The 57,671-nt window shown below is 38.5% G+C and carries 57 protein-coding genes and 1 riboswitch (2 of these 58 only partly in view); of the genes, 14 read left to right on the forward strand and 43 right to left on the reverse strand.

Annotated features, from left to right (window positions below):
• The 12 genes from ACH0AK_RS05250 to ACH0AK_RS05305 form a co-directional block, all read right to left on the reverse strand.
• Nucleotides 1-1,013, reverse strand: the 5' portion of a protein-coding gene (locus ACH0AK_RS05250; RefSeq protein ID WP_010735450.1) for a glycoside hydrolase family 13 protein. The gene continues 628 nt to the left of window position 1, outside the view; only the first 1,013 of its 1,641 coding nucleotides appear in the window; the start codon lies at nucleotides 1,011-1,013; the stop codon falls past the left edge of the window.
• A 176-nt stretch (nucleotides 1,014-1,189) separates the two neighbouring features.
• Nucleotides 1,190-3,427: an AAA family ATPase gene (locus ACH0AK_RS05255; RefSeq protein WP_194179953.1), complete on the reverse strand. Its 2,238-nt coding sequence runs from the start codon at nucleotides 3,425-3,427 to the stop codon at nucleotides 1,190-1,192.
• A gap of 22 nt (nucleotides 3,428-3,449) precedes the next feature.
• A complete protein-coding gene (locus ACH0AK_RS05260) occupies nucleotides 3,450-3,929 on the reverse strand; it encodes a DUF6530 family protein (protein WP_010735448.1) in 480 nt (159 codons plus the stop codon).
• Between the two features lie 155 nt (nucleotides 3,930-4,084).
• Entirely contained in the window at nucleotides 4,085-4,933 is an 849-nt protein-coding gene (locus ACH0AK_RS05265; protein ID WP_010735447.1) for a DegV family protein, read from the reverse strand.
• A 263-nt stretch (nucleotides 4,934-5,196) separates the two neighbouring features.
• Nucleotides 5,197-6,789, reverse strand: a complete 1,593-nt coding sequence (locus ACH0AK_RS05270) for a polysaccharide biosynthesis protein (protein ID WP_010735446.1) — start codon at nucleotides 6,787-6,789, stop codon at nucleotides 5,197-5,199.
• 128 nt (nucleotides 6,790-6,917) lie between these two features.
• Nucleotides 6,918-7,235, reverse strand: a complete 318-nt coding sequence (locus ACH0AK_RS05275) for an AzlD domain-containing protein (protein WP_010735445.1) — start codon at nucleotides 7,233-7,235, stop codon at nucleotides 6,918-6,920.
• The gene (locus tag ACH0AK_RS05280) at nucleotides 7,228-8,007 is read right to left on the reverse strand and encodes an AzlC family ABC transporter permease (protein ID WP_010735444.1); all 780 of its coding nucleotides are present in this window, start codon (nucleotides 8,005-8,007) and stop codon (nucleotides 7,228-7,230) included. Before ACH0AK_RS05280 ends, ACH0AK_RS05275 begins: the two co-directional genes overlap by 8 nt.
• A gap of 266 nt (nucleotides 8,008-8,273) precedes the next feature.
• Nucleotides 8,274-9,248: a cation diffusion facilitator family transporter gene (locus tag ACH0AK_RS05285; RefSeq protein ID WP_023519677.1), complete on the reverse strand. Its 975-nt coding sequence runs from the start codon at nucleotides 9,246-9,248 to the stop codon at nucleotides 8,274-8,276.
• Between the two features lie 30 nt (nucleotides 9,249-9,278).
• On the reverse strand, nucleotides 9,279-9,671 hold the full coding sequence (locus tag ACH0AK_RS05290; RefSeq protein WP_499796769.1) for a DUF4430 domain-containing protein: 393 nt from the start codon (nucleotides 9,669-9,671) through the stop codon (nucleotides 9,279-9,281).
• Between the two features lie 116 nt (nucleotides 9,672-9,787).
• Nucleotides 9,788-10,864, reverse strand: coding sequence for a hypothetical protein (locus tag ACH0AK_RS05295; protein ID WP_194179955.1), 1,077 nt, complete (start codon nucleotides 10,862-10,864; stop codon nucleotides 9,788-9,790).
• Nucleotides 10,864-11,742, reverse strand: coding sequence for a viral A-type inclusion protein (locus ACH0AK_RS05300; RefSeq protein ID WP_499796770.1), 879 nt, complete (start codon nucleotides 11,740-11,742; stop codon nucleotides 10,864-10,866). The genes ACH0AK_RS05295 and ACH0AK_RS05300 overlap by 1 nt, the downstream gene beginning before the upstream one ends.
• 191 nt (nucleotides 11,743-11,933) lie before the next feature.
• On the reverse strand, nucleotides 11,934-12,125 hold the full coding sequence (locus ACH0AK_RS05305; protein ID WP_010735437.1) for a hypothetical protein: 192 nt from the start codon (nucleotides 12,123-12,125) through the stop codon (nucleotides 11,934-11,936).
• A gap of 159 nt (nucleotides 12,126-12,284) precedes the next feature.
• Here ACH0AK_RS05305 and ACH0AK_RS05310 point away from each other — a divergent pair, with 159 nt between their 5' ends.
• From ACH0AK_RS05310 to ACH0AK_RS05320, 3 genes are all read left to right on the forward strand, one after another.
• Complete coding sequence (locus ACH0AK_RS05310) at nucleotides 12,285-13,787, forward strand: DUF1846 domain-containing protein (protein ID WP_010735436.1); 1,503 nt, start codon at nucleotides 12,285-12,287, stop codon at nucleotides 13,785-13,787.
• Nucleotides 13,788-14,205: 418 nt separating this feature from the next.
• Nucleotides 14,206-15,387 (forward strand): NupC/NupG family nucleoside CNT transporter, encoded by a 1,182-nt coding sequence (locus tag ACH0AK_RS05315; RefSeq protein ID WP_023519682.1) that lies wholly within the window; start codon nucleotides 14,206-14,208, stop codon nucleotides 15,385-15,387.
• 169 nt (nucleotides 15,388-15,556) lie between these two features.
• The gene (locus ACH0AK_RS05320; protein WP_023519683.1) at nucleotides 15,557-16,117 is read left to right on the forward strand and encodes a guanylate kinase; all 561 of its coding nucleotides are present in this window, start codon (nucleotides 15,557-15,559) and stop codon (nucleotides 16,115-16,117) included.
• 30 nt (nucleotides 16,118-16,147) lie between these two features.
• On the opposite strand, the gene ACH0AK_RS05325 is transcribed toward ACH0AK_RS05320, so the two are convergent.
• From ACH0AK_RS05325 to ACH0AK_RS05445, 25 genes are all read right to left on the reverse strand, one after another.
• On the reverse strand, nucleotides 16,148-16,654 hold the full coding sequence (locus tag ACH0AK_RS05325; RefSeq protein ID WP_010735433.1) for a GNAT family N-acetyltransferase: 507 nt from the start codon (nucleotides 16,652-16,654) through the stop codon (nucleotides 16,148-16,150).
• A gap of 13 nt (nucleotides 16,655-16,667) precedes the next feature.
• On the reverse strand, nucleotides 16,668-17,630 hold the full coding sequence (locus tag ACH0AK_RS05330; RefSeq protein ID WP_137072460.1) for a sce7725 family protein: 963 nt from the start codon (nucleotides 17,628-17,630) through the stop codon (nucleotides 16,668-16,670).
• A 7-nt stretch (nucleotides 17,631-17,637) separates the two neighbouring features.
• Nucleotides 17,638-18,327, reverse strand: a complete 690-nt coding sequence (locus ACH0AK_RS05335; RefSeq protein WP_023519685.1) for a hypothetical protein — start codon at nucleotides 18,325-18,327, stop codon at nucleotides 17,638-17,640.
• Between the two features lie 265 nt (nucleotides 18,328-18,592).
• Entirely contained in the window at nucleotides 18,593-20,050 is a 1,458-nt protein-coding gene (locus tag ACH0AK_RS05340) for an amidase (RefSeq protein WP_226076504.1), read from the reverse strand.
• Nucleotides 20,051-20,196: 146 nt separating this feature from the next.
• Complete coding sequence (locus ACH0AK_RS05345; RefSeq protein ID WP_071867076.1) at nucleotides 20,197-21,138, reverse strand: dihydroorotate oxidase; 942 nt, start codon at nucleotides 21,136-21,138, stop codon at nucleotides 20,197-20,199.
• A gap of 83 nt (nucleotides 21,139-21,221) precedes the next feature.
• On the reverse strand, nucleotides 21,222-21,863 hold the full coding sequence (locus tag ACH0AK_RS05350; RefSeq protein WP_226076502.1) for a PepSY domain-containing protein: 642 nt from the start codon (nucleotides 21,861-21,863) through the stop codon (nucleotides 21,222-21,224).
• A 180-nt stretch (nucleotides 21,864-22,043) separates the two neighbouring features.
• Nucleotides 22,044-23,210: a class I SAM-dependent methyltransferase gene (locus ACH0AK_RS05355; protein ID WP_096081546.1), complete on the reverse strand. Its 1,167-nt coding sequence runs from the start codon at nucleotides 23,208-23,210 to the stop codon at nucleotides 22,044-22,046.
• 177 nt (nucleotides 23,211-23,387) lie between these two features.
• A complete protein-coding gene (locus ACH0AK_RS05360) occupies nucleotides 23,388-24,209 on the reverse strand; it encodes a maltodextrose utilization protein MalA (protein ID WP_066025019.1) in 822 nt (273 codons plus the stop codon).
• A gap of 12 nt (nucleotides 24,210-24,221) precedes the next feature.
• Complete coding sequence (locus tag ACH0AK_RS05365; RefSeq protein ID WP_010735425.1) at nucleotides 24,222-25,073, reverse strand: sugar ABC transporter permease; 852 nt, start codon at nucleotides 25,071-25,073, stop codon at nucleotides 24,222-24,224.
• A gap of 2 nt (nucleotides 25,074-25,075) precedes the next feature.
• Nucleotides 25,076-26,374 (reverse strand): carbohydrate ABC transporter permease, encoded by a 1,299-nt coding sequence (locus ACH0AK_RS05370; protein ID WP_010735424.1) that lies wholly within the window; start codon nucleotides 26,372-26,374, stop codon nucleotides 25,076-25,078.
• A 144-nt stretch (nucleotides 26,375-26,518) separates the two neighbouring features.
• Complete coding sequence (locus ACH0AK_RS05375) at nucleotides 26,519-27,778, reverse strand: extracellular solute-binding protein (protein WP_499796771.1); 1,260 nt, start codon at nucleotides 27,776-27,778, stop codon at nucleotides 26,519-26,521.
• A 98-nt stretch (nucleotides 27,779-27,876) separates the two neighbouring features.
• Complete coding sequence (locus tag ACH0AK_RS05380) at nucleotides 27,877-29,643, reverse strand: glycoside hydrolase family 13 protein (protein ID WP_023519692.1); 1,767 nt, start codon at nucleotides 29,641-29,643, stop codon at nucleotides 27,877-27,879.
• Nucleotides 29,644-29,802: 159 nt separating this feature from the next.
• Complete coding sequence (menC, locus tag ACH0AK_RS05385; RefSeq protein ID WP_226076621.1) at nucleotides 29,803-30,915, reverse strand: o-succinylbenzoate synthase; 1,113 nt, start codon at nucleotides 30,913-30,915, stop codon at nucleotides 29,803-29,805.
• Nucleotides 30,906-31,742: a 2-succinyl-6-hydroxy-2,4-cyclohexadiene-1-carboxylate synthase gene (menH, locus tag ACH0AK_RS05390; RefSeq protein WP_023519694.1), complete on the reverse strand. Its 837-nt coding sequence runs from the start codon at nucleotides 31,740-31,742 to the stop codon at nucleotides 30,906-30,908. The genes menC and menH overlap by 10 nt, the downstream gene beginning before the upstream one ends.
• On the reverse strand, nucleotides 31,742-33,451 hold the full coding sequence (menD, locus tag ACH0AK_RS05395; protein WP_226076500.1) for a 2-succinyl-5-enolpyruvyl-6-hydroxy-3-cyclohexene-1-carboxylic-acid synthase: 1,710 nt from the start codon (nucleotides 33,449-33,451) through the stop codon (nucleotides 31,742-31,744). Before menD ends, menH begins: the two co-directional genes overlap by 1 nt.
• Nucleotides 33,448-34,806, reverse strand: a complete 1,359-nt coding sequence (locus tag ACH0AK_RS05400; RefSeq protein WP_226076497.1) for an isochorismate synthase — start codon at nucleotides 34,804-34,806, stop codon at nucleotides 33,448-33,450. Before ACH0AK_RS05400 ends, menD begins: the two co-directional genes overlap by 4 nt.
• Nucleotides 34,787-36,271, reverse strand: coding sequence for an o-succinylbenzoate--CoA ligase (gene menE / locus ACH0AK_RS05405; protein ID WP_499796772.1), 1,485 nt, complete (start codon nucleotides 36,269-36,271; stop codon nucleotides 34,787-34,789). The genes ACH0AK_RS05400 and menE overlap by 20 nt, the downstream gene beginning before the upstream one ends.
• Complete coding sequence (gene menB / locus ACH0AK_RS05410) at nucleotides 36,246-37,061, reverse strand: 1,4-dihydroxy-2-naphthoyl-CoA synthase (RefSeq protein WP_010735416.1); 816 nt, start codon at nucleotides 37,059-37,061, stop codon at nucleotides 36,246-36,248. Before menB ends, menE begins: the two co-directional genes overlap by 26 nt.
• A gap of 439 nt (nucleotides 37,062-37,500) precedes the next feature.
• Nucleotides 37,501-37,788 (reverse strand): IS110 family transposase, encoded by a 288-nt coding sequence (locus ACH0AK_RS05415; RefSeq protein WP_499796773.1) that lies wholly within the window; start codon nucleotides 37,786-37,788, stop codon nucleotides 37,501-37,503.
• Between the two features lie 280 nt (nucleotides 37,789-38,068).
• Nucleotides 38,069-39,070, reverse strand: a complete 1,002-nt coding sequence (locus ACH0AK_RS05420) for an N-acetylmuramoyl-L-alanine amidase (RefSeq protein WP_010735415.1) — start codon at nucleotides 39,068-39,070, stop codon at nucleotides 38,069-38,071.
• 122 nt (nucleotides 39,071-39,192) lie between these two features.
• Nucleotides 39,193-40,092 carry a peptidoglycan recognition protein family protein gene (locus ACH0AK_RS05425; protein WP_224434735.1) on the reverse strand — a complete coding sequence of 300 codons (900 nt, stop codon included), beginning with the start codon at nucleotides 40,090-40,092 and terminating at the stop codon, nucleotides 39,193-39,195.
• A 30-nt stretch (nucleotides 40,093-40,122) separates the two neighbouring features.
• On the reverse strand, nucleotides 40,123-40,395 hold the full coding sequence (locus ACH0AK_RS05430; protein WP_010735413.1) for a holin: 273 nt from the start codon (nucleotides 40,393-40,395) through the stop codon (nucleotides 40,123-40,125).
• Between the two features lies 1 nt (nucleotide 40,396).
• Nucleotides 40,397-40,630 (reverse strand): hypothetical protein, encoded by a 234-nt coding sequence (locus ACH0AK_RS05435; protein WP_023519700.1) that lies wholly within the window; start codon nucleotides 40,628-40,630, stop codon nucleotides 40,397-40,399.
• A gap of 287 nt (nucleotides 40,631-40,917) precedes the next feature.
• The gene (locus tag ACH0AK_RS05440; RefSeq protein ID WP_499796774.1) at nucleotides 40,918-41,331 is read right to left on the reverse strand and encodes an ArpU family phage packaging/lysis transcriptional regulator; all 414 of its coding nucleotides are present in this window, start codon (nucleotides 41,329-41,331) and stop codon (nucleotides 40,918-40,920) included.
• 416 nt (nucleotides 41,332-41,747) lie between these two features.
• On the reverse strand, nucleotides 41,748-42,008 hold the full coding sequence (locus tag ACH0AK_RS05445; RefSeq protein WP_066025029.1) for a helix-turn-helix domain-containing protein: 261 nt from the start codon (nucleotides 42,006-42,008) through the stop codon (nucleotides 41,748-41,750).
• Nucleotides 42,009-42,143: 135 nt separating this feature from the next.
• Between ACH0AK_RS05445 and ACH0AK_RS05450 the strand changes: the two genes are divergently transcribed.
• From ACH0AK_RS05450 to bsh, 7 genes are all read left to right on the forward strand, one after another.
• Nucleotides 42,144-42,590 carry a helix-turn-helix domain-containing protein gene (locus tag ACH0AK_RS05450; RefSeq protein WP_023519703.1) on the forward strand — a complete coding sequence of 149 codons (447 nt, stop codon included), beginning with the start codon at nucleotides 42,144-42,146 and terminating at the stop codon, nucleotides 42,588-42,590.
• 97 nt (nucleotides 42,591-42,687) lie between these two features.
• A complete protein-coding gene (locus tag ACH0AK_RS05455) occupies nucleotides 42,688-42,879 on the forward strand; it encodes a hypothetical protein (RefSeq protein WP_023519704.1) in 192 nt (63 codons plus the stop codon).
• A gap of 203 nt (nucleotides 42,880-43,082) precedes the next feature.
• Nucleotides 43,083-43,442, forward strand: a complete 360-nt coding sequence (locus ACH0AK_RS05460) for a PaaI family thioesterase (protein ID WP_010735408.1) — start codon at nucleotides 43,083-43,085, stop codon at nucleotides 43,440-43,442.
• A gap of 236 nt (nucleotides 43,443-43,678) precedes the next feature.
• Nucleotides 43,679-44,527, forward strand: coding sequence for a YitT family protein (locus ACH0AK_RS05465; RefSeq protein WP_023519705.1), 849 nt, complete (start codon nucleotides 43,679-43,681; stop codon nucleotides 44,525-44,527).
• 163 nt (nucleotides 44,528-44,690) lie between these two features.
• A complete protein-coding gene (locus ACH0AK_RS05470) occupies nucleotides 44,691-45,101 on the forward strand; it encodes an organic hydroperoxide resistance protein (RefSeq protein ID WP_010735406.1) in 411 nt (136 codons plus the stop codon).
• Nucleotides 45,102-45,156: 55 nt separating this feature from the next.
• A complete protein-coding gene (locus ACH0AK_RS05475) occupies nucleotides 45,157-45,597 on the forward strand; it encodes a MarR family winged helix-turn-helix transcriptional regulator (protein ID WP_226076493.1) in 441 nt (146 codons plus the stop codon).
• Nucleotides 45,598-45,713: 116 nt separating this feature from the next.
• The gene (gene bsh, locus ACH0AK_RS05480; RefSeq protein WP_224434737.1) at nucleotides 45,714-46,688 is read left to right on the forward strand and encodes a choloylglycine hydrolase; all 975 of its coding nucleotides are present in this window, start codon (nucleotides 45,714-45,716) and stop codon (nucleotides 46,686-46,688) included.
• Nucleotides 46,689-46,759: 71 nt separating this feature from the next.
• On the opposite strand, the gene ACH0AK_RS05485 is transcribed toward bsh, so the two are convergent.
• The gene (locus ACH0AK_RS05485) at nucleotides 46,760-48,148 is read right to left on the reverse strand and encodes an LPXTG cell wall anchor domain-containing protein (protein ID WP_499796775.1); all 1,389 of its coding nucleotides are present in this window, start codon (nucleotides 48,146-48,148) and stop codon (nucleotides 46,760-46,762) included.
• A 128-nt stretch (nucleotides 48,149-48,276) separates the two neighbouring features.
• Here ACH0AK_RS05485 and ACH0AK_RS05490 point away from each other — a divergent pair, with 128 nt between their 5' ends.
• The 4 genes from ACH0AK_RS05490 to ACH0AK_RS05505 all read left to right on the forward strand — a co-directional run bounded on the left by ACH0AK_RS05490 (nucleotide 48,277) and on the right by ACH0AK_RS05505 (nucleotide 52,224).
• Nucleotides 48,277-49,809, forward strand: coding sequence for a helix-turn-helix domain-containing protein (locus ACH0AK_RS05490; protein WP_224434739.1), 1,533 nt, complete (start codon nucleotides 48,277-48,279; stop codon nucleotides 49,807-49,809).
• Between the two features lie 141 nt (nucleotides 49,810-49,950).
• Entirely contained in the window at nucleotides 49,951-50,301 is a 351-nt protein-coding gene (locus ACH0AK_RS05495) for a DUF2200 domain-containing protein (RefSeq protein ID WP_010735401.1), read from the forward strand.
• 69 nt (nucleotides 50,302-50,370) lie between these two features.
• Nucleotides 50,371-50,898, forward strand: a complete 528-nt coding sequence (locus ACH0AK_RS05500; protein WP_023519710.1) for a DUF308 domain-containing protein — start codon at nucleotides 50,371-50,373, stop codon at nucleotides 50,896-50,898.
• Between the two features lie 174 nt (nucleotides 50,899-51,072).
• On the forward strand, nucleotides 51,073-52,224 hold the full coding sequence (locus tag ACH0AK_RS05505; protein ID WP_010735399.1) for a cation:proton antiporter: 1,152 nt from the start codon (nucleotides 51,073-51,075) through the stop codon (nucleotides 52,222-52,224).
• 68 nt (nucleotides 52,225-52,292) lie between these two features.
• On the opposite strand, the gene ACH0AK_RS05510 is transcribed toward ACH0AK_RS05505, so the two are convergent.
• From ACH0AK_RS05510 to ACH0AK_RS05530, 5 genes are all read right to left on the reverse strand, one after another.
• Nucleotides 52,293-52,451 carry a hypothetical protein gene (locus tag ACH0AK_RS05510; protein ID WP_023519711.1) on the reverse strand — a complete coding sequence of 53 codons (159 nt, stop codon included), beginning with the start codon at nucleotides 52,449-52,451 and terminating at the stop codon, nucleotides 52,293-52,295.
• Nucleotides 52,452-52,679: 228 nt separating this feature from the next.
• The gene (gene pbp4 / locus ACH0AK_RS05515) at nucleotides 52,680-54,713 is read right to left on the reverse strand and encodes a penicillin-binding protein PBP4(5) (protein ID WP_023519712.1); all 2,034 of its coding nucleotides are present in this window, start codon (nucleotides 54,711-54,713) and stop codon (nucleotides 52,680-52,682) included.
• A gap of 175 nt (nucleotides 54,714-54,888) precedes the next feature.
• Nucleotides 54,889-55,770 carry an LCP family protein gene (locus ACH0AK_RS05520; RefSeq protein WP_077151305.1) on the reverse strand — a complete coding sequence of 294 codons (882 nt, stop codon included), beginning with the start codon at nucleotides 55,768-55,770 and terminating at the stop codon, nucleotides 54,889-54,891.
• A gap of 319 nt (nucleotides 55,771-56,089) precedes the next feature.
• A riboswitch (M-box (ykoK) riboswitch) is annotated at nucleotides 56,090-56,256 on the reverse strand.
• A 163-nt stretch (nucleotides 56,257-56,419) separates the two neighbouring features.
• A complete protein-coding gene (locus ACH0AK_RS05525) occupies nucleotides 56,420-57,034 on the reverse strand; it encodes a flavin reductase family protein (protein ID WP_010735396.1) in 615 nt (204 codons plus the stop codon).
• A 149-nt stretch (nucleotides 57,035-57,183) separates the two neighbouring features.
• On the reverse strand, nucleotides 57,184-57,671 hold the 3' portion of the coding sequence (locus ACH0AK_RS05530) for a lytic polysaccharide monooxygenase (RefSeq protein WP_499796787.1). The gene runs 844 nt beyond the window's last position; only the last 488 of its 1,332 coding nucleotides appear in the window; its start codon lies off the right edge, out of view — the gene reads right to left on this strand; its stop codon occupies nucleotides 57,184-57,186.

Here is a 57,671-nt window from a genome sequence, read left to right on the forward strand (position 1 = left end):
GAAACTTGCCAATACGCAGGAGACGTATCTCCAAAGACAGACACACATCTTGGCACGTCATGGTTTTCCATATAAAGAGCATTCCAACCTTTACCATCCAGTGCTCGTTGCCAAGCGCTCAATGATTGTTTCAAACTCAATACATCTAGATCACCGTCTTTTTCATGTTTCCAGATCGAAATATGGTCAAACTCAAAAATCATATCAAAATAGCCATTTTCGCCTACCCACTCAGGTCCTTCGTTTGCAGATACCCCACTTGCTTCTCCTACCGTCATAATATCGTATTCATCAAAGACATTTTTTAATTCTGTCAAATGATCTTCAATACCGGAGACATTTTGAAAAGGAGAAAATGGGTTCTCAGTTGCCTTGACAGAGTATTCATCTTTTTTTACATGAGAAATGGCATCTAAGCGGAAACCATCGATCCCTTTATCTAACCACCAGCGGATCATCGTGAAGAGTTCAGCTTTTAACTTGTCACTTTCCCAGTTCAAGTCAGGTTGTTCTTTTGCAAAAATGTGTAAGTAGTATTGACCAGTTTGTTCATCGTATTGCCAAGCTGAACCGCCAAAGATCGACTGCCATTCATTTGGGGCTTGATCAGGTGTGCCATCGACCCAAATGTAGTAATCACGGTAAGGGTTATCGACTGACTGGCGAGATTCAATAAACCATTCATGCTGATCAGAACTATGATTGATGACGAGATCCATGATGATCTTTATCCCCATCTGATGGGCTTCAGCTAATAAGGCATCAAACTCATCCATTGTACCAAACTTCTCAAGGATTGCTTGATAATCGCTGATATCATAGCCGTTATCGACAAATGGTGACTGATAAATAGGGTTGATCCAAATAAAGTCGATCCCTAACTCTTTCAAATAGCTAAGTTTTTCGCGAATGCCGTTGATATCACCGATACCGTCGTTGTCGCTATCTTTAAAGCTCGCTGGGTAGATTTGATACCCAACTGCTTCTTTCCACCACTTTTCTGACTGCTTCATGCTTATCCCCCTTTTTTCTTTATTATAGCTCAATTTCAAGCGGTTACATATTTGTTACCGTTAACTTTTTTCATGCTTACATCAGTTGGAGTAGTGCTTATCATAAATGAAAGAACTCAAAAAAGCGAACATCAAAGACCATGAGTGACGCATCATCTTTGATATTCGCTTAATATTTATAAATAACGAGAAATCAATTGGATCAATTGTTTAGGAAATGTCGATAAATCGGTAATATCGACGAAGCGACTTGCGCCATAGATTTCTTTGATTTCTTCCTTATCTTGTCCAATTGCCGCAGAAATAAAGACGATACCTTGGCGTTCATATTCGGTCAAGACTTCTTGGATATCTTTTTTTGCTTTAGCGCCTGTATAATCAGGTAACGCTTTTGGTTGGCCATCACTGATGTTGACGATCAGTTTGGTTGTCGCAGGTTGTTCTGTCAGCTTTCCAGCGATCAGACGCAACACTGCACCATCACGATTATTTTGTCTTGGCTTCATAGTCACTAATTTCTGTTCCAACCACTCAAATGAATCTGAAAATTCTTTGTACGAAAAGACAGATGTCTTTTCTCTTGTCGAAACATCTGCTGTATCCCCGTAGATCAATAAAGGAATACGTACTTTTTTAGCAAATGCGGAAATAGCAAATGCAGCTTTTTTTGCAGCTAACATGCGGTCTTCACGAACCATCGAACCAGATTCATCGATTCGTAGAGCCACTGCCAAAGAAGGTTGTTCGTGAGGGGGATTTTTTTTATCAAATTGCCGTAAATCACCATAAGCTACTCGACTAGCATTAAAACGTTGGCCTTCGTACTTTCCTTTTTGATAAGTTTCGCTTTGTTCATTTTCCAAAAGATCAAGGATTTGCCGACTCAATGAATCCACGATCGGATCGATTTCTTGTCGGATAGTCGCTACTTCAGGATTTATGACAGCAAACTTAGGGCGATGAACGATCATTCCTTCTTTTTCATGGATCGTACCTTTCATCAGCTGCCGCGCTTCTTTATTGAGTTCACGCTTGAGTTGCTTGTCTAAGGCTTCCATATCTGAAGCTGACATCTCTTGGGATTCATCATCTGCTTGGTTTTGTTGTTGACTTCGTCCTTCGACTTCCTGGCTCCGCTCTTCCGATAAAGGTAACGTGTCTATCGGGGTTTCTTCTTTCGCCGCTGCTTCCTTTGTCTGCTCTTCTGGTAACACTTCCTCTTTTTCTGAGGGTTGTTCAGCAAGGGATGTTGTTTCTTCTGCCAACTGATCGATTTGACGTTCTATCGCTTCTTCTGCACGAATTGTCCGTCCTTTGGTTCGTGGGGATTCGTCTGATAAGTCCCCCCATTTCTTTTGTCGAAGCAATTCTCTGAGTTCATCTAAAAGCCCACTATCAGTTAGTGCAGTCGTCAAAATGTGTAATTCATCTGGATCAGTCGTCAGTTTATATAAGACTTTAGGATAGAGCGATACGAAAATGTCTTGATTTTGTTTCATTGTATTGACCCAATAAAAATAAGAACGCATACCTGCCACACCTTTGATAGCATTTGCTTTGGCAGTTTCATCTAACAAACGGATCACTTCTGCCATTTTCAACAAAAGTGTCGGCTCTTTGACTTGTGTCTTGCTGATAGCGCGTTCCACCATGACTGAAAGCTTTGGCAGGTCCATTTTCTCAGCATGTTGCATACGATCTCGAAGCGATTCATTCAACGGTCGGTTTCCTTGGTAGTTGCGATTGGTTGTAATGATGATGATACAATCAGGGTGGCGTTTGATCACACCAGTAGGTAAGTTCAACAAACCGTTCGTTTCTAAGGCAGAGTTCAAGGCAACAAGAACCGAAGCATCACGTATCACCGTTGGTTCTTGGATTTCTAAAAGATAACCCTTTTCGATCGCACGAACGATTTCTGACGGATAGTATTTGTAGTGGATCGTACTTTCTTCGTTGTTTTCGATTCGTTGCACGAGATCGGCTAATTTCTGTTTGGCTGTTTGTTGATCGACGGAGTAATATTGTTCGATCAACGTCAATACCGCAGATAATGTATCCGTTTGATAAATAGCGGTCAATAACTCTTGATCCTCTTCTTGGTCTGAATCAATGACAGGTAGTAACGCACCAAAGACATCTGATTTATCCATATCAGCAAAGCATGTTACTTTCGTATAAGGTAACTGCAGATCACAGGATAATGCTTTGGCTAATTGCGTTTTCCCAGAACCTGCATCTCCTTCCAATAGCACATTGCTGATTTTCATTTCCGGATCTAGCCAGTTTGCTTTGATTTCAGTTGCAATACGCAGCTCTTCAGCACTTGTTTGATGACTTGTCGGTTTTTTCCAGATCATTTGTTTTTCGATCGGCGTAAACGTTCGTTGATCGGTGAGTGAAAAGTTTTCCATGATTAAACACTTCCTTATAACATTAATACCCTAGATCATCTAATAGACGTTTCAAGATACGAAAACGTTCACCAAGTAATTCGCCATCTTTTTGTAAAGCATCGTAGTATAACATGATATCTTCATCGATTTTAGGGTTTTTCGTGTCCACTTCCACCGTCATCCGGTTTCCTTGCAAACCGATGATATCAACGACAGGATTTTCAGGGTCGTAAAATTTTTCATGGCGGTAAGCATCTTGGAAGTATACACTTCCTTGCGCCACTAAGATCGCTAAGTCAAGGATACGAGTGATCGGTAATTCTTCCGATTGACGTGACCACTTTTCACCTGTATGACGCCACACTTTTCCTGAGATATCGACTTTGCCTCGATCATTCCACTGAGCTAATCCTAAAGACAGTCCTTTTGCATCTGTATGCAAGGCATTTCTGCCATCAACTTTATCATAATCTTCAACGACGATCACTGGTTTATGTTTCAAATTTGTTGGTATTTCCATCCTTCTCTACTCCTTTTTAGTAATTTAGTGATTTAGTAAATTACTAGATAATTAAAGATAGTATAAATTAATTAGGGTAGAAATGCAAAAAAACAGTCCAAGCAAGTCATTGCTCAAACTGTTTCTTTTCTTTGTGTTTTTGCTTTCTGCCCTATTTATTGTGCAGAGATCGCAATACCGATCGCTTTTTCACCCAAGTGACTACCGATCACTGGACCAAAATGGCCGATCTCGATTTCTGCTTGTGGGTATTGTTTTTGAAGTTTTGCTTTTTCTTCTTCGGCAACTTCTAAATTGTTTGCATGGATCACATATAATTTTACTGGTGGCTTAATTTCTTCATTTCGTTTGCCAATGATTTGCTCTGCACGGGCAAAAGCTTTTTTACTTGAACGGATCTTCTCGAATAAGATGATCTTACCTTCTGAAAAAGTAAGGATCGGTTTGATTTTCAATAGTCCCCCGATCAGCGCAGCCCCATTAGTCAAGCGACCTCCGCGGACTAAGTTGTTCAAGTCATCAACGATCAAATAGGCGTATGTATTGTCTCTAATTCGATCGATGTGAGCTAAAATGGCTTCAAGTGAATAACCTTTATCATTCAAGTCTAAAGCAGATTCGACCATATGCCCCATTGGCATACTGGTGATTTTCGAATCATAAGGAATAATCGTCATCTCTTTGACGTCGTCTTTCATCGCGAATAATGTATTGACGAATCCAGAAATCCCACTTGATAAGTGTATGCTTAAGATCGTATCATAGCCTTTGGTTTTCAGTTCTTCATATAGTGCCAAAACTTCACCTACAGCAGGTTGGGAAGTTGTTGGAAAATCTTTACTGTTTTTCAATAGTCCGTAATATTCGTCTGCTTCGATGTCAATGCCTTCGTTATAAATTTTTCCATCCAAGATCACAGGAATAGGAATCACATATAAATCAGGATGGTTTTTGATACGTGTTGGCAGGAAAGCTGTACTGTCAGTTACGATTGCTAATTTCATTTATTTAAGTTCCTCGTTTCAAAGAATTTTACCAGTCCTTAATACTATATCATAAGTAAGAAAAGATTTGAACCTTTGTCCAGATTATAGAAAAAGCAACCCATGTTTTTTATTAAAATCTAAGGTTTTTATCACTTTCATTATTTATTAGAATGAATAAAAGCCAGGACTAGAAAATTTTTCTCAAGTCCTGACTTATTATCCGAAATTAGCTTGCACTCTTAGTTAGCTATAGAACCACTGGTGCTTGCCAAAGCATCCCCTTATCGTCTGAAATTCTTGACCATCTGCATGGCGTTTCTACCAAACTGGGCAAAGGCAAACGTCAAGCCACCGACACCGCCAATCACCACACAATAAATGACTGCATGCGTTTTTGATGTCATGGATAGGGAAAGACTCAAAACGAAGAAAAGAATGCAGCACAGAAGCAACATGGCCATTGTCGAACGAAACGTCTTCAAGAAGAAATGACTGATCTTTGCGAATGGCGAGATGCGGTATTCTTTTGATAAATAAAGATATCCACGAACAAACACAAAAGCAAAAGCCACTGTATTAGATAAACTCATTCCGTATCCGCCAAATAAAGCTAACCCAATCGCTTGGAATACGACTTTTAAAATAATGGCTTCTGTTGTCAGTTTGATTGCAACCAAATGATGATTCAATGATTGGAGCATCGTCGATAAAATCGTAAACAACGAGAAGAACAAGGAAGCTAGAAGCGCCATTTGGAAGTACCCGACACTCTCTGGATCATAGCCAAAAAACAAGGTGTATAATGGTCCTGCTAATAAGGACATCCCTGCTAAGGAAGGCAAAAGGATCAATAAAGCAATCGAGAAGCTGTCCCCGACTGTTTTTTCAATCTGTAGTCGGTCTTTTTTTCCTAATGTACTCAGGATCGGCAGACTACTGATTGCGACCGTTCCGACCATTGAAATCAAGATCAGTGTCAATTTGTTCGGATTGACTGATGCACGACTAAACAAAAATTCGAGTTGCTGGTCTGCAATTTCTGGTCTGAACAAATGTAAGAATGGTTTCATCGTCACCTGATCGATCATTTGTACAATCGTGATCACCGAACCAACATAGATGAACGGTAAGGTTTCTCGAATGATCGAAACAGACGCAGAACGATTGTCTTTTTGGAAATAGCGACTTGAGATCCAGAAATCTTTTAAACGGAAATAATCGTTTTGCCGTCCAATAACAAACATATGACCAATAGCTGCTAGTCCACCGAAGAAAGAAGCAACAGTACTGATCAATACCGCTTGCACAATCGTGCCATCTGTCAACACACGCAAATAATACGTACCAGCTAAGATCACGATTACACGGACTACCTGTTCAATGATCAAGGAAGTACCGTAAGGGCGAAGATGATTTTTCCCTTGGAAGTAACCTCGCATCGCACTTAATACTGGGATCGCTACTAAGGAAGGACAGAGACTACGAATCGCCAAAATACCGTTATCGACATTCGAGATCGGACTGATTTTTGCCAAAGCGGGAGCAAACAAATACATCAATAAGGCAGATATGATCCCGATAACGAACATGATATTGATCGTACTGCGAAAAATGACCCGACAAGCTTGTTCATCCCCTTTTTTCGTCGCCACCGCCACTTTTTTTGCTATCGCATTTGGAAACCCGACTGTACCTAACATCAGGAAAAGGCCATATGGTAAATAGCCCACATTATAAAGGGTAGTTGCTAACATGCCATCTTGATTGTTCCCCATCATACTTAACCAAGGAATCAAATAAACGACACCTAAAACTTTACAAAGTAGATTGGCAAAGGTAAGCCAAAATGTCCCTTGCATCAATTTCTTATTCATATGTCAACCTCATCTATCTCTATTAGAATAAACATCTTCCCTATTATAACAAAAAAAACTTGGAGGACAACTCGTTGAGGAAAACAAAAAAATAAGCTTCCCAATTTTTTGGAGAAGCTTAAGAAATTCTATAACATTGATAATAAAAACAAAGAAGCAAGTCCTGTAATGACAGACAAAGCCATTGAGCGGGTTTTATAAGCAACACCTGCGACAAATAGCATCGCAACGATTTTGATGTTCCACGCAATATCTAAATGTTCATGCGTGATAAAAACATCTTTGAAGGCCAACGCTGCAAACAAAGCAACTGGTACATATTTCATCCATTCGCTAAACCATTTAGGCACTTTTCGATGTGTAAAATAAAGCATAGGAAAAACTCGTGGAATGTAGGCAACGACAAATAAGCTGATCACCAATAACAACAAGTACCACTCAGTCATGATGTTGCACCTCCTGTTCTGGGAAATGGAACAATGGCTCATTCAAAGGTTGGGTCTCTTTGCTGGATTTCTTTTCTTTTTCCTTCTTGAAGGCTCTTTCTAATACAAAACCTGCTGAAGAAGCAATCAATGTTGCAACGATCAAACCGAAAGTGTTTTGGAAAAGTACCATGAATATGACACTGAGTATCCCAGAAAAGATCCCTGTGAAGATGAGTAAAGCATTTTTCATTTGCATGATGAACATAAAAATAAACATAGCAGTTAAGGCAAAATGCACCAAATCCGTATCCACTCGGATCACTGATCCAAAAATATTTCCGACCATGTTGCTAATCGCCCAAGCCCCCATTGAAAACCAATTGACATATAAAGCTTTTCGCTTGTCCCAAGTGGGATCAGTAGAATACTTCAAATAGTTGACGGCATAATTTTCGTCATTCAATGATTGAGAGAACACAGCTAAAAAGAATCGCTTTTCTTTCTTCATAAAGCCTGAAAGACTCGACCCTAGCAAAATATACCGTAGTTCTAAGAAAAAAACCATCAAAAGTGTAGTTGAAAATGGCGCTTGTGTGGCTAACATAGAGGCAACTAAGAATTGTGCGCCACCAGAAAATACTAAGATAGATAATAGACCAGCTAAGAGTGGATCAAAGCCAACTTGCTGCAGTAATACTCCGCAAGCTAACCCAACTGGGATATAACTAAGGCAAAGTGGCAACGAAGCATGTAGCGAATCCTGCCAAGGCGCCCGTTTCTGTTTATTCATTAACGATATCTCCTTCAATTTACAACAAATAAATAGCGGACTAATTGTAACATAAATAAATAAAAATGTAGCCGTTTTATCGTTAAACAACATGATATTTTTCTCATTTTCAAAGGAGAACGATTAAAAAAAATAAAAATCATCGAAAAAGATAAGATGAAATTCATTTTCCTCCTACCTTTCAGATGATTTTACACTATAAATAAACGAGTTATTTTTTTGACATCAAACTTTTTTATAAGTAAAAAATAACACTAGTTTCTAAATTATTTCTCGACGTTCTCTATCATATTTTCTTGTGTTTTCTTTATTTGCGAATAATTTGGATCATATTTATCTGTTTCAATGTAAATATAGATTTTTTTATCCTTTAATTGTTCACGGATCGTCCGTTCAATATCATTGATGATCATGTGTACTTGATATTCTTTACTCTCAAATAGATCGATTTTTGCCGCAACTAAAATCTCTGTCGGACTTAAATGCACAGTTTTGATATCAATGACGCGATTCACTTCATTTCGCTCAAAAGCAAATTTGATCTTTTTCAAATCTGTTGTAGTCACGCTCTCGCCAATAATCAAACTATAAAATTCTTTTGCCAGAAAGATAGCAGCACCCATCAATAGAAAGCCGATCAATAGTCCACTGATGGCATCAAAAGCTGCAATCCCTGTCACCATAGTCAATCCGGTGCCGACTAAAGCAAGAACAAGACCAATTACAGCACAGAGATCTTCGGTGAAGATCACGAGGATCTCACTGTGGCGACTTTCGCGTAAAAAGCGCATGATTGAAAGGTTTTCAGTGTTCAATTCGCGGATTTCTTTCATCGCGATTCGTAATGAACTCCCTTCTACAGCTAGACCAAATAATAGAATCAGGATGACGATCCAAGGATTACCAACTTCGTGGGCGGGATGGGTAAGTTTTTCAAAAGCTTCCATCACACCTAGCGCGCCCCCACCAAAAAACAACATCATGGCAACAATCGTACTGAAAAAATACTTTGCTCGTCCTTCGCCAAATTGATGTAATTCGCTTTGACCACGATTCGCACGTTTGTCACCGACTAGTAGTAATACTTGATTGCTACAGTCAACGATACTATGGATACTTTCATTCAACATAGCGGCACTGCCACTGATGGCATAACCGACAAATTTACTAAACGCAACTAAGAGGTTGGCACCTAACGCTGCCAATACAGAAAACATTCCGCTCTTCTTCAAATTCTCCATTGCTTTTTCTTCCCTTCATTCTTAACAACATCAAAGAGTATCTAAATTAAAGATGACGGTTTGATTATTTTTTAATATAGTTTCTTTTACGCCTACTTTTGTATTTTTACCATCCACACTGAACATCCAATATTTTTTCTCTTCGGTATTTTGGCTCTGACCATTGATCGAGGTGATAAATCCTTTGTCTTCTTCCACACTAAAGTTTTGTTCCAACACGTCCAGTAAATTTTCTCCTGTATGGAACGTCACTTTTTTTACTAAGGTATCAACCCCATCTTCTTGCAAGGTGATAGTTGCTGTTTCATTCGTCACCATGGATGACGGTTTTGGGTCAGCTTTTTTTGTCTTTTGATTTGTACAACCGGTAAAGAAAAGCAACATCGAACAGACAATGAGTAAACTGGTTACTATCCTTTTCATTTTACTCCTCCTAAGTATAAAAAAAGCCAAGGAGAAACCCGATTCCTTGGCTCTTTTTTCATCGATCATCTGAATGGATCATTCTGAAGCATATAAGGCATGATTGCTCTTTTTCATCAATTTTTGCGGACCATCAAAGGTACTAAAAATTCATAATTGATAAAGAAATCGATCACTGAACGATGATAGTCACCAGAAGAAATCGCTAGATCTGTCTGTGTTGTGTCTTTAAGAGAAATTTGGAGCGACTGACCTTTATCCAGCAACACCTTATAAGTCGTGTCATCCAATTTTTCCATATCATACTGCGGATTTTTCATTGTGACAATAAAAATATCATCTAATACTTCTTGCGTAGCTGGAAACTTACTTGAAATATCTAATCTTAGTGGCTTCGTATTGTCCAACAAGGTTTGATCCACCGTAAAACCTAATTTACGTGCATAAGCAAATAATTGATTCAACTTGTGATTGAAAATCGTGATCTGACTAGCCGAAAACACGCGTTCAACAGACCAATGACGAATCAATGCTAACACTCGGTCATCATCGATCTCGATCGTCATTTGTTCTGGGGATACTCGCATCAAATTGATGGATTCTACTTGGTATCGTTGGTCGATCGTTGGTAACACAAAGGAGAACAACAATTCTTTTTGTGGGGTCAAACTATAATTGATTGAAAAATATCTTGTTTCCCATACATCATATGCTTGTTTGGATAACTCCAAGCCAATATCATTCAATGGTTTTAATATCTCGTAGGCAAAGTATTCGATCAAACTTGTCTTAGCAATGGCAGAAATCGGTGTATCTTCTAACACATAGCGATGATATGCGACCAATAACTCATTGAAATCCGCTTCGATCAAATATTTACGTAATCGTAAATCGGCCAACTCTTCTTCTGCGGCTGCAATCAAGTCAACGATGTCTTCGTGATCATTTTGTTTACCAGAAAGATATGCTTGGTTTTCATTGACCGCTTGCTCGATCGTTGAACGTTCATTATCTGTTTGATTCGTCGAGTTTGGGACGACTTTTTCTTTTTCGTGGATTTTGGCTTCTTCGCGAATTTCTTCTACTTCATTCGCCAACTCTTTGTCGATGCTGGATGCTTCTTCTACTGGGTCAGTCGTTTCATGATTTTCAGCTGTTACTTCTTGTAGGTCTAAATCTTCTTGTTTTGTCATCACTCGTCTCCTCCCTCTTCTACTATTTCAGGGTTTTCACTGCCAAGGTACGACATCAAGAAACGATGGATCGACTGTCTGAAACCTTCCATGTCACCAAAATATTTTTTTATTTGACGTTGTTCTTTTTCAACGATCGCAGCGCGTAGCTGGTCCGCTTTTTCTTCACGTAATAAGGTTTGCTTTTGTTTTTGGATTTTTTCTGGTTCTTCGATATAAGGCAACCAACCTAATTTTTCATTTTCAAGTGCTTGTTTCTTTTGTTCTAACGCTTGGATTTCTTCGTCTATTTTTTTACGATTCAAGAAACCTTTCGTATCATCTAAGTCAGTGATTTGCTGATTGATCTCTTTGATGGCCTCTTCTAAACGCTCGATCTCTGTTTTTGCAGTGATCACTTTTGCCTCTAACTCATTGATTTTTTTATCAAAATCATGGGTTTGTTGCGTCGCATAGTTCTCCCATTCTTCATCGATTTGCGGTAATACAAAGATTTCAGGTAAGCTGGCATCGATCCCAATCGTTGCTCGTTCATGAAAATAGGTGCCGATCTGGTAATAACTCATCGTCGGAGAGATGGTCTCTGTATGTTTCATAAAGGGAAATTCTTGCAAGAAACGGTCATGGATCTTCCGCATCAACAGCTGATCGATCTCATGATTTTCATTTGAGGTTTTTTTAAGCTCATCGTTCAAGCGTCCATTGTATAACTGATAGATTGCGGGAATATTCTCCTCGCGGACAGCTTGTTCAAAAGCTTGCAGATCTTCTAATAATTGTGAAAGATTCATACTTGCTTTTTCTTTGATATCGTAAAACGAAGATGCTTCCTCTTGTTCGTTTTCATCATAATGTTCGTTCGTCTGTGGGTCTATCATCTTACTGGCCTCCTCTTGCTTTTGAACGCATCAATTTTCCATCAATTATTCTATGTAATCCAATAGTATCATTTTCTAAGAAAAAAGTGTTACTAAGTATGCGCTGACTTAGAACAAAAATTACTTTTACTTGTATTAATTGAAAGTTAGAGAACATAAAAGAGCGGGTCAGCGATTCCCCGCTCTTAGCTTTATTTTTTGGGTAAATCTCTTGTTGTAAAATGGATGCGTTGGTTTTCATCTCGTGTAAGTAATGTTTCTTCATTTAAGTAAGAGAACTTTAATTCATTTAGTTCACTATCTTCTAGCATATGCTCATATCCTGTAAAAATTGAGCGTATATACTGTTTGTACGCGTTTTTCTTTTTTTGTCTTTTTTTCATAGGACACCTTCCTTATCAAACCTATCATACCAATGAATGCCTTCTGAGACAAGCATGTTTCTTTTGTTTTTTCTTTGAAATTTCTTTATATACTTAATTGATAGTTGACGAAACCTTCAAAAAATGAAAAAATGCGAGAGTAGCTAAGGAGGGAAACAAGTGAAAAAAATAGGTTTTGACTCAGAAAAGTATATCGAAGAGCAATCTGCGTATATCCTTGAACGCGTTCATCATTATGATAAGTTGTATCTGGAATTTGGTGGGAAATTAGTCGATGATAAGCATGCCAAACGTGTCTTACCAGGATTTGAAGAAGATGCTAAAATCAAATTATTGCAAAAGTTGCGTGACCAAGCGGAGATTTTGATTTGTGTGTATGCTGGTGACATCGAGCGGAATAAGATTCGTGGTGATTATGGGATCACATATGATATGGATATCTTGCGCTTAATCGATGAATTACGAGGATATGGATTATCGATCAATAGTGTAGTGATCACCCGGTATAACGGACAGCCAGCAACTAAAGTATTTATCAATAAATTGGAGCGTCGGAATATCAAAGTCTATAAACACGCTGAAATCGAGGATTATCCGATCAATGTCGAAAAAATCGTTTCAGAGGATGGTTTCGGCAAGAACGAATACATCGAAACAACGAAACCAATCGTTGTCGTGACAGCTCCTGGTCCAGGTAGTGGGAAATTAGCTACCTGCTTGAACCAACTGTATCACGAGAGCCAAAAAGGCAATGCAGCAGGTTACTCTAAATTTGAGACTTTCCCTGTTTGGAATGTTCCATTGAAACATCCCTTGAACATTGCTTATGAAGCAGCAACAGTCGATTTGAAAGATGTCAATATGATCGATTCTTTTCATTTTGATGCCTATAATAAGGTGGCAGTCAACTACAATCGTGATGTAGAGACTTTCCCAGTCATTAAACGGATCATCGAAAAAATCACTGGTAAGGAATCGGTCTACCAGTCTCCTACTGATATGGGCGTCAACCGCGTAGGCTTCGGTATCACGGATGATGAAGTCGTACAGGAAGCCTCGAAACAAGAAATCATCAGACGCTATTTCCAAACGGCTTGTGACTTTAAAAAAGGTTTGACAGATGAAGATGCCGTCAATCGTATCAAATTGATCATGGAGGAAGTCGGTTTACGTCCAGAAGACCGTAAAGTCGTGACCCCTGCTCATGAGTATGCAAAAACTAGTCAAGCGGCAAGTACTGAACCGATGGCAGTGATCGCGATCGAACTTCCTGATCAAGTGATCCTTACAGGTCGGACAAGTCAATTAATGGATGCTTCGGCTGCTGTTGTCTTGAATGCGATCAAATATCTCGCCCATATCTCTGATGACATTCCGTTGTTATCGCCTCTTGTCTTGGAAACGATCCAAGGACTTAAAAGCAAGGCATTGCACTCTTCGATCGATACACTCAATCTCAATGAGGTGTTGATTGCTTTATCAATCAGTGCAGTGACTAATCCAATCGCACAAGTTGCTTATGAAAAATTAGCAGAACTTGAAGGTGCGCAAGCACATTCAACTGTGATGATCAATAAGAATGATGAACAAAACCTGAAACAATTAGGTATCGACATCACTAGTGCGCCTGTTTACCCTTCAGAAAACTTGTATTATCAATAAATAATTCTTCGATGATGGCTAAAATAGAAAAATAGAAGTTACCTCGATAAATAAGGTGGTATCCATGAAAATTGCTCAAATTTTTGTGGGTACCCTTTGTTTTTTGGAGAAGCAGCTTCTGTGTCAGACTTTCCTGTTTTAAAAATAAATAAAGTAAAGTTGTTGCTCGTCTAACAAGTCCTGATAATATTCATCTACCTTCATCTACCAAGTAATATACGTATATGCCACAACCGCTAGATAAATCAACAATTTAGGTTTCCCAAAGTGACTTCTATTCATTAAAAGACATCTATCTTTCCGTTCTCTTACATGTATACGCTTTAGTCTAAAAATCTCATGAAATTTCTCTCAAAAGATTCGTATTCTTTAAAAATAACATGTAGAATTAAACGGAATTTGGTAAGGAGTGATTTTTTTGAGTCAGTTTATTGGAATAATAGGTTTACTTTTGATTTTTGGGTTGGCGGTTTTGATCAGTAGCGATCGAAAAGCCATCAAACGCAAACCATTGATCATCATGCTCGTTTTGCAATTTGCGTTTGGGTTTGTTTTACTGCGTACGACTTTTGGTACAGCGGTTGTTGCGATGCTAGCCAAGCTATTTGATCACTTATTGGCATTTGCCGGTGAAGGTGTCAATTTCGTCTTTGGGGGTGTAGCAAACGTTGGAAGTGCCCCATTCTTCTTGAATGTGTTGATGCCAATCGTCTTTATTTCTGCAATTATTGGGATTTTGCGTTACATCAAGATTCTTCCTTTATTTATGAAAGCAGTCGGTTTAGGATTGAGTAAAATCAACGGAATGGGAAAATTAGAATCTTATAATGGTGTTGCTTCAGCGATTTTAGGTCAATCAGAAGTTTTTATCTCCATCAAAAAGGAACTGCCTTTCTTAACCGAAAAGCGTCTGTTCTCGATGAGTGTTTCCGCAATGTCCACGGTTTCGATGTCCATCGTTGGTTCCTATATGGCATTGATTGATTCAAAATACGTGATCACTGCTTTAGTTTTGAATCTTTTTGGTGGATATATTCTTGCCTCGATCGTCAATCCTTATGAGTTAGACGAAAAAGAAGATGAATTAGTGATTGAAGAAGACAAAGAACAAACATTTTTCCAAATGTTAGGCGAATATATTTTAGATGGTTTCCATGTCGCAATCACAGTGGCTGCAATGTTGATCGGTTTTGTTGCTTTGATTGCTATGATCAATGCCTTGTTCAGCGGGATTTTTGGGATTACATTCCAACAGATTTTAGGGTATATTTTTGCGCCATTTGCATTTATCAGTGGGATTCCTTGGAAAGAAGCGGTTGATGCCGGTAGTATCATGGCAACAAAACTTGTGACAAATGAGTTTGTAGCAATGACTGAATTATCGACTGGGACTTTTGAATTTACAGAACGTACCACCGCTATCTTATCAGTCTTCTTAGTATCATTTGCGAACTTCTCTTCAATTGGGATCATTTCAGGGGCAATGAAAGGGTTGAATGAAGAAAAAGGTAATCTTGTAGCAAAACATGGATTGAAAATTTTGTTCACCGCTTCATTAGTCAGCTTTTTAAGCGCAATTGTTACCGGAATACTGGTGTAAAGCTATCTTTTATCTAGCGTCTTAAGTATACTGAACTTGGCTGGTTTGAACAGATGACCTGTTTAAATTGGTTAAGTTTTTTTATTTTAAATGACAGATTTCCACTTTTCGGTATATATTAGTTATAAACATGTCTTTGATCATGTCACTATAGAAAGGAATATTTCCTATGAATAAATGTTATGTATTTATTGGGCCTTCTGGTTCCGGAAAGACGACACTAGCTCATGCAATTTTTTCTTCACAACAAAAGATCATTACGTATACGACCCGCCCCCCACGAAAAAATGAAAAAAATCACCTTGATTACCATTTTGTTTCTCAAGAGACCTTTGAAGAAATGATCGTCCATCAGGAATTTGCCGAATGGGATCGGTACGCCGATCACTATTATGGCTCAAGTAAACAAGAGATCTCAACGAAGCTTGCACAGGGTGACTGCTTCACGGTCCTTACAGCCCCAGGTTTTTGGCACTTGTATGAACAATTTGGTCGTTGTATCGTCCCTGTCTTCATCATAGTAGCAAAAGAAAAGTTGTATGAACGATTTGTACTTCGCGGAGACTCACCAGATAAAATCAGGCAACGGCTCGCTCTCTTTGAAAAAGATCAAAAAGAACTTGAAAAATTAACACTTATTCCTACCTTGATCTCATTTGAAAATAATCAGACGTTAGAAATCGAAACAGAAAATTTAAAGCAAGCCATCCATGCAGCGGATCATCGCTGAACAGTTGGCTTGCTTTTAGTTTTGAGCACTTCACAATAATTTTTGATAGGCTTTTCTTTCTCCGTGTGGGAATGGAAATTCAATCATGCCACAATAATGAAAACCTGCCGAGTATATCGTTTTTTCCATTGGGTGATTAGTGGGAAACGTATCGATCCGAACGTCCTTGATTCCTTGACATGTGGCAACGGTCAATAAATGATCTAATAATTGTTTTCCAAGTCTTTTCCCTCTTACGTTTTGATCAAGAGCAACTCGATGGATGGAAAGATACGGCTCTCTCCCCTCCCAATTTCCGGCAATTGCTGTATAGACCGGATCAATGCCTGCAACAAGCGCCGCAGTGCCAACGATGTCTTCTTCGTCAATCAAGACGAAGCTTTCCTGCCTTTCAATGTCTTCGATGAATCGTTCTTTTGATGGTTTTTGATCTCCTTGCCATTGAGGCAATCCTTGCTCAGCAAGGTATGCTGCAGCTTGATCAATGATTTGTAGCACTCTCGGCAAATCATCTAATGTAGTTTTTCTAAGGTACATATCTCTGCTCCTTTTATTGATCTGTGATCAATTTGTATAGCTTGTCTATTCTTGAACCACTGCGTAACCAGTCTGTCGGATGATCTAAGAGCTGACTAACTAATTCAAGATGATGTAACAATGTCCATTTCTTCAAAACTCCCAGACCAGGGAATTTTTGTTGGCGATACAAGCTGACAAGCTCAAGTAATCCTTCCGTGATATAAATTTGTTGATGGTTCCTCATCAACCAACCATACATTTTATTGGCTGCTTCCATAAATTTCAATGCTTGATCTTTTGCGGAATCATTGGTATCTGAAACGAAGTGTTTGATTCGCATATTCCCATAAGCATCGACGTATGTAATATGCAAGGCCAACGCTCGACTGGGAAATCCTTTATCGAAGTAACGACTGCCTTCGATCGTAAAATTGGAAAACCCATGATAGCCATCCATTTGAAAGAACAGATGATCATCGCTAAAAAAATCATCATTTTTTTCTGCATAATTTTCCACATGCCGTCTCGTTTGAAATTGATCACGGATAATGATTTTATTCTCAGGCAATTGCATGCGTAAGCGACTAGAATCAGGAATGAAAAATGTCGCATTAGTTTTGATCAAAGCTTGCCAAATCGCATTTTCTCTAGGTTGATGTTGTCCATCAAAAATAATGAATGGCGGGGGTGATTCAATCATTCTTTCATAATTGCTCGGCGTAATGATCTCTGCCTCTGCTAACGAGCTATCTTCACTGGTCACCCATGTGTGAATCGGTTGATCGAACAGTTTGAACTGACCCACTTGCGGATTCTTTATGATAATCAGCGGATGATTCTTTTTTTGAAACAACTCGACAACATTTTTTAGCGTCGCCGAATCACGTACTGGCTCGATGATTGGCTGAATCTTAGTGGATAAAAGTCCACGATTCAAACTTTCCTTTAATGCAAGTAGATCGAATTGTTTGCCACGTAAATAAGGATAATACATATATTATTCACTCCAATGGTTCAGTTGGCAGACGTCGAATATGACGTTGCTGGCGCAACCAGTCCTGTTCTTGTCGCAAGGCACGATTTTCTTCTTGCAGATCATGGATTGCTTGACTTTCAATTTCATCAATAAACCTTTCATAGTAGCGTTCTTTTGAGAAGGGATCTTGTGTTTCTGAGCGTTTTTTTAATTCTTTGTACAGCTGATCTGAAGGGAAATATTTTACTCCCCGTTCCATTTGTTTGGCCTTTCTGACTTCTCTAAACAATGAAGCCATAAAACGATTTGTCAATGCCTCTTCTGCTACACCTAACTCACGGCGCATTGCTTTTTTTGCAATAATAAAAGTTCCAGGAACAGTCATTTCCTCTTCTAGTGCATACGAACGATAGACTAATACACCAATCTCTGGTGGGATCTCACTTTTGACTTCTTCATATAAATTTTTTGGTAAAACAAAATAATTATAGTGACCGACAAAGGACAATTTAGCAGTTGAGCGAAAATCAGCTTTTGTGACTTTCAATTCATAACAGCGCCATTCTCTTGTTCCGTCAAATTTCATCAGACAACTTAAAGTATCCACGATTCCATGATCTTCAGGCATTGTTACTTCCTCGACCACGATCCCTCCCTGTTCGATACAATAATGATACAACGATGATTCCAGCTCGATCGTTAAAGGAGTTTTCATACACTTCACCTCCGAACATACTTTCGCTTTTCATTCTACCTGAAAAGCCAAGATAATCCAACTACCATTTTATTTTTTTGTATGCTACTTGTCTAACAATAAAAAAAGCAACATAGAAAAGACGAAAAATGCAGCTCAAACATCACATTTTTCGTCTTTTCAATTGCACTCGTTTTTTATTGATCGATCGACTTGACGGTAAATTCTTCTACCTGTTTGCTATTCCGTATTAAAAATCGCACGATTCATTTGTTCTGTTGATCTCTTACGCTTGCTCGATTCCTGGCGGAAGATAAAACAAACCATATTTTTCAAATAATTCACCAATCTGAAAGAGTAAGTCTTCTCTTCCTCTGGCAGCCATAAACTGAATTCCTAGTGGCAATCCTTGTTCACTGACATGTGTAGGTAGACTTATTGCAGGTTGCCCAGTTAAGTTCGCTAGTTGTGTATAAGGAGTGATCGTCAAGCTCTCTTCAAACATCGCTGACACGACTGCCAACCCTTCATCTGCCGATAAATGAGAGACATCAGCCATCTGCTGACGGATCAAGTCACTTTGTAAGTCAGCTGTGATTTTAGGCGCAGTATCCGCAGTGGTTGGCGAAAGGAACAAATCAAAGGACTCAAATAAGCTTTCCATCGTGACAGCTGCATGATCCCATACGTGCAAGGAATGCACATAGTCTGCTGCAGTAAGTTTTTTACCGTATTGCCATAATGTCCATGAGATTGGTTCTAGCTCGTTGCTTTCTATCCTCCGCTGCAACCCATTTTCGATCGACTCGATCATTGCTGCCGTTTCAGCACCATTCATTTGATAATACGAGTTGATCAATGAACGTCCATCTAAAGGATAAGGAATCTCAACGATTTCATGTCCTGATTGTTCTAGAAAATGCAGTGCTTTTTGAACAGCAATTTGAGCATCTACACTTACCTTCGACCCGATTGGTGAATCAACACAGACAGCGATTTTCAACCGTTCCTTCACTGGATGCTGTTGCCAAAAGGCTGGTGTCACTTGATAAGGTGCCCCACTATTGATTCCTTGTAATGCTTGGAACAACGCTTTTGTATCTCTCATGGAAATCGTTAGTCCGAAATCAATTGCCGCTCCTTGCCAGCCTCGCCAAGCATTTGGACCAACAGGCATTGTTCCTCTTGATGGCTTCAAACCGATCAAGCCAGAAAATGAGGCTGGAATACGGATCGAACCACCCCCGTCACTGGCACCTGCCATAGGAACGATCCCAGCCGCAACAGCCGCCGCAGCTCCGCCACTTGATCCTCCTGGAGAGTATGCCAAGTTCCATGGATTTCGTGCTGGGCCATATAATTGTGGATCGGTAATATTCTTAAAGCCAAACTCAGGTGCATTCGTTTGACCAAATGAAACTAGGCCAGCTTTTTCTACCGCCTGAACATAATTTGAATTTTTGGATGCTCGGTGTTCTTCGAAAATCCTTGAACCAGAAGTTGCCAACCAGCCTTTTTTTTCTTGTCCTAGCATTTTTAAAGGAAATGGTATTCCTGCTAGTAGCGAATCACTCTCCAGTTGTGGTCGTTTTACATTTGATTGGAAATCAAGTGCTTCAAGTGTGACAAATGCGTTGATTTCTGGATTGAACTTTTCGATTTTCCGCTTTGTTTCTGTAAAAAGTTCTTCCAAGCTGAATTGCTTTGTTCTTAAACCATTCGCAAGATATGTTGCATCTTTCATGCTCTCCCTCCTCAGTTACGGTTATTTTCTCATATGACAGAAAAAGCAACAATGTTTACGCTTAGTCTCTTATTCTAAATAGAAAAACACTTGACGCAACTGAATGCTTCAAGTGTTTTTCTCTAGTTATAAGAATGAAAGAGGTATTACGACATCGAGCGTAATTTCCCTCTAAATTCGTCGATTGAATGGTAGCCTTTTTCCGCCATGATCGTCTCTAATTCTTTACTGATACGATCAAAAATAGCTACTCCCTCTTTGTGAAGTTCCGTACCGATCTGTAACATGCTTGCGCCGCATAATAAATGTTCAAAAGCATCTTGTCCATTGCGGATACCGCCAGTACCGATGATTTTGATCTCTGGTTTCAAGCGGGTATAAAATGCCCGGACATTCGCTAACGCAGTAGGTTTGATATATTCGCCTCCAAGTCCACCAAAACCATCTTTTGGTTTGATGACGACTGTTTCACTCTCAGTATCGATATAAAGGCCATTTCCCACACTGTTGATCGAGTTCACATAGGCGATCGGGTACTGATTCAAGATTTCCGCCATTTGATCAAAGTGGGCGAAATCAAAATAAGGAGGAAGTTTGATTCCCAACGGTTTTGAGAACACTTGAAAGACTTCTTTCAATAAAGCTGCTGTTGCCTCGAAATCGTAAGCTAGCTGCGGTTTTCCTGGAACATTTGGGCATGAAAGATTCAGCTCAGTGATCCCTTGGTAATCACTTTCTTCGATCAACTTCAACATTTCCAGATTTTCCTCTGCACTCATACCGGCAATCGAGAAAAACAATGGTTGTTCTTGTCCATGCTCTTTCTCGTAGGCCAATGCATAATCCAGATAATAGGAAAAACCTAAGTTTGGTAAGCCCATTGAATTGATACTCCCCAGTGGCACATCATAATAACGAGGTTCAGGGTTTCCTGCTCGCTCATTGATGGTACAGCTTTTTGTAATGAACGCCCCCGCATTCGAATGTGCAAGTTCATCTAATTCCGCTGTAGTCATGCAATGGACACCAGAAGCGTTCATCAAGGGATTTTCAAAAGAATGATTTAAGAAAGTAGTCGTTAAGCTCAAGTTATTCTCTCCTTTTAATAAAGCGTTTTTTCTAGTGTATCATTTAAGCGAACAAAATCAACAAAAATTTATCGAATGTTCGATCAATCATCGATTTCTGAAGACAATACTTCTCCTGTTTGACTATTGATTTTTACATTTGTTGTTTGGTTGCCATTTTTCACTTTGACATCCCAGTAAGTAGTTCCTAATTCTTTATCAAGGTCCCAATCTGTAGCAGTTCCAGCGCCAACTTTTTCAACCGCGATTTTCCCAGCTTCTTCGATCGAGATCAGATTGCTGACATCTAAGCCGTCTTCTGATTTTTTCTTGCCGTTTTGTTCGTCACGATCTAATTGCTCTGGATTCTCTGACTCAAGTTTTTCGTCCATCGCATTGATTTTCACTGAATATTCGTTTTGATCATCGACACCTTCAATTTTGTAGAAGTAGCTTCCCCAATCACTATCGAGTTCTAAGCTAGTGATTGCTGCATCTGGGTATTTGTTTTGGAATAATTCAATCGCACGATCCGCAGAAACTTGAATATCAGGGTTTGCTGTTTGTGAAGAGGATGAATCAGTAGAACCAGCGGATGTGCTAGAGTCTTCTGACTTGTTCGTAGAGGTTACAGTTGTTTCTGACGACTGATTGGTCGTACTTGATGGGGTAGTTGTTTGGTTTGGCTGGCACCCCGCCAAAAGTAGTAAAGAAAATAAGCCTGTAAAAATAACTTTTGATTTCATAACAATTCTCCTTTTTATTAGGTATTTATTTTCAGTATAACGAAAAGAGTGAATACTGTCAGCCGATACCATGAAAAATCAGTCTATAGTCTGATTTTACAACTAAAAAAGAACCTGTTTTTACGTAAAAAAGTAAAAACAGGTTCTTTTCATTTAAATAAAAAAACAAAACTCAATAAATTATTTCCGATGCATTGGGATCGAATTGTTCCCTGGATGGACTAACAAGTACTGGATCACATCGATATTGCTCGATTCAAAAGATGCGGCACAGGCTTGTAAATAAAGATCCCACATACGATAGAACCGATCACCCATCTCCTGAGTCACCTGCTCTTGAACCGCATGGAAACGTTGCGTCCAATGTTGTAATGTCCATTGGTAATCACGACGTAAACTTTCTAAGTCGATCACTTGTAGATCGTTTTCCGTGATATCCTTAATCAGTTCCGTCACACCTGGTACATAACCGCCAGGGAAAATATATTTATTGATCCACGCATTTGTTGCACCACCTTGTTGTCGGCTGATTCCATGGATTAAAGCAGTTCCTTTAGGTTTCAACAAATCTTTGACTACTTTGAAATATTCAGGTAGATTTTCTGACCCTACGTGTTCGAACATCCCCACACTGGTGATATGATCGAAAGTCTCCCCTTTCAACTCACGGTAATCCATTAGAAACACACGACATTGGTCTTCTAGATGCTCTTCTTTGATTTTATTGGTGATGAAGTTGTATTGTTCTTCACTGAGAGTAATACCAGTCGCTTTGACATGATATTCTTTTGCAGCAGTAAATAGTAACGTTCCCCAGCCACAACCAATATCCAAGAGGGATTCCCCTTCTTTGATAAATAGCTTATCTAAAATATGATGGACTTTATTGATCTGTGCTTGCTCCAGACTATCTTCTGGAGTTTTGAAATAAGCACAAGAATACGTCAACGTTGAATCAAGCCATAAGCGATAAAAATCATTGCCTAAGTCATAATGAGCATGGATATCCGCTTTATTTTGCTGCTTTGTGTGTTTCTCTTTTTTTGGTAACCACTTCAGATAATCTTTGCTACGCAAGAAACTATCGGTATGACTATAAGCATCGTTGATCAATGATTGGATATTCCCTTCGATTTCAATGCGATGATCCATATAAGCTTCCCCTAAAGAAAGAGAAGCATTTTTCGTCAACTCTTTGATTGGGATCTCTTCATTGAGCGTGATTTTGATTTGTGGAGGGTTATCGGTATCCCCATACTGCTTCGTCGTTCCATCCCAATACGTGACTTCTACTGGAAGTGAAAAAGAGTGCGAAAATAGTTGATGATAAATTGTTTTTTCTAACATAATGATCCTCCTAAAACAAAAATTACACTATTACGTTATACCTATTTCGTCAAAGAATCAACAGATTACAGGCAATAAATAAAAGCTTTTTGAAAATTTCAGAAACACAAAAATAAAGAATGTAAGGAGGAAGACATTTCTGCTTTCCCTCTTACATTCTTCATTTTTTTGATTCGATCAGACTTGGATCGCTTTTGAATCTTTGAAGCCAGTTTTAGCGAAAATCCATAGTAACAATAAAACGGCTATGGTCGACTGGATGCCCATCATCAAGACAAAATCAAAATGGATAAAACCGACAAAACCAGCAATTATCGAACTCACACCTAGAACATTCAACATCAAATTTGCGCTCTCTTTAAAGTTTTTTATAGAAGAGAATTTGCTTTTTCTTGTTAGCCATAAAAAGAAGGCAGCGCCGAACAAAATCAAGCCCGTCATGATAAACAATAAAATACCTAACGTCAAACTGTAAGATAAAATGATCATCGGTCGATTACTCGCATAAAATTCATTCTCTAAAAACTGTTCAAACTCTTTTGGACTTGTCATTCTCATAAAATCAAATGAGGAGGGATATGACATATTGTATTCTCGTGTTTGTCCATCCTCTTCTTGACGGATCGTCCAGCTGGTCTCTTCAAAATTGATTGCGGCTCCTCTTTCTGCCATTTCTTCTGGCGTCAGTGCTGTTCCGATGATGACATCGTTTGTTACACTGATGATCTCAGAGTCAGCTGTTAAGCGACCGTTCGTAAGTTGTAGTTCACGTAAGCGTGCCACCCCTTCCTGATCGATCAACGTATTCACCGATAAGAATTGTTCCATCGGGATCGCCGAGACTTGATTCGTATAAAATAAAGTAATCGGCATGACCATAAAAGAAATTAGAAACAGAAAGATCACGATAAATTTTGGCCAAGTGAGTTGTTTTCTACCTAAAAACAACTGTTTTGGACTTCTTAAGCTTGAAAAGTAATTGAGTGGGAATTTATCCATAGCAAACGACTCCTAACCTTTGGTCCCGCCTGATGTCAGTCCGGTCACAAAGTTTTTTTGTAAAAAGAAGAACAATAAACATATTGGTACAGCAATCAAGATTGCTCCCGCCGCAAACAGAGAAACGCGTTGGTTGGTTACATCAGAAATAAAGGTTTGTAATCCAACTGCGACTGTTTGATTTTCAGGCGTACGAAGTAGGAAACGTGCCAACATGAAGTCACCAAATGGTCCCATAAATGCCCAAAGCGCTTGGACTGCGATCATTGGTTTGACTAATGGCAAGACGATTTGCAAGAAAATCCTAAAGTGTCCTGCACCATCCAATTTAGCTGATTCATCTAAATCGATTGGGACTGTATCGAAGTATCCTTTCATCAGCCAAGTGTTCATTGGGATTCCCCCACCGATATAGATCATTGTCAGGAACCAATAACGATCCAATGCACCTAATAGAAAGGCCATCACATAAAAAGCGGTCAAAGCTGCCATCGTTGGTACCATCTGGATCACTAGAAAGAACATCAAACTTGATTTTCTTCCGATGAAACGATAACGACTATACGTATAACCAGCAAGTGTCACAACAGTTACTTGAATGACCATCGTTAAAACAGAAATGATCAACGTATTTTTATACCACGTGCCATACAAGGTTTCATTGAATAAGCGAGAAAAATTATTTAAGGTCCAATCACCGGAGAAATCCAAACTAAAAGCAGCAATATTGCCTGGTTTGAAAGCAGTACTAGCTGTGATCAATAACGGATAGATGATAATGATCGACAATAGGATCAAAAACACATAAGTGAAGAAATGCGAAAGTCTCCGTTGGAACTTAGCACTCGTACTAAATTTTTTCATGACTAGTCCTCCATTTTGAACGCATTAGTTTTCTTGAATACCAACAGAGAAACGGCAATGACGATCATCGAAATGATCAGCGTGATCGCAGAAGCCATCGAATACTGTGGCGAGGTCCCCGTGGTCAATTTATAGATCCACGAAATCAAGATATCCGTTGATCCTGCACCACCACCGACACTTCCCGGTCCCCCATTATTGAAGAGGTAGATCATGGAGAAGTTATTGAAGTTCCCTGTATACTGTGTGATAAACGTTGGTGCTGCTACAAGAAAGATTGCTGGCAACGTGATACTTGAGAAGCGCTGCCAAGCATTCGCACCGTCGATTTTTGCTGCTTCGTAAAGATCTTCAGAAATCGATTGTAAGATCCCTGTGACCATCACATAGATGTAAGGAAAACCTAACCAGCCTTGTATCAAGATGATTGCGACTTTTGTCCAGTTCGGATCAGTTTTCCAAGGAACGGAGGCAATATCTACAAAGGGGATATTATTCAAGAATGGAATAACTTGCGTGTTGATCGCTCCCACACTATCGTTAAAGATGTTTGAAAAACTCATGATCGTGATAAATGCTGGGACTGCCCATGGTAAAAGGAAAATAATTCCAAAAACACGTTTGAATTTGATAAATTTCTGGTGCGCGATCACTGCTGTAAATACGCCTAACGTGATTTGTAAAGTAGTTGCACAAAGCGTCCAGATGACGGTCCAAGAGAACACGGCAACAAATGTATTTCGATAAGAACTTAAAAAGAAAATACTGAAGAAGTTTTCTGCTCCCACCCAGTCGATCAAACTTGCTGGTGGGATGTGTTGGAAATCATAGTTTGTAAATGCTGTAAATAATGTCACTAGAACCGGAAAGATGATCGTGAAAATCATCAATAGATACGCTGGAAGCGTCAAGAGATAAGGAAAGCCTTCATCACCCACATTATGTATGACTTCCTTCATTGTTCGATTGATCTTTTTCCCTTCTTTTCTCATGACTGCGACACGTTTTGCATCTACTAGATTGATGAAATAAAAAAATAAAAACAAGGCTGTCACAATCAATTGCAAAGTTCCTTGGATCAACATAAATAATGAGTGATCTTCCATTGGGACACTCCCTAAGGTAACTAAACCTATTAAGGATTGAAAACCACCTAAAACCATTTGGATGATAAATCCGATAAATAGTGCTAAAAATACGACCCCTTTAAATACTTGACCATTTGCAAATTGACCCAGTCCTGGAATGATCGAACGTAACATCGTGCCTTTGACATTGACCGCTGTATCTTCTTGTTGCATGGTGTTGTTCCCCCCTCTTGATACTAAAAACAGGTGCTGTATGTTGAAGCGCCTTTTCTATAAAATCATCTCACGTTCATCAAAGGTAAAACATGGAGCTGAGAAGCAATTTCCTTCACAGCTCCAACCTTTTTGATGATCTAATTAATATTTTTGCTCAATTGCTTCGCTGATCGTCTTCACCGCGTCGTCAGCCGATTCTTTTGGTGTTTTTCTGCCTGAACCAGCATCAAACATCAAGTTTTCTGCGCCTGTCCAAACTTCTGCCATCTCTGGAATATTTGGCATTGCTTGTGCTGTTTCATATTGTTCAATAACTGCAGTCGTCAATTCATCATTTGTGCCTTTTGCTGTTTCACGAGCCGCTTGATTGGCTGGTACTTCGTTGACCATTTCAAAGAATTTTTCTTGATTTTCTGTATTGGTTACATAATCTAACCATTTTTGAACCACTTCTTTATTCTTAGAGTAGTTACTTACCACCCAACCTTTTCCTCCACCAAATGGTTGATAAGATTCACCATTATTCAATGTTGGGATTTTTGATACGCCATAATTGATGTTGTTTTCTTGATAAGTTTGTGCTTGCCATGGGCCATCGATAATCGCTGCTGCCTTGTTTGACATGAACTGTTGGTTGACAAAGTCGCCAGCACTCTTGATATCTTGCATTCCTTTAGGCCAAACATTTTGGAACCAATCTGTAGCATAAGTGATTCCTTCTACTGCTCCTGCATTGTTTAACCCAATTTCAGATGGGTCTGTTCCATCTTCACCAAATACATAGCCACCGTAACCAGAAATCAAGCCATATGAATAATAAAAATCAGTCCATTTTGCTAAAAATCCTGTATTCGTTCCTTCTTCAGATTCAAAATTGAAACGTTCATCTTTTGCTAACGCTTCCAAATCTTTGAAAGTTGTCGGTGCAGTGTCAACTAGATCTTTGTTATAGTATAAAACTAGTGTCTCGATAACTGCCGGTGCCCCATAGATTTTATCCTCATACGTTACTTGAGCTTTATCCGTATCATTGTAATCTGCTTCGTTCCCCAATTTCACTTCTGCCAAATGCCCTTGTTGTCCTAATGCTCCGATCCGGTCATAAGCTGCCATCATGACATCTGGTGCTTTTCCTGCGGGACCGTCCAACGCAAGCGATTCCAATTGTTCGAACATGTCTTTTTCGACTAACTTGATTTTAACGTCATTGTCTTCTTCAAATTTTGTTTTAATCTCATTGACATAATCTTTGTAACCAGAATCGACAGAAATCGTTAATGTTTTTCCATCTTCTTCATTTGCTGCAGTTGATGAACCACCATTACCACAGGCAGCAAGTCCCCCGATAAACCCTAAAGATAATGCGCCTAACCCGAATTTTTTTAGCAACTGTTTACTCATTTTTTTTCCTCCGATTCTATTCTATTCCTCTTACAATTTGATTATATGTTTACAAAAGCTCGATTTGCAAACGCTTTCTCTATGTTACCGATAACAACTTAACAAAGGATCAAAAATCCATTCGTTTGGACTTCAGCTTTGCCGTCTTTTAAGATGTCACAATTTTGGCTGAACAAAACATCATTTTCTAAATCGACCAAATACGATTCTGTTCCTTGATTGAAATAAGCATGAATGGTTTGCTGATCGAGATGACGAGTCAAGTGAATTTGTTCGTTTTTGTCGTCAACCAATCGCCAAGTCAGATCCCCTTCAATCAACACTTGTTGCACTTGTTTACGCACACAGATCAATTCTTTGACGAACCCCTTCAATTCAAGATCTTGCTGGTCCTTTTCCCAGACCATACATTTTCGACAGTCAGGATCATCATGACCTGTCATGCCGATTTCTGTTCCGTAGTAGATACAAGGCGCCCCTTTTTGTAAGAACATGAAAGCTAACACTGATTTCATCAGTTCCTTGTCCTCTTTACACAAAGTCAAGATTCTGGCTGTATCATGAGAATCCAATAAATTGAATGTCCCTTCATTGACTTGATCACGATAAAGCATTTGCTGATGATTCATGCCACTGACCATTTGAGTGGGTGTGATTTTTTTATGGACGAAATAGTCTTTGATCGAATCCATAAAGGCGTAGTTCATCACCGCATGGAATTCATCGCCCTGTAACCAAGCTTGAGAAGAATGCCAGATTTCGCCTAAAATATAAATATCAGGTTTGATCGTAGTGACCGCTTCTCTGAATTTCTTCCAAAAATGATGATCCACTTCATTTGCTACATCTAACCGCCACCCATCGATATCAAATTCCTTGACCCAATACGTGGCAATATCTAATAAATAATCTTGTACTTCTTGATTTGCTGTATTGAGCTTAGGCATAAATGGCGTAAAAGCAAACGTATCATATGCCAGATTTTCGGCTGTTTCAGGAACATCTGTCATTTGATAGGCATCCACTGGAAATGAATGGATGTGGAACCAGTCTTTGTAGCGGGATTTCTCGCCATTTTCGATCACATCTTGCCATTGTGGTGCATGACTCCCCATATGATTGAACACGGCATCCAGCATGATTCGGATTCCTTTATCATGCGCTTTTGTGATTAACTCTTTCAATAACTCTTTATCACCAAATTGTGGATCGACCGCATAGTAATCGATCGTGTCATATTTGTGATTCGAGGTTGCTTCAAAAACAGGACAGAAATAAATCCCTGTGATCCCTAAATCAGCTAGGTAATCGAGATGATCGATCACCCCTTGAAGATCTCCGCCAAAGAAATCTTCTCGATCCGGGTCTTTACTTCCCCAAGACAACGTACCTTTAGGATCATTTGTTGGATCACCATTCGCAAAGCGTTCAGGAAATATTTGATACCAAATCGTTTGTTTTGCCCATTCAGGTACTTTGAAGCGATCGATTTGTTGAAAATATGGCATACGGAAATAATAGTTTGCATTCGCCAATGTTTCTTCTTGATAAGGGAATATTCCTTGGTCTCCGTAAAAACAATCCATCCCATCAATTCCCACGATGTGAAAACCGTATTGCAATCGTCTAGTATCACTCGTCAACTCGATTTCCCAGTAATCATGAAGAAGTGTACTTAATCCTTTTTTCATTGGTTGTTCTTTTAAATACCAATTTTCTGAGAAAATCGTATATGGATCTCCGCTGATCACAGAAACTTGTTTGACATCATCTTTACTTGTACGTAAGCGAATCCGCATCGTTGTATCACTGTATAAATAAGCAAATTCACTTTCAGGTCGATGATAAATTGCTGCAGTATTCATTTCAGTCCTCCCTTGTCTTTCAGTTAACAAAAACAACTATAAAAGATAACCAACTTAAAGACAACGCTTACATTGTTGTTATCGGTAACAAGATTTTTAGCAAAAAAAAAGATGAATGGCACACTGTTTACAAAACATGCGTGATTCATCTTCTTGACGCTATTTATTTACATAGGTTTTCTGATCATATGCATACTTTAACAACTGCTCTTCTTGCCATGTGACACCAATCCCTGATTGACCAGGAATCCTCAAATGTCCATTTGTGATTCGTGCTTTGGGTTCGACAATATCATCATAGAAATAGCGATCAAAAGCAGACAAGTCTCCTGGAAAAGTAAAGCAATCTTGACTTGCAAAATGCAGATTCATCGCTCGACCGACTCCGGATTCAAACATCCCACCTAACCAAACGAGCAAGTCATTTTCCTGACAAAAATCGACGATTCTTAAAGCCTCAGTGATTCCTCCGACTCTGGGAATCTTTAAATTGATTGCTCGACAACTTCCCAGTGCATGAGCTGTTTTTACGTCTTCCAGTGTTCGAATATTCTCATCAAGACAAACTGCTGTTTTGATTTCCTTTTGAAGTATGGCATGGTCAACATAGTCACGAGGGTGAAAAGGTTGTTCGATCATCGCAAGCTTCAAGGCATCCATTTTCTTGAATAACGGCAGATCGCTGATCGTATAAGCAGAATTCGCATCAGCCATCAATTGGATCTCTGGATATTGTTCACGCAACACTTGCAGTGGCACTAAGTCATTGCCAGGAGTGATTTTCAACTTGATTCGTTGGTATCCTTGATCAACATAAGTTTTTGCAGTCGCAAGTAAATCTATCGGGTTGTCATGGACACCAATACTGACACCTACGGGAATCGCTGATCGTTCGGCGGAAAACAACTTTTGTAATGGGCGCCCTATTCGACGAGCATAAAGATCCCAAACCGCTGTTTCGACCGCTGATTTTGCCATAAAATTCCCTTGCGTATATTTGAAAGCTGACCAAATTTCTTCTGGATGTGAGAAGTCAAGTTCGAATAAACAAGGAATCAGCTCTTTTTGTAATACCGATCGACTCATATCAATCGTTTCTTCGATGTAATCTGCACGTTCAAAAGCGACTAACTCGCCGATCCCCTGATTCCCTAACTCATCTTCCACGATCAACAAATCAAAAGCCTTTGTATCCAATCGACCATAACTCGTTCTGAAAGGTGTCACTAAGGGGAATCGCAAACAGTACTGTTGGATGTTGACTATTTTGATGGCGTCCACTCCCTTTCCATTTCACTGATCCAAGTAGTGACAGTTGTCTCAAATAGCCTAGGTTGCTCGATGTGACAACAGTGCCCGCATTCCGTAAGGATCTGGCAACGAAAAATCTCTTTAATGTTTGTTATTTGTTTACCGATCTTTTGGAACTTCTCATCCTTTTGACCAACAAGATACAATAGTGGGCATTCGATACTCGCTAAATCTGGCCAATAATTTTTTTGCGCGCCAGTTCCCATATAGTAAAGACTTAATGCTAAACCTAGCTTATTTTGAGCAAGGCGCTCGTTTCTTACTCTGCTTTTTTGTTCCAAGGATAACGCCTGTTGTGAAGCGAATAGTGGCAACTTCTCCCAATCATCAACAAAATCACTCAAAGGCTCTCTCAATAAACGTAAAGCAAGTTTTCGATCAGCTTTTTTACGATGGTTTCGTTGCTGTTCATCTGCAATTCCTGCAGTTCCACCTTCTAAAATGAGGCCTTTGATCCCTTGTGGCCGTTCGAGCGCCCAAGCAAGTGCTACTCGAGCCCCCATCGAGTAGCCTAATACATAAAAAGAAGGAATTTTTAATAATGAGACTAAACTCGCCAAATCAGCTACCAATGACGTAAGTTGGTAACGGTAAGGATGAAGGTAAACCGCTGTTTTTCCATGACCGATCAAATCAATGGCTAAGTAATTAAACTGAGGATTCTCAAACATAAACGTTTGTGTACTACCGGTAAAGCCATGCAAACAAATAACCGTTGGCTGTTTTGGATCAGTTTGGTGTAACCAACGGTAATGGTAAGCCACCCCACGTACAGTCTTAACTGGCATCAGTCTATTTCCTCCTGATAACGACGCTTCATCTGCTCCCATAATTGGACAGGTTCTTGTTGTTGCCCTCTGATTTCAATCATTGTCCAATCCCCTTGATTCCGGCTTTTTTCAATCGCTTGCTCAAACTCTTTACTTGAAGGTGGTTGTATATAATGACCATTATATAAATCTGCTACTTTCTCTAATTCTAAATCAAGTGGTGTACCAAACAATGATTCAAAATCAGTCTCTGAAAGTTGATTTTGTGGAAGAAAAGAAAAAATTCCACCACCATTGTTGTTCAATACGACTAAAGTAACAGGTAAGTGATAACGTCGAATTAGCTCCAACGCGTTCATGTCATGAAACAGCGCAAGATCGCCGATCAAGACAAACATCCGCTTGTTCCTTACCAAAGCGATTCCTGCCGCTGTAGAAATCAACCCGTCGATCCCGTTGATCCCTCGATTCCCATAGATCGGAAATGACTCTGTAGTAGGCGAAGCAAAACGATCAACAAAGCGGATCGCGTTACTATTTGCCAAAAATAAAGCTTCCTCTGATTTTATCGCTTGCAATAACTGGCAACTAGCATTGCTTTCGCTCCATTCATCGATAGACAATTCTTTAGTGATAACTTCTCTCGCTTTTTGATAAGCTCTTTTCCATTGCACCAACCATTCGTCAGGGGGTGGCGTAGGTATTGCATCCAAAGTTTCCGATACTAGTTTACAGAAATCAAGTACACCGATTTGGATAAAACTTGTTCCTAAATGTAATGGATCACGCCATTCTTCCTCATCGATCAAGACATAGTCAGAAATAGTTTCGTGATGTTTTTTTAAATAAAGCATCACATTTTTAGCTACAGGAAGATTACCAAATTGCCAAATGACTTCAGGAGTTTCAGGAACCGGTCCAGAAAAAATCAAATCTGCGTGCGGAAGATAGACATCGCTCATTTGTTGACAAGCACCTAGATTTGCCAATGGATCGCCAATGATTGGCCATTGTAAAGCTGTTGCTAAAGTAAGTAACGCTTTTGCCTCATCAGGTGTCAATTCTTTACCGACGATCATCAACCCTTTTTTTGATAGCCAAGGAACAAGCTCCGGTACTTGCTTCGACACAATTTGAGTAACCAGTTTTTTTGGATGAAAAGATCCATCAAGAGAAAAAGTTAAATCAGGCAATAATGGCTCTCTAAAAGGCAAATTGATCTGAATAGGGCCAGCAGGCACGCGTGTTGCTTCATAGGCACTATTGGCACCATGCCAGTAGCTATACCGTATCATTTCCGAACTGGCTTCAGGAAGTGCTAATTCAATAAACTTTTTGATATGCGAACCAAATAACTTTTGTTGGTCCATCGTTTGTGGCGAACCAACGCCACGTGCTTCTGGTGGACGATCTGCTGTTAGCAATAGTAAAGGAATGTTTGTTGCTTTTGCTTCACAAACCGCTGGAAAGAAGTTCGCTGCGGCAGTACCAGACGTACAAAGAACCCCGACTGGTTGTTTCAATGCTTTTGCCATACCTAATGCAAAGAATGCCGCCGATCGCTCATCAACATTGACTGTTGTATTGATCTCTGGGTCTCTATGAAGTAACAAGGCAAGTGGGGTCGATCGTGAACCAGGACTGATCACGACATTTTTAAGCCCGCCTTCTTTCATTCCTTTGATGAATGCCAATAAATAAGCGGTCATCTCTTGTTGTCTCGTCATCCTTTCACTCCTCTAAGCATTGGTTGGAATTTCAGCAATGTTTCTTGGCGTTCTGCCTCAGGATCAGAATCCGCAACAATGCCACAACCTGCATATAATATTCCTTCGGTTTCAGTCAAGATGCCTGAGCGGATGCCTACAGCAAACTCACCGACATCCTCGATCGGGTCCACCCACCCGATTGGTGCCCCGTATAACCCTCTACCGAAAGGTTCATGATCTTTGATCCATTGCAACGCTAATCTTTGAGGTTCACCACCTAAAGCCGGTGAAGGATGGATCAGTTCAACCGCATCGATCAATGAGACTCCCTGTTTACGTTCTCCAGAGAAAGTCATCGCTAAATGTTGAATATCACGGTTTTTCAATAACCGACGGGAAGAAACAGCGACATCCCCTGCGACAATATTTGCTAATTGATCCTCTAATCGTTGCGCAACAATTCCGTGCTCTTGTGTATTTTTAGAGTCTTTTAAAAGTTCTTTGCCGATTTCATCGTCTTCCTGCATAGTAGATCCTCTAGGTGCCGAACCTGCTATCCCAGCAGTCATAAAATGACTTTTCGTTCCTTGAATCAATCGTTCTGGAGTTGCACCAATGAAAGCAAGTTGATTCGATGCTAAAAGAAATAAATAAGTCTGTGGTTGTTGTTCAGCTAAACGATGAAGAATTTGAGTGATCGACTGGAAAGATCCGTGTATTGCCAATTGTCTTGCTAAGACGACCTTTTTAAGCGAAGTAGCTTTGTGTATGATTTCCTTGCGCGCATCATCTACATTGTGTAGAAAAGTTGGAACTGCCAGCTCTTCGGACGACACAAGAACATTTACTGATTGTTCTTGTTCTTTGCCTTCTAACAATTCACTCACAAGACTATCTAAATACGAAAAATCTTTTAAAAGACTCCTGGTTGTTGCAGCTTCTTTTCTGATTGTCAAAACAACTTGAGTCTTTGAACCTATTCGCTTGAAAAGAATACTTGGTAGAATGAAATAGCCAGATTCAACCTCACTCCAAATCTTTTCTTTTAAGTTGTTTGGATCAAAGGGAAAGCCTCCAAAAAGCAAAGGTCCCCCCTTCTGGCTTGATACGTTTAAAAAACTTTTAGAAAACTCAAGAGAAAATCCTTTGATAGCACTAGGCATATCATCCTGTTGTCCATCAAATAAATTTTCTCCTATTCCTAATAGCTCACAATCCTCATCAGGAGGACACCAATAAAAGCGATCTCCTTTAGATGGGACAAGAGGCAAGAGTTTTTTTACCGTTTGTTCACCAAGCTCGTAGCTATAAGTAAAATAAAGATGATTTTTTAAAAGCTGATCATCGATTGAGCTATCTAATTTGATATTCAATGTAATTCACTCTTTCTTCTGTCATTAAAAGACGTTTGATTGGTTTTCCAGTCGCCGTTTTAGGAATTTCCGAGACACAGTAGATTTTAGTTGGATGCTTGTAACGTGCTAATGGCGCTAGTAGATCAGTGATTTCTCTATCAGTAAGTGGTTCATCTAATCGCACATAAGCAACAGGTGTTTGCCCCCATGTTTTATCCCAAGCCCCTACGACAGCGACCTCCGCAATTTTATTGCAAGTTAAAAGTACTCGCTCGATTTCAACTGGGAAAATATTCTCTCCCCCCGAAATGATGCGTTCACTCATGCGACTGACAATATAAAGATAATCCTCTTCATCAAGGTATCCCCAATCGCCAGTGTGAAACCAACCATCCTCTGTCCAAGAATTCGGATTGACGCAATTCAAATAGTGGTCGATGATCGATGGTCCTTTGACTAAAATCTCTCCCATTTGATCTGACTTCTTATCTTTTTGAATACGGATCGATACCTCAGACAAAGCTTTACCAGAAGAACCGTTTTTTGCTTCGAATGACTCCGGAGAAAGGGCGACGATCTGTGAACAGGTTTCTGTCATGCCATAAGAAAGCATCACAGGCACCTGTTTTTCCATACATGCTTGCATGACTCGTCCTTCTCCCGGCCCTCCCCCTAATAATACTTTTTTGAATGAGGGAGCATAACCACTTTCTGGGATCAATGGTTCAAGGTCTTTCAACATTTTGCTGACCAAAGAAATATAGTTGCCACTTCCATTTGCTAAAAGTTGATGGACTTGTTGAGGAGAGAATCCCTGCAACAGAATCACTTGGATGCCTAAAGCAAGTGAGCGTAATAAAATAGACAAGCCACTAATGTGATAGAGTGGCACACAGCAGATCCAGCTATCTGAACGATCTACTTCTAAACTTAGCGCAGTCGCTTGGCTACTCGCATAGTGATTGGCAAATGTTTGCGGTACGCCTTTCGGTTTACCTGTCGTTCCAGACGTATACATGATTGACGCAATTGCCTTTTCTCCGTACCCTTCATCAAACCAATCCTTCGGCTGTAGGACGTGTAATTCCGAAGGATCGGGAAATGAAAACCAAGTGATGCGCTCGTTGACTGCTAATTTATTGGCAGAAATAAGAGTGGATGTCCCAGCATCTGCCATCTGTTCACTGATCTCATTCGTCGTCAAGCGTGTATTGACAAACTGGATTTCTTTTCCTAACTCCCATAATGCCAAGATCGATAAATAGGCATCTAAATCATTTTCACAATACAAGGCAACTCGTTCACTCGCTTTGGGTAATATTCGATGATAATACTCTGCAAAACTTTGAACGTGTGAAGTCAGCTCGCGAAAAGACAAATGATGATCGTTCCACTGACAGGCTGGTGCATCTGGATGAAGCATTGCTTGTTTTTGCAACCAGCTATTAGGTTGAGGTTTAAGGGAACTTAGGAAATTGGTCAAAATCAGGTTCTCTTTTTTCTTTAAATGCGTCGCGTCCTTCTTGTGCTTCATCCATGGTGTAATATAAAAGCGTCGCATCCCCTGCCAATTGTTGGATACCTGCTAAGCCATCTGTATCTGCGTTCATTGCCGCTTTGATCATTCGTAGAGCTAGTGGGCTTTTCTTCAACATCTCTTCTGCCCACTCGATCGTCACATCCTCTACTTGTTCGAGCGGTACGACCGTATTGATCCAATTCATTGCCAACGCTTCTTCAGCACTATACTGCTTCGTCATGAACCAAACTTCTTTCGCTTTTTTATGCCCTACGACACGAGCCAAGTAACCCGAACCATAGCCACCATCGAAGCTCCCAACGTTAGGCCCTGTTTGACCGAATTTCGCATTTTCGGCTGCGATTGTGATATCACACACAAGTTGTAAGACATTTCCACCACCGATCGACCAACCTTTTACCATCGCAATCACTGGCTTAGGAATGACTCGGATCAATCGTTGCAAATCTAGTACATTCAGACGCGGAATTTGGTCTTCACCAACATACCCACCATTTCCTCGAACTTTCTGATCGCCACCTGAACAAAATGCTTTGTCACCAGCCCCTGTCAAAATGATAACACCGATATCTTGACGATCACGACTGATTGTAAAAGCTTCGATCATCTCAAAGACTGTTTTTGGTGTAAAAGCATTATGGACCTCCGGACGATTGATTGTTATCTTAGCAATCTTCCCATATTGTTCAAATAAGATTTCGTCGTATTCCTTGATCGTTTTCCATTCTCTCATTTCTATCTCCTCCTAAAATTCATTAAATTTATTATACACAAGTTTTAAGCATTTAATGATAATTTCTTTATAAATTACTGTACAAAGAATATTGAATGAGTTAAGCGCAAGAAAAGCTTTATAATCTAACTTTCAAATAAATGATTTTAGATTTTTTCAGTGAATTTATTGTTTCTATTTTTCATTGTAATTGATTACTTCAAATATCTTCTCTTATTAGTCCCTGGCTATATTCATAATCTAGCATATACCTAATACGTAATTTTTTTGCTTTTACCATTCACACTCATAATAAACAATTGCTACGCAAGCAAATGAATGTTTTCAAAATCCTCTATTTCGTTTACTATTTTAGTCGCTATTTCCTAGATAGACATACTTTCACAGCAGTACAGCTCTTTTATATAAATAATGAAGAGGTTGATTCTGTTCTCACCGCTTATTCAGTTTCAGGTGATATGAGAGGGCTAATATCTCTCTCCAAAAAGTTTAATAGACAATAGGCTAACCGGTTATTTTGACAGAATTTTTCTAATGGACGAGAGGAGACACCGGTTGCTTCAAAAATAATTTCAGGCGTTTCTGGCAGTACGGTGATTTCTTCAAGTAACTGGCGGAACTCTTCTTGATTATGACAGACTTTCCCTTCTGTTAGACATTGTTGATTATGGTAAAGTACTTTGTAACTTTTACCTTTAGATACGTCAAAAGCAAAAATAAAGGTCATGCGACTTCTCCTTTATTATTTGATTGAACATCTTTCACTCATTCATTCCGATTCGACTTTTCTTTACACGGACTCGAGGTCCATTAGAGTATGTTCGAGCTTCCCTTAACTCTCACTATACTTGAATAAGAGAAATAGTGGTTATCGATGTAGTTTCAAAGGCAAATCTTTCGAAAACAAGTAAAAAAACGAAAATTTATTTTCAAATTCTCGTTTTTTTACTTGTTTCTGTTAGTTTTCGGCTTTTCTCAAAACTGTGCGTAATTATTAATTATAGCAATTAGATTTCAATGCCAGTAACCCAGTATGAAGTAACGATTCCATTAGCAGTTGAACCAATAGCCAACCAAGTATAACCTTCACTAATTGACTGTCTTACAAAGGCATGGCCATTCTTTTGTACGAGTATTTTGTCATATTCGAACGTTTCCCCCAGATCCACGCGACGTAGTATTGGTAGACTAGTTGGATTGGTTACATTGTCACTTGAAGGTCCTCGTAAGTTGATCCCTCCTGAAATAGCGACAGTCACCTCGCCTTTTCTTTCAATCCATTCATTATCAGAAGATGCTTCTGCTACTAATGATCCTGAAACCCAGCCGTTACCATCCACTTCATACCAGTGTCTGATACCATTCACTAACTCCCCGTTGATCGTCACTCGTGCAGAATGGAAAACTTGACTTCTAGTTAATTGACGTAAGATTGCTGATCGTGTGTTTGGCTCTTGGCGTACATTTAAAACATCTGCTGCTACGACCATTTCTTTATTCCAATCATGCATGATATAGTCCGGTTCTGGAACGTTGCCATCCCCACCATTAAGGATATCTCTGACAGCATCCATATTTGTCCCTGGACAAATATTTGACGCATGTCCACTAAACTCATTATGACCTAAGACGTTTTCAACGGATAAACCAAATCGTTCCATTGCGGCTTTCGCACGCTGATTGAAAGCTTCTTCTTGAGCTTCCGTAAATGAACCATTTCCTACTAAACAGATATGATAGGTTGGTGTATTGTGCCCACCAACACCATTAGTTACATCTTCATCAAAGTAGCACCATTGTACAGTTCCGTCACGTAAGATAATCTCATGATAACCGCCAGTTCCCCAGCCTAGTTCTCCATTCCAATATTGTTGAAAGATAAAAACATCTCCTGTTTCAGTTGCTGAATGATGACGTGCAATGTTTTTGACCACTGAAACGTCTCGTTTCGCATTAGTTGGTCCTAAAATCCGTGAATCTCCTCGTAAATCCTCAATTTTGATTGTCATAATAATCTTCCTTTCTCTGATTTTATTATTTTACAAAATCATTTTCTCATTAAATTTTGATATTTTATTTATTGTTGTATTGTTTTTGTTTGATTATAATATGAACAATGAAACAAACTTTATTATCGTTTAGGAATGGTCAAAGTATATTCTGGAAAAGAAACATCAACTGTTTGTCCACTGATCATATTTCCGTTTGGTTCATTCGTCCGTCTTAACATCGGAAATACTTTTTTTCCTGCATGTTTTTGAATGTCAAGTGTGCCGTCCAAACCAAACCGTAAACCAGTTGGTAAGCCGTAAGCAACATTCACATCGTCTCGTATAATGCCTGCTGACCGACAACGACCAATTTCTACAGAGGGATTATCGGCATCTATCCAAAAAACATAGCCTAGATCCAAAAAGGCTGCTCCATTTTGGGGTATTAACCATCCTGCTATCCGAAATATACCTAAAGATAGCTCATTAAATATTTCTAATTTTCCTCGATAGTTTCCGACTACCTTGGGTGGACTAGCTAAAATGATTTCATCATGTGTCAAGTCCTCAGCATCACCTAAGCGATCACGAATCATCCTCATGTTAATACCCGGACAGATAGTCGAAGAGTGTCCAATGAACTCATTGTGCCCCAAAACATCCTTCACTGATAGGTCAAAACGTTGCATCGCCGCTTTTGCTCGCGTGTCAAATGCTTTTTCCTGTTCTTTAGTGAACGAGCCATTTCCAACAAGACAAATATGGTAGGTTGGTATGTTATGTCCCCCCACACCATTTGTGATATCTTCATCAAAGTAACACCATTGTACCGTGCCATCTCTTAGGATAATCTCATGATAGCCACCAGTTCCCCACCCCAATGTGTTCTTCCAATAGTTTTGAAACGCCCATACATCTCCTGTGGTTGTTGCCGAATGATGACGCGCAATTTTAGTTATTTCTGATGCCTTTCTTTTGGCATTGGTCGGTCCTAAAATACGTCCATCTCCTCGTAGATCCTCCAGTCTTATCTTCCTCACCTCCTTTACTGGTAAAAGAAACTTGGACGATCAATTGCTTTTATTAGACTCCTGTAACTTCATTACATGATCTCCTAAATCAAATAATCCACCTGCGGCCAAACCAGCAATCGCTCCTGCCCATAAATAAAGAATGAGATCCTGTGGAACGAATGAGAAGGAATACAGCCCACTAAGCAAAATTCCAGTAACCACGTTGCTGATAGGCAAAAGTTTACTGCGTCCTATTTGTCCTTTCACCAGTTCTGTCACACCGACGACCAGTGGTGTGATAATACTTGAAATCGTTAAGATTTCGGTCAACCTACTTCACCTCCTTTCCAATTTGTTTGAAAATAGATTTGATTTGTTCTTCAATAATTGAGAGACGATTGCCATACTCGATTTGGCTTTTTTCTACTCGAACAATAGTATTCTCTAATTTCCCCAATGTATGATCGAGCTTTGTAAACATTGCATAGAATTTTGCTACGCCTACAATCAACGTTCCACCAAGTGTTATGACAGCCATCCATTCACCAATTGATACTTCCGTCATTCTCTACCTCCGTTATCTTTGACGTTTTTGTTTCTGTGAGAGTATTTGTATCTTTCATCATTTGATTCTTCTTTCGTTTCATATAGTGACTTAAGTTGATTGCTCTATTTTCTTTATTCCACTATATGTGCCATGTTCATCTTGAAAATGTAGATACACCTATCTATCACCTGTTATTACATAGAAAAACAAATACTTATTATTTTCTGCCATTTCCTAAGCTTACATTCATACTAGCATCAAAGAAGAGATGGGAACCGCCAATCATCTGCCAAAAAAACGCCAAATTATTTATACGCAATCAGTTTTCCAGTCTTATATGCTTCAGCGAATTCAATCAATGCTTCTGCTTTTTTTCTCTGAATCGTTCTTTCGGAATAACCGATTTCAAGACTAATCTTATAATTCGAAAAACTTTCAGGAACAAAATAAGAATAATAAAGGATCATTCGATTCGTTAGACTCAAAACCATCAAAGCATTTAAGATTGCATTCCTTTCTGCTTCAATCGCTATCATTTGCATAGATGCCCTTTCTGAAGATTGATCAGAAAGAGTTGCTTTTAAGCTATTGATTCTATGAGGAGATTGAATGTCGACTGTGACACGTCCTACCAGCCGATCAAGTTTACGAAAATTTTTTAAAACTTCTCTCACATTATATCTTGTTTGTTTCATATCTATTCTTTTGGGGTACATCACAAAAAATCACTCCTTTAAAAATTCATCTTTTAGATCTACTGATATAAAGTATTTGGCTTCTACTAGTCAAACCACAAACTAAATTGCACAGAGTTTTCATTTTATTTCTTTTCCAACGTGGTTTTCCCTTCAATTACCTCATTACTGCTTCTATTCCTTCAGAATCTGGTTGGATAAACCGAAGATTTGTATGTCCGAGTTTTTTCTTTTTTTCTAGACCGACAGTTCAATGGCATTCTTACTCACTCCTTAATAAAAATTAAATGTGTCTGTTTATATTAGTACCTATTACAAGGACGCTAAAATGTTGAAAGACCATCGTTTGGTTTAAATGATTTTATTCGTCACATCAAATAATAGGTCATATGCTGTTCATCAATTTTAAGTGGTTATCTTGATGTTTATCACATGAATCACTAAAGATTATTTTGGTTTAATCCACGCGAAATATAACTTAAAGTTGATTTGTTACCGAAAAATATATAGTCATCGGAAATACCATAAATTTCCGAAAATTTCTTTGCTAAAGAAATCGGCACATCAGTGGCATCATCCTCGTACTCAGCAAGCTGTTCCTTAGTAAGATTTAGACCATAACTATTTTGCAGAATGTCAATTACTTCAGTCTGATTCAAATCTGAATTTACTCTTGCTGCTTTCAAAGATATTTGCAACATATAAAACACCTCCTATTTATATATTTTAATATAACTTAAAGTTATAGTAAATAATTTTATATAACTATGTATAACTTAATGTTGATTTAGACCAGTTTCTGGTATATTATTGGAGTAAGAACTCGGAGGATTATTATGGATAAAAATATTATTGGACAGAAGATTAGTGAACTAAGGCATAAACAACAAATGACGCAAGAAGAATTGGCAATAAAAGTCGGTGTTAGCAAGCAAACTATTTCTAATTGGGAAACTGGATTAAAAACACCTCGTATGGGTGCTATTCAAAAAATTGCTGAGTTATTTCATGTGACAAAAGGTTATATTATTGAAGGTGAGGAAGAAAATTCTCGTCGTCTACTCTCTATCTTTGAAAAACTTAATAGCGAAAGACAACAGTCAGTAATCTCTTTTGCAGGAAAAAAATTAGAAGAACAACAGTTAGAAACAAAGCTTGATAATGAAGAACTTCTCAAAGAAATTGATGAATTCGTAGAAGAATATGGATTCGAGGCCTTTGAAAATTTACATAAAGTAATTACCAGTAAAAGGCAAAAAGAACAAAATAAAAATATCAGCTAAATCCCTCTCCCCCTTTTTAAACGAACGGTTACAATTTTAGAATAATAATAATATAATTGTTATATAACCGTATATTTAGGGGGTGTTTTTTTTCTGATTGCCTAAAAAAAATAAATTTTCAAAAGAAATAGTTGATTTTGAAAAAAGACTTCATCATAAAAAGGCAGGAGTAGAAAAAGAAAAAGCATTGGTTAAAGGGATAATTGGTGGCTATACGCCTAATGAAATAAAAGAAATCCGGAAATTAATGAAAAAACTAAAAAAAGCAGACCATTATTTGTTTTTATGAACTTTGGCATTTTTTCTGGTAAAAGATTTAGAACAAGTGTTTCATTCAAACTAAATGATTAAATTTTAACTGACAGTTCTTCCATTCATCAGTAAAAAATTTTTAATTGAATACCCTAATAGTTCGCAAACAGTGTTTGAATGATAAAAATAGAGTTTAATTATGACAGTAGCAATAAAGAATAAGAAATAAGGAGTAACAGGATGAATTTATTAGATCATCTAGGGATTGAAACGTGTATTGTTTCACCTAAAGAAGTCCAATTGACTTTAGCAATTGACGAAAAGCATCACCAACCTTATGGCTATTTGCATGGAGGAATCAATGCTGTATTGATCGAAACGGCTTGTAGCATTGGGGCTAACGAATATTTACAAGCCCCCCACTTTGCTGTAGGTATCGATCTGCAAGTCCAACATTTGAATAAAGCCTCTACAGGTAACTTGAGAGTGGTTGCACAACCTGAAAAAATCGGGAAAAATATTCATTTTTGGCAGGCAACGATTTATTTAGATAATGATTTAAAAATCGCTACAGGGCAATGCACCTTGATGGTCAATTAGCTTTTGTAAATAGTTTCTATAAATAACGAGTCAGCATAAATCAAAAAATACACGCTTTGTTCCATTTCATAATTGTTTTTATTGATTGGTGTCCAATATTTCAACCATTTTAGCTTTGAACGATTCATTATAAATTTAGGTTTATCTAACTTTCTTTTTCAACTTTGTTAACTTTTATACAAAATTAATGTATAATGAGAATAGTTGGAAATAAATGTATAGTAGGAAGTGGATAAATGAAACACGGTAGAAATATAATTTGGACATACATTAAAATAGTATTTGCTTTAACTATTTTAGCTATCAGTATCAACATGTTTTTAGGTCCGCATCACATTGCAGCTGGTGGCGTAAGTGGACTTGGTATTTTACTTGAGTCAGCTTTAGGTTTGAACCGAGCAACAGTTATACTAGTTTTGAATATCATCATGTTGATTTTGGCCTTGATTTTTTTAGGCAAGAAACCTTTCTTTAAAGTATTATTTGGTAGTTTAGTCTTCCCAGCGATCATTGAGATCGTCCCAGAGTATATGATCACGCCTGATCGTCTCTTATCAGTCATTTTCGGTAGTGCGATCTTTGCTTTGGGTGTAGCTATCTTATACAAAAATAATTCATCTAGTGGCGGTACCACGATTCCTCCCCTTATCTTCAAAAAATACTTCAATTTAAGTACTTCCATTGGACTTTTGATGACCGATGCTGTCGTTGTTTCCTTAACCTTATTTGTTTTTGGATTTGATGAATTTCTCTATGCGATTCTGTCTATCGTAATTACATCCATCGTGATGAATTACATTGAAACAGGAACAAATCGTCAAAAATCGATCATGGTTCTAAGCGAGAATCATCTTTTAGAAATCCATACACGTTTAAGTCAGGAGATTGGACGTGGGTTCACGATCCTAGAAGCTAGAGGCGGTTATAGTAATCTATCAAAAGAAGTGTTGTTGATGGTTGTAACTGACCAAGAATTTTCTAAAGTCAAACCGATAATTGAAGAAATCGATCCGAATGCTTTTGTCATCGTCAATAGTGTAGCAGAAGTCATGGGTAGTGGATTTACGTACCATCCGATCGAATGATGTCACAATTAAAATGAACGGACCTATTCCTATAAAAAAGTCTACTCTTAGTTTTTATTCATAAACCAGGAGTAGACTTTTTTTCAAAGCAAGTTAGTTGCTCTACCTAATTAAATTGTGTACAATTTAATTGCATCAAATATAAAAAGAGGAGTGATTTTTAATGAAAAAAATGTATTCAACAAAAATGATCAATACTGGCGGACGTTCTGGGGAAGTACACAGTCCAGATCACTCATTCGAGCTTAACATTGCAGCTCCAGGTAAACGTGTAGAAGATGCAACAAATCCGGAACAATTGTTTGCCGCTGGCTTTAGTGCATGTTTCAATAGCGCATTAGACTTGATCAAAACACAAAAAAATATTGACGGTGCATCAACAATCAGCGCTCAAGTGTCTCTATATGCAGAAAGTGAAATGAGTTTTGTGTTAGGCGTTGAGATCGAAGGTTCAGTTGAAGGTTTATCAATCGAAGAAACACAAGAATTACTAGAAGCTGCACATAAAGTTTGTCCTTATTCAAAAGCAACAGCTGGCAATATCGAAGTTACTTTGACAGCCGTAGAGAACTAGATTTTTTTAGAAAAAACAAGTATGCTATAAAGTAGCACATTAGGAGGTGGTCTATTTGGAGGAGTTATTACTAAAAAATCAATTATGCTTTCCTTTATATGCCACCTCTAAAGAAATTACTCGTTACTATACGCCCTTGTTGAGGCCACTGGATCTTACTTATACGCAGTATCTTGTTTTACTTGTTTTATGGGAGAGAAAACAAATCACCATGAAGGAATTAGGAAAGATCTTGTGTTTGGATTCAGGAACTTTGACTCCTGTAATAAAGAAATTAACTAGTAAGCAGTATATCACTCGTAAAAGAGATGATTCAGATGAACGAGTATCTATCCTATCTCTAACTGAACAAGGACTTTTGTTGCAAGAACAAGCAAAAGACATTCCAGAAAAGATCCTTGATTTTTTACCTTTAGATGAAGAAGAATTATCTACGCTACTTTACTTGACTAAAAAAATGCTTAAAAATTTTAATAAAGAACAACACGCTCGGTAATCACATTACCGAGTTTTTTTCGCTTGATTGACCAGTTTATAAGAAAAGAGAATCATTTTATTAGTAATTTTTCCTTTATCCTCTTAATATAGAATTAAACAAAGGAGGTTATTATAATGTGTACATCTATTACTTACACAACAAACGATCATTATTTTGGACGGAATTTGGATTTAGAGATTTCTTATAATGAACAGGTGACGATCACTCCAAGAAATTTTCCTTTTGATTATCGGAAAGCACCAAAACAAGAGTCTCACTATGCGATCATCGGTATGGCAGCAGTTGTAGATAACTACCCCCTCTATTATGATGCAACAAATGAAAAAGGTTTGAGTATGGCTGGTTTAAATTTCCCTGGAAATGCCCATTTTTTTGACGAAGATGCCGAAAAGACCAATATCACACCATTTGAATTTATTCCTTGGATATTGAGTCAATGTAAAAACGTGGAAGAAGCTCGTACGTTATTAGCGGATATCAATTTAGTCAACATCAATTTCAGTGAAGAACTACCGTTATCTCCTCTTCATTGGATATTAGCAGATCAAAAAACATCGATTGTTATTGAATCAGTTGCCGAAGGATTAAAAATTTATGATAATCCAATCGGTGTACTAACAAATAATCCAACCTTTGACTATCAATTATTTAATTTGAACAACTATCGGTCAGTCTCACCGACTACCCTTAAAAACCATTTCTCCGATGAACTTGATTTATCGGTCTATTCTCGCGGTATGGGCGGATTAGGTTTACCTGGAGATTTATCATCTGCTTCTCGTTTTGTCAAAGTTGCATTTACAAAATTAAATTCTGTCAAAGCAACGACTGAACAGGAAAGCGTTAGTCAATTCTTCCATATCCTAAAATCGGTCGAACAACAAAAAGGACTATGTGACGTTGGGAATGGTAAATTTGAGTATACGATCTATTCTTCTTGTTGCAATGTGGATAAAGGAATCTATTACTACACGACTTACACAAATAGCCAAATTAATGCAGTCGATATGACGAAAGAAGATTTAGATAGTACAGAATTACTTACCTATCCATTGATTGAAGAAGAACAAGTTCACTATGTTAACTGATTATTAATCATTTTCTACGCAAAAATGCCTTGAAACATTCCGTTTCAAGGCGTTTTTACCTATTACAATCATTAGTTGATTTTTCTAAAAGTAACCATACTCATTCCTGTGATCAGCAGACCAAACATCCATGTAAAGAAGCGATTGTGCTCTCCTGTTTTAGGTAATTGCTTCGTTGCTTCCTCTGTGGCTGTTGCAGAGTTCTTATCATTAGCTGCTTGATTTGAAGAGTGAACTATTTTTGTCATTGGCAGAATTTCTTTCGCAATTTCAGACGATTGTTTATTTACCAGTACATCTGTCGTATCAATATGTGGAATTGATTGTTTTCGAATTTGAGACAATGGTTTTACTTGCTCAGGTATTGTGATCGTTGGAATGCTGCCTTCAGGGTGGATTTGTGGTTTAATCACTTCTTCACCACCATGTCCACCATTTCCATTTTCCTCGTTATCCCCTTCATAGTTTCCATTGTTCCCCTCTGGTTTATCCGGTTTTGCATCTGGATTCTCATCTGGATTATCCGGTGTCTCGTCTGGATTTTCATCGGGATTATCCGGTGTCTCATCTGGGTTCTCGTCCGGATTATCTGGTGTCACATCGGGATTCTCATCTGGATTATCCGGTGTCTCGTCTGGATTTTCATCTGGATTATCCGGTGTCTCATCTGGGTTCTCGTCCGGATTATCCGGTGTCACATCGGGATTTTCATCCGGATTATCCGGTGTCTCGTCTGGATTTTCATCTGGATTATCTGGTGTCACATCGGGATTTTCATCCGGATTATCCGGTGTCTCATCTGGGTTCTCGTCCGGATTATCTGGTGTCACATCGGGATTTTCATCCGGATTATCTGGTGTCACATCGGGATTTTTATCCGGATTATCCGGTGTCTCGTCTGGATTTTCATCTGGATTATCCGGTTTAGGATTAGGATCTGGATTAGGATCTGGCTCAGTCAAGCCCCCTGTTCCTCCAGCTTTTTGTTCAACTGTTTGACGTTGACTATATTGTGTCAAATGATGACTGTCCTCAGGTTGACCATCTGCTACTTTTACGGTAAATAAAGCAGGTCTATTGATTGGTTGTGTCAGTGTAATATTAAACGTAAAAGTTGCTAGTTTGTTGTGGAATACAAGTGAAGCTGGATCGTGTTCGATCTTCAACGCTGGATCAACGTTTTCAAATTGGACAACAGACTGTAAAATCGGTTGAATATCCCCTGAATAAGTCACCAGTGCCTTCACCGTGATCGTCTCTCCTAGTTTAAGTCTCATAATACCAGAGTTTGCTGAAACATGTTCTTCTAAAAATTTGATTTGATTCACATTTGCCCAGACGGAATGAGAAGCTAGTTGAGCGACATCATTGCTAGGTTGTTCATCTGTCTGTGCAGCTTCGACTGGTACAGAAACACTACTCAGTAAAACTGAAGCAAAGAGAAGACTTAAATATTTCATGAGAATTCCTCCTATTTAATATCATTATCATGTTAAACATAAGATAATATAGATTGAGACGGAAGATTTACTGTTTTTTTGTTGAAAATAAAGAAATTTTCAGTAAAATTTCAACCGGAGGAATTTCAATGCAAACACAAGAAGCAATCAAAAAGTTTTTATTAAAGAAGAAAAATGTAACAAAGCTTGAGATTTTTCTTTTTTTAACAGAGCATCAGTTCTTTATCACCACGCACTATCTAGCCGACCATTTTAAGATGTCTGATTCAAATTTTCTTTTATATCTTCATGAAATCGAACAGGACTTCCATGCTTTGGGCATAAATAATCTGGAAGTAGTGAAAAACAAAAAGTTTGTCAAAATTTCTTTGAACGATGCTGACCTTGCGAAGTGTTATTACGAATTATTTGGTAAATATTGTTTTGAATCAACTAATTTTCAAATCATCGCTGCCTTACTTCGACAAAAAGTCAACTCAATGGTCACGATCAGCCAAATGACAAATTACAGCCCTTCATATCTCTATTCTAAAATGAAAGCAATCAACCAATTTTTAGCTCTATATGGAATCTCCTTCAAGTTTTCAAGTAAAGGAAAAAAAATAATCACTGGTAGTGAAATTCAAATCCAATATTGTTTTCTAGATGTTTATTGGACGATTTTTGCTAATACGTCCCTCCCCTATCACAAGGAAGAGCCAAAAAAAATCGATTACACTCTTCATGTCTTCTTCAAGAAAGAGTTATTGGATGAGATGAATGGTGGCGTCTTGGATAAGTTGTATCTTCTTTTAAAACTTTGCCAGGATAATTTTCCCATGACTTCTTTAGAAAATGTTCAAAAAGAATTAAGTCAGTTTAAGTATATTGATCTTCTAATTGAACCTGATGTGGATATTTTAAATCCTGATTTACCGATTTGTCGGGAACAACGAATCATACTCAATTTATTAGCACGCCTAACGATTTCTCAATTGGATAGTGAAGAACAAAGTTTGACGCACTATCAAAGACTGTTAGCGATCGATTTTCCTTATTTGATTTATTCCAAGAACTTAGTCGAAACATTCAGTCAGCATTTCGCTTTAGAGCTACCTGAAAAACAAAAAAAGTTATATGCACTGTCCTTTACGATCAATAAACTTCACAATACCTTTTTGGATAGCGAACAGCCGAATACACCTTTACCAACTTTTTTGCTTTATAAGGATCAGAAAAACTATGAACACTTAAGGACCGTGGTCGCTGAATTTTATGAGAACTTCCGGCAAGAAAATTGGCATTACTTACCAGATTTTCTAGAAAAAGAAAATATTTCATGGGTAGTCGAAGAATTACTACATTTCTACGACCGATTCAAAAAGCAACCGCCGATCATTATCGGTGTGAATCACACGAAAGACTTTTATATCAGCAAAGATTTAATTGTTAAAATTGAACAAATCTTTTCAAAAGAAGCGATCGTCATCCAACGTTACTATATGGAGCGTTGCGATATCGTCATTAGTGATTGTCCACTAAACCAGCTACCCGAGCGTATCAAAAAGATTTATTTGTTAAACGGCATCGTCCGTCCAGATGATTGGAAAAAGATGATTGCTCAGTTAGCTACCTATATTTTTGAGATTAAACAAGAACGTGACTACGCTGATTTTGATTGATCATCACAGAAACAATTAGCTCAGTATCCTGTAGCGTTCTTACTATCTATCCCCCTGTTCACTGAACTTTCATGAGACTTGACACTATAGCTATTCTTTTCGAACAGTTCATTATATAATAATGGAAAAAGGAGCTTCTTTATGACTGAACATCGAATTTTTACTATGCCCTTTTCTTCTGTCTATCCTCTTTATCTAAAAAAAGCAGAACGAAAAAATCGTACAAAAGAGGAAGTTGACCAAATCGTTTATTGGTTGACCGGCTATAAACAAGCTGAATTAGAGGAACAGATCAAACTGGAAAAGGACTTCAAAACTTTCTTTGCTGAGGCACCGAGATTGAATCCTGACCGTAAATTGATCACTGGCGTCATTTGTGGTGTTAGAGTAGAAAATATTGAAGAGCCATTGATGCAAGAAATTCGTTATTTGGATAAGTTGATCGATGAGTTAGCTAAAGGAAAGAAAATAGAAAAAATTCTAAGAAAATAATGGAATCACTAGTTTTTAGTTGGTTTAAACAACAATAACCGTTAAAATAAAAAAAAGGAGGTTATAATAATGTATGAACTTATTCGAAGTAATTTTCAAAGATATGCTATTTTACGAGCAGCTATTTATATCATTGCTGGTATCGCCATAGTCATCAATCCAACTGCGGTATTTAATTTTGTCGGCTATCTTATCACTGCTTATTTTGTTTTATTAGGTCTGATCAATTTATTTGAAGCCTATAAAAACAAGCAAAAAACGGGTGCTTGGGGATTTGGACTTTTCAGCGCAATTGCTTTTCTGATTTTCGGACTGATCGTGTTCTTATTTGCATCAGCAATCGTTTCGATCTTACCAATTCTTTTAGGCTTGATGATTTTAGCAAATGGCGCATTTCAATTGTTCATCAGTTTGAATACGAAATCAAAAGGATGGTCATTATACAGCGTAATTTTACTGATTGGCGGATTGATTTTATTATTTAATCCATTCCAAAGCTTGATGGTACTTTTCCAAATCTTTGGTGGTATCTTGATCTTTATGGGGATTTCTGAAATCATCAACTACTTTAAAGTAAGAAATATGTATGTCAATTGATTAGTTATTTAAATTCGAGGTTGGGCTTAATGCCTAGCCTTTTTTGTCCTGCGCTTTCATATATCCATACAATGGACGATACTACATAAATAACGTTATTTATGTTATCCTGTTTAGTAGGTCATTTGACACGAATAAAATAAATTCTTTTTTGAGAAAGGAAGGATGAAAAGAATGGAATTTATAGGTATTCTCTGTTTGATCTTGTTAGCGACAACCATTGGCTCTCACCTTTCACGGAGGTTTGGTGTACCTGCGGTGATCGGTCAACTACTCGTTGGCGTCTTGCTTGGTGGTGCGGGTCTGGGATGGGTGCATCCAAATATTCTCGTCCACGATTTTTCAGAAATAGGTGTCATTTTATTGATGTTTTTAGCTGGACTGGAAAGCGATCTTTCTCTTTTGAAAAAATACTTTCGACCAGGAATGTTCGTTGCTTTATTAGGGATCATACTCCCCGTATTATTTGGTTGGTTGACGGGTGAAATTTTCCAAGTCACAAGGAATGAAGCTATCTTCTTTGGAATCATCCTCGCAGCAACTTCTGTTAGTATCTCTGTTGAGGTATTGAAAGAACTTCATGTAGTCAACACAAAAGAAGGTTCGACTATCTTAGGTGCTTCAGTAGTTGATGACATTCTTGTCGTGTTGGTGTTAAGTTTCAGCTTATCATTTTTGACAGGAGAATCTGGTAGCAGCCTCCCTTTACCGCTACTTTTATTGGAGCAAGTGATCTACTTTATTTTTATATTTTTATTAGTCAAATGGATTGCCCCATTTTTGATGTCACTAGCTGGAAAAATCTATGCCAACTCTGCGATTATCATTGTTTCCTTGGTTTTATGTCTAGGTATGTCCTACATCGCTGATTTGATCGGACTAAGTTCAGTTATTGGTGCATTTTTTGCAGGAATCGCGGTGAGTCAAACATCGGTCAAAGAAGAAGTGTATCATAATGTCGAGGCATTAGGTTATGCCGTATTTATTCCAGTCTTTTTTGTCAGTGTTGGACTAGAAGTCGATTTCTCTAACTTTGGAGAACAATTGATTTTTATCTTGATCCTAACAACTGTTGCAGTCTTGACTAAACTTGGTGGTGGTTATCTAGGGGCGAAAGTAGCCGGTTTCTCAACGAATAGTGCCTTTATGGTAGGAGCTGGCATGATCTCACGTGGTGAAATGGCACTGATCATCTTGCAAATTGGACAACAAAGCCAATTGATTGAAGCAAAATATTATTCTCCACTTGTGATCGTAATCTTATTAAGTACTTTGATCTCTCCATTGATTCTTAAATACTTTACTAGAAAAGTGTATCATGGGTGATTCGTTCTCAGATAAATAGAGCCTTTCTACTAGATTTCTCGAATCTAATAGAAAGGCTCTATTTTTGATCAAATAATATGCTCTTTGCTATCGTTCCATAACTCTTCTGGCGAGTAATAATCATTTTCATTCAGAACAAGAGTGCCATCTGGTTGAATTTCAATGGTCGATCCTACCCAGGTTGTTTGTGAAGCCAATAAACTATTCTTTCTCTTGCCATTTTTCATCGAAAAAGCTTCTGCATGTTCTTTGGCTAAATGTGATTTTAAATATCTTGTTTCCCCATTATCAAATTAGATCTTCAACATGCTTGCTGCCATCTCCGCTTTTACTGCTCTTGGGACATCAGTCATCTTATCTCCTCCTCTTGTTATTTACACTCGTTTCTATAGACTAGTGGATCACTAGAAAAGGAAAATAGCCAATGGTTTTGTATCCGATTTCACACTCTATGTTTATTGGTAAGTTTGGTTCAAATACTGCAATAAAGCAGGCGCTCGATTAGTAGCAGAATCGCCTTCTTCTCTGTTTTCTAACATGCTGATCACCAAGTAGCCATTTGTTTCAGGATTGATCGCATAAAGGAAACTGTTTTCTTGTCCTTTTTCATCCTGCTTTTCTTTGATTTCAGCTGTGCCAGTTTTTGCTGCAAGCGGAATGCCAAGAGCAGCTAAAGAATGTGCAGTTCCGTTAGGATCTTGCACAACGTCGACTAAATCTGGCAAAATCGTTTGGACACTTGATTCACTGATCACATTTTTCTTATCTTTAGTTTCCTGATCCATAACTAATCGTGGATAAACTAAACTGCCATTATTTGCAAAAACACTATACATCGCAGCTTGTTGGATCGGATTGATCAATAATTGTCCTTGCCCATAGCCTGTATCTGCCAACAAAATCTCCGAATTGAATGAGTCTTCATTTGAGATCTGCGCAGGATTCATTTGGATCGGTAAATCAAGATCTTCACCAAAAATAAATTGATTCAGTCCTTTTCTAAAGGCTTCTTCCCCCATTTTCAATGTTTCTTGTGCCATATAGATATTATCAGAATAAACTAAAGCATTTTTCAAGTTGACTTGTGGTACATCACTGACACGTGTCACTTGGTAAGAACCCCAAGAGCTATCTTTTTGCCACTTCAATCCATTGATCGTTAAGACTTCATCTGGATTCAATGTTCCATTATCTAAGCCGATGGCTGCGGTGATCATTTTGAATGTTGAACCCGGCGCATAACCTGTCGCAAAACGACTGATAAATGGACGATTTGGGTCTTCTTCATATACTTTGTAATCATCTTGGGAAATACCGTTCGTCATTTTATTTGGGTCATAACTAGGTGAACTGACAAGGGCCAACAAATCTCCAGTTTTAGGGGCTGTCGCCACAGTAGAACCTGGTTTTCCATCTAAGCTATCGAATGCCGTTTTTTGCGCATTAGCATCGATCGTCAACTGGATATCCTGTCCATTTTTTACTTCATGTTGGAGTAAGACCGCTTTTTCATTTCCTTCTTCATCTGTGACACTTAATTTCCCGCCGTTCGTACCTCTTAATTCTTTGTCGTAAGCCATTTCTAAGCCTGAACGCCCGATTTTTCCTGTGCTACTCAACTCAGGATTTTTCTCAATGTCTTCTGCGGTGATATCTCCTACATAGCCAATCAATTGGGCAGCGGCTTCCCCTAGTGGATAATAACGACCGTCAACTTCTTGGATCGTTGCTCCATTGGGAAGTTCTGGTGTTTCCCCATCAATGATTTTTAAAGGAACAAAGTAATCCGGTTGGACCCAATCTTGAGAAATCGCTTGTTCTATACTGGCTTCCGTCAAATCGAATGCTTCAGCGATTGCTTTGATATTCGCTGATTTTTCCTCACCCTCACCTAATTTCGCAGGTACGACACCTAATTGTTTTAATTTCCCAGTTGTCGCTAACGGCTGTTTATTACGGTCCAAGATTTCGCCACGCGACGCTATATCTGTACTCAAGCTGACTTTATCTTGTCCTTCCATTTGCGGAAAAATCAAATTAGGTTGCCAATTGATTTTGGTTTGGTCTCCCTCTTTGGACAAGGTTCCTTCATATGCTAAGTCTTTCAATTCACCTAGCGTCGTATTCATTTTAGCTTTATACGTAAACTCATACGTATCATTCTCTTTTTTTGTCACGGATAAGTCTGAGAGTTTGATCCCTCTGATCTCTGCTGCACCGTAAATGTTTTGATATTTTTCCAAAATATCTTGTTCAGTAAGATCACTATCTTTCTCTACTTGAAGTGATTTTACCGCTTCTTCATAATTTTCCTGATTCAGGGAGTCAATAAATCCTTCAATCGTTTGTTCTCCAGCTTTTACTGCTTGTTGTTCCTGAACGTGTTGATAATAAAAGAAGCCACCACCAGCTGCTGCAAGCAAGACGACGATTCCCGCTCCGATATAGATGCCGGTCGATTTTTTCTTTTGTCTGCCACTCCTCTTCATGTTTTGAATACCTCTCTTTATTAAAAGTACGAATCAAAGATATTCTAACACATAGAAGAGGAAATAGAACAGCAGCCCAAATGATTCTTAACCAGTACTGTTCTTATGTTAACTTTTTTTTAATCAAAATAAACCAGTTCGTTTTAGGAACTGGTTTATCAATATGGTTATATGGTTATTTGTCCAAAAACTCGTGTATCGCTTGCTGATTTTTAGTCAAGTCGATTTCCAAGACACTACCAGCTGGTGTATTATCATTGAAGTCCCAACTTTTATCAACGGGCACGGACAATGTATCGATTTTCTTCTCGTCATCTAGGAAATCTAACCCACAATCTAACAGTACACTTTCCGGTAGATTGGTTTGGATACTACCTAAAAGTTTGCCGATCGCCTTGGGTAATTTGATGATCGATGTGACATCTTTCAATTGACTGGCTACCGCCTCAACGACTTGTTGTTGTCTACGGATCCGTCCAAAATCACCTTCTTCGTCTTCACGAAAACGAGCATATTGCAGCAAGGTATTTCCGTCCATTGTTTGCTTTCCTTTTTTGATAGCTACCCCATCTAAATCCAAATCTTTTTCTGCATCGATCGTGACGCCATCTGGAAACAATTCATCGATACAATCAATAAAATCTTGAAACGTAATACTTGCATAGTAAGGGGTCTCTAATTTGAAATTATCTTGTAAGGTTTGGTTTAATAAGTCGATACCTCCATATGAATAGGCGGCATTGATCTTATTCATTCCATAACCAGGAATAGAGACGTAAGAATCTCTCATGATAGAAATCAATTTGGCTTGTTTGGTCTTTTGATCATATTGGGCGACCATCAAAGAATCCGAACGACCATTTTCTTCTTTTGATCGTGCATCAGAACCAATCAATGCTACATTGATGATCGATGGGACATCTTGTGCATTGACTTTCTCAACTGTTGCAGATTGTTTCACTGAGGAGAACCCTTGGATAAATTCAAAAGAAAAAAAGCCAATGACCATTGCAAGTACTAACAAGATACTTAATATGATTTTCTGAAATGGTTTCATTCAGTTGCCTCTTCCTTTCAAACTCTTCTACTTGAAACGAGGACCTTTGTCTATTATGATGAATCAAGTAAAGAGTTTATTCTCTTACATGTCTTTGGGTCGATTGAGCTGCAACTCGTCGACCTTTTTTGTTTGTCTCTCTGTTTTATTTCGTTCGGTATTCTTTGGAGTGAGACGAATACCTTTATTGATAAAATCAAATAGCTTGTTCCAGCGCATCCCCTTTCTTGTCCAGACACAAGTTAGGCAAAGCGAGTAAAAAAGGAAAAGAAAGCATAAGAAAAGGTCAGAAACCTTTTCGAACAAGATTTCTGACCTAGCATCATCTCATCGTCCGAGTTTTAGCACTATACAACGTAAAGAACGTATTCTTAGCTATTGGAAAAAGCCTTAATCCGACAATTCCTGTTTGACCCATTGGCGTCTTTCGACGTTTCTGGGCAATAGCCTATGTTTGTATAGGAGCCTCACCTAACAAGGTTAGTACTTATTTGATTTTCACAAAATTTATCATATTCCTCTTCCCATTGATAATCAATAAAAAAAAGAATAAAATAACTAAATTAAACTTTATTTAATAAATGTAGAGCTAACGTTTGATTCTTAAATCATTTTTACACTAGAAAAAACTGCGTTATCAGCCGGATATTTATTCCGGACGTAACAAGCGAATGATCTCACCTAATTTACCGTAGTCGTTTCCTGCTAAGCGGCTGATTGGTTGTAACTGTTTCGGATCGATATAGCCTGTTTGTTCATCATAAACAGCTTCACTTATTTGATAAGTAGAAATTTGCAGTAAAAATAAATCAGCGGTTGTTTCTTGGCCTTTTTTGATCGGCACATGTTGGTATAGTGTCGTTTCAAAGGCAATACTTGCTTCATTGATTCTTGGGACGCTGATCGTATCGGATTCGGAAGTAGTGAAAGAGGTCAACGACAATTCACTTTCTTCGCTTGATAAGCTAGCAGCTGTCTGATTCGCATCTACAAGTATTCTTTCGTCAAGAACATGGATCACCGCTTCTTTTGTATCGATAAGATGCTTTGCTGTATCTTTCCACTCCCCATTTTTTCTTTGGATAGCTAAAGAAAGTATCGGCGGATTGGAACTGACGATATTGAAGTAACTAAATGGTGCTACATTGGTCACTCCTTTTGAAGACCTTGTCGCAACCACTGCCACTGGGCGAGGGATAACTGAGCCAATCAACAGTTTATAATTTTCTCTTTCTGTTAACTCTGAAGGTACTCGTTTGAACATTTGCTTTCCTACTTTCTGGTTGAATGATCATTCCTGATGATAGTCATGGTATCGGACAATCTCCTTCATTGTCAACTAAACGTTCTTATTGCAACCTTTATTCACAAAAAAACACCCAGCGCAGTTTCATGCGCTGAGTGTCAAATTGATTATTTCAATCGGAATAATGTTGGTGCTTGGTCAGGTGCCCAAGTAACATCACCAAAGTTGAAATGTGGAACAATAGTTATGTAGACTCTTCCATTGTGTCTTACTTCTTCATTCATAGAATAACGTTCTGGTGAAGCCATTGAACCTACTTTCCATTCACGGATTCCTTCGATTGTTTCATCTTGTTTCGTTGTCACTGATAAAGTGTTACTTGCATCTGAAACTTCGTCTGTTGTACTGATTGCACGTACCACGTATGAGTATGCTGTGCCAGAAGCCAAGTTTTCATCTGTGTAGCTAGCAGATGGCGTTGAAGCCACTAACTGACCATTGCGATAGATATCATATTGTTTGATACCTTGTGTATGGGTTGAAGCTCCCCACATCAATGACACGCTTGAAGTCGTTTCGCCCATTGAATGTAAGTTTTTAGGAGCAGTTGGTTTTTCTTCAGCAGTTGTCGCTCTAGTTGTCACTGAAATCGCTG

The sequence above is a fragment of the Enterococcus pernyi genome (assembly GCF_045371165.1).
In the GTDB taxonomy this organism is placed as follows: domain Bacteria; phylum Bacillota; class Bacilli; order Lactobacillales; family Enterococcaceae; genus Enterococcus_B; species Enterococcus_B pernyi.

Excerpts from the sequence above, each read along its gene's own strand:
- ACH0AK_RS05255 (WP_194179953.1), bottom strand. The coding sequence starts at position 3,427 with ATGGAAAACTTTTCACTCACCGATCAACGAACGTTTACGCCGATCGAA.
- ACH0AK_RS05260 (WP_010735448.1), bottom strand. The coding sequence starts at position 3,929 with ATGGAAATACCAACAAATTTGAAACATAAACCAGTGATCGTCGTTGAA.
- ACH0AK_RS05265 (WP_010735447.1), bottom strand. The coding sequence starts at position 4,933 with ATGAAATTAGCAATCGTAACTGACAGTACAGCTTTCCTGCCAACACGT.
- ACH0AK_RS05270 (WP_010735446.1), bottom strand. The coding sequence starts at position 6,789 with ATGAATAAGAAATTGATGCAAGGGACATTTTGGCTTACCTTTGCCAAT.
- ACH0AK_RS05275 (WP_010735445.1), bottom strand. The coding sequence starts at position 7,235 with ATGACTGAGTGGTACTTGTTGTTATTGGTGATCAGCTTATTTGTCGTT.
- ACH0AK_RS05280 (WP_010735444.1), bottom strand. The coding sequence starts at position 8,007 with ATGAATAAACAGAAACGGGCGCCTTGGCAGGATTCGCTACATGCTTCG.
- ACH0AK_RS05285 (WP_023519677.1), bottom strand. The coding sequence starts at position 9,248 with ATGGAGAATTTGAAGAAGAGCGGAATGTTTTCTGTATTGGCAGCGTTA.
- ACH0AK_RS05290 (WP_499796769.1), bottom strand. The coding sequence starts at position 9,671 with ATGAAAAGGATAGTAACCAGTTTACTCATTGTCTGTTCGATGTTGCTT.
- ACH0AK_RS05295 (WP_194179955.1), bottom strand. The coding sequence starts at position 10,864 with ATGACAAAACAAGAAGATTTAGACCTACAAGAAGTAACAGCTGAAAAT.
- ACH0AK_RS05300 (WP_499796770.1), bottom strand. The coding sequence starts at position 11,742 with ATGATAGACCCACAGACGAACGAACATTATGATGAAAACGAACAAGAG.
- ACH0AK_RS05305 (WP_010735437.1), bottom strand. The coding sequence starts at position 12,125 with ATGAAAAAAAGACAAAAAAAGAAAAACGCGTACAAACAGTATATACGC.
- ACH0AK_RS05320 (WP_023519683.1), top strand. The coding sequence starts at position 15,557 with ATGAATAAATGTTATGTATTTATTGGGCCTTCTGGTTCCGGAAAGACG.
- ACH0AK_RS05325 (WP_010735433.1), bottom strand. The coding sequence starts at position 16,654 with ATGTACCTTAGAAAAACTACATTAGATGATTTGCCGAGAGTGCTACAA.
- ACH0AK_RS05330 (WP_137072460.1), bottom strand. The coding sequence starts at position 17,630 with ATGTATTATCCTTATTTACGTGGCAAACAATTCGATCTACTTGCATTA.
- ACH0AK_RS05335 (WP_023519685.1), bottom strand. The coding sequence starts at position 18,327 with ATGAAAACTCCTTTAACGATCGAGCTGGAATCATCGTTGTATCATTAT.
- ACH0AK_RS05340 (WP_226076504.1), bottom strand. The coding sequence starts at position 20,050 with ATGAAAGATGCAACATATCTTGCGAATGGTTTAAGAACAAAGCAATTC.
- ACH0AK_RS05350 (WP_226076502.1), bottom strand. The coding sequence starts at position 21,863 with ATGAAATCAAAAGTTATTTTTACAGGCTTATTTTCTTTACTACTTTTG.
- ACH0AK_RS05355 (WP_096081546.1), bottom strand. The coding sequence starts at position 23,210 with ATGTTAGAAAAAACAATTTATCATCAACTATTTTCGCACTCTTTTTCA.
- ACH0AK_RS05360 (WP_066025019.1), bottom strand. The coding sequence starts at position 24,209 with ATGGATAAATTCCCACTCAATTACTTTTCAAGCTTAAGAAGTCCAAAA.
- ACH0AK_RS05365 (WP_010735425.1), bottom strand. The coding sequence starts at position 25,073 with ATGAAAAAATTTAGTACGAGTGCTAAGTTCCAACGGAGACTTTCGCAT.
- ACH0AK_RS05370 (WP_010735424.1), bottom strand. The coding sequence starts at position 26,374 with ATGCAACAAGAAGATACAGCGGTCAATGTCAAAGGCACGATGTTACGT.
- ACH0AK_RS05375 (WP_499796771.1), bottom strand. The coding sequence starts at position 27,778 with ATGAGTAAACAGTTGCTAAAAAAATTCGGGTTAGGCGCATTATCTTTA.
- ACH0AK_RS05380 (WP_023519692.1), bottom strand. The coding sequence starts at position 29,643 with ATGAATACTGCAGCAATTTATCATCGACCTGAAAGTGAATTTGCTTAT.
- menH (WP_023519694.1), bottom strand. The coding sequence starts at position 31,742 with ATGCCAGTTAAGACTGTACGTGGGGTGGCTTACCATTACCGTTGGTTA.
- menD (WP_226076500.1), bottom strand. The coding sequence starts at position 33,451 with ATGACGAGACAACAAGAGATGACCGCTTATTTATTGGCATTCATCAAA.
- menB (WP_010735416.1), bottom strand. The coding sequence starts at position 37,061 with ATGAGAGAATGGAAAACGATCAAGGAATACGACGAAATCTTATTTGAA.
- ACH0AK_RS05415 (WP_499796773.1), bottom strand. The coding sequence starts at position 37,788 with ATGACCTTTATTTTTGCTTTTGACGTATCTAAAGGTAAAAGTTACAAA.
- ACH0AK_RS05420 (WP_010735415.1), bottom strand. The coding sequence starts at position 39,070 with ATGACAATCAAAATTGAGGATTTACGAGGAGATTCACGGATTTTAGGA.
- ACH0AK_RS05435 (WP_023519700.1), bottom strand. The coding sequence starts at position 40,630 with ATGACGGAAGTATCAATTGGTGAATGGATGGCTGTCATAACACTTGGT.
- ACH0AK_RS05445 (WP_066025029.1), bottom strand. The coding sequence starts at position 42,008 with ATGTTGCAAATATCTTTGAAAGCAGCAAGAGTAAATTCAGATTTGAAT.
- ACH0AK_RS05450 (WP_023519703.1), top strand. The coding sequence starts at position 42,144 with ATGGATAAAAATATTATTGGACAGAAGATTAGTGAACTAAGGCATAAA.
- ACH0AK_RS05460 (WP_010735408.1), top strand. The coding sequence starts at position 43,083 with ATGAATTTATTAGATCATCTAGGGATTGAAACGTGTATTGTTTCACCT.
- ACH0AK_RS05465 (WP_023519705.1), top strand. The coding sequence starts at position 43,679 with ATGAAACACGGTAGAAATATAATTTGGACATACATTAAAATAGTATTT.
- ACH0AK_RS05470 (WP_010735406.1), top strand. The coding sequence starts at position 44,691 with ATGAAAAAAATGTATTCAACAAAAATGATCAATACTGGCGGACGTTCT.
- bsh (WP_224434737.1), top strand. The coding sequence starts at position 45,714 with ATGTGTACATCTATTACTTACACAACAAACGATCATTATTTTGGACGG.
- ACH0AK_RS05485 (WP_499796775.1), bottom strand. The coding sequence starts at position 48,148 with ATGAAATATTTAAGTCTTCTCTTTGCTTCAGTTTTACTGAGTAGTGTT.
- ACH0AK_RS05490 (WP_224434739.1), top strand. The coding sequence starts at position 48,277 with ATGCAAACACAAGAAGCAATCAAAAAGTTTTTATTAAAGAAGAAAAAT.
- ACH0AK_RS05495 (WP_010735401.1), top strand. The coding sequence starts at position 49,951 with ATGACTGAACATCGAATTTTTACTATGCCCTTTTCTTCTGTCTATCCT.
- ACH0AK_RS05500 (WP_023519710.1), top strand. The coding sequence starts at position 50,371 with ATGTATGAACTTATTCGAAGTAATTTTCAAAGATATGCTATTTTACGA.
- ACH0AK_RS05505 (WP_010735399.1), top strand. The coding sequence starts at position 51,073 with ATGGAATTTATAGGTATTCTCTGTTTGATCTTGTTAGCGACAACCATT.
- ACH0AK_RS05510 (WP_023519711.1), bottom strand. The coding sequence starts at position 52,451 with ATGAAAAATGGCAAGAGAAAGAATAGTTTATTGGCTTCACAAACAACC.
- pbp4 (WP_023519712.1), bottom strand. The coding sequence starts at position 54,713 with ATGAAGAGGAGTGGCAGACAAAAGAAAAAATCGACCGGCATCTATATC.
- ACH0AK_RS05520 (WP_077151305.1), bottom strand. The coding sequence starts at position 55,770 with ATGAAACCATTTCAGAAAATCATATTAAGTATCTTGTTAGTACTTGCA.
- ACH0AK_RS05525 (WP_010735396.1), bottom strand. The coding sequence starts at position 57,034 with ATGTTCAAACGAGTACCTTCAGAGTTAACAGAAAGAGAAAATTATAAA.